Genomic DNA, 56,597 nt, shown 5'->3' on the forward strand with positions numbered 1-56,597 from the left:
CGGGCAACGTCATTCCGAGTCACCACGTGACCAAGACCGGACCATAACCGCACACCGTGCGGCACCACCAACCCTGACACTGAGAGTCATTCAGGACCTCCGAAGACCTGAATGACTCATTCAAGACGTTTGGTGGGCCGGCGGCGAGCGTGCGACCGGGACCCGGCCCGGCGAGCACCCACGTCCGGCGTGGTGAACGGGTCACCTCCGATCGAGGGCCACCGGCAGCCGAGCTGAGCAGAGCCGGGGACTCAGCCCGGCGGCTCCGGCGCCGGCCGCCCAGGCTCGTCCCGGCTCCGCAGCGCCACTCCGCCCACCACCGCGAGCGTCCCCAGCGCCTCCGGCCACGAAGGCACCTGGGCCAGCAGCACGAACCCCATCACCGCGGCCGTGACCGGCAGCAACGCCAGCAGCACCGCGAACCGCGCCTGCCCCAGCCGGCGCAGCACCACCTGGTCGAGCGCGTAAGGCACCACCGTCGACAGCACCCCGACACCCACCCCGAGCAGCAGCATCCGTGGCGAAGACCACACCTCGCCGGTTCCGAAGGCCAGCGGGGACAGCACCACCGTCGCCGCCGCGAAGCCGATCGCCAGGCTGTCGATGCCCGATCCCTCGGCCGAAGCCACCCGCTTGCCCAGCAGGATGTACCCGGCCCAGGCCGCCGCCGCGCCCAGGGCGAACACCACGCCCGGCACCGACCCCGCGAGCTGGACGTCCGCGATCGCCACCACCCCGCACGCCACCAGGACCACCGCCAGCACGTCCCGCAGCGACCGGGACCCGAACGCGGCCACCAGGACCGGGCCGATGAACTCCATCGCCACCACCGTCCCCAGCGGGAGCCGGGCGATCGCCTCGTAGAAGAGCACGTTCATGCCCGCCGTCACGATGCCGAAGGCGATCGCCAGTGCCAGCCGACGCCCCCGCCAGGCCGCACGCGAGGGGCGGCGCCAGGCCAGGAGCACCACCGCCGCGCCGAGGCAGCGCAGCCACGCCACCCCGGCGGGCGTCGCGTGGCCGAAAAGACCGATCGCGATGGCCGCGCCGGCGTACATGGAAATTCCGCTGAGAACGAACAACAGCGGAGCGGGGACCCGGGAAACCCGTCGGGGCGAAGTCACCGTACTCACTACCCCATGGTGCCTGACCACGGAAAACGTAACTCTCCGGGTATTCGTCTCCTGCATTGCGGGATGCGACTACGGCATCCGGGGTAAATCGGCGTGACTCAGGTCCCACCGGCGCGGGAACACTTGCGAGCCGCGAAACGTCTGGAAGAGTGGAAGCACGAACACCGCGGAGCCGAAGGCGATCGCCGCCACCGGCATCAGTGCCGAAGTGGGCGTAGCTGGATCGATGGCACCGGGCAACCGGTGCCGGGACGGAGGGAGACCCCCATGACAACGCCGACGCTCACCCGCCCCGAACTGACCGCCGCCGACCGCTGTGACCGGTGCGGAGCTGCAGCTCAGGTACGAGCCATCCTCAAGGGTGGCGAACTGCTCTTCTGCGGGCACCACGCCCGCGAGCACGAGGCCAAGCTCAAGGAACTGTCCGCCGACATCCAGCGGTAACCACTCCGAAACGCCCGAAGGCGGCCGGTGCGCACAGGCACCGGCCGCCTTCGCATTTTCTGAGACCTGCACAATCTGCAACTTGCAAAGTGCGTGGCGAATATCACGGCGAGGCCGCGAAAGACCCCTATTCCGGACACGAAACCGGACAGGAAATCAGACAGAATCCAGGACGACTTCGAACGCGACTTCCGCGGCGCCCAACAGCTTCACGTCGGCCCCCAGCGCCGAGCTGATGATGCGAGTGCCGCCGACCGCCCGGCTCACCAGGCTGCGCCGGCGCACCTCGGTGCCGACGCGCCGCAGCACCGCCTCCGGCAGCACCGTCAGCAGGTCGCCGAGGATCACCAGCTGCGCCCCGAGCAGGTTGACGACGTTGATCAGCCCCAGGGTCAGCCACTCGGCGAACTCCGCGAGCCGCATCAGCGCCGCTTCCGGGTCACGGCCCAGCTCACGCAGCTCGAACAGGATCGCCCCGCGCGGGGTGTCCTCCGGCAGGCCGAGCGCCCGGCACAGCGCCGCCTCGCCGACCTCGGTCTCCCAGCAGCCGCTGCTGCCGCAGTAGCAGTCCCGCCCGTCCGGGCGGATCACCATGTGCCCGATCTCGCCGACGTAGCCGGAGCCGCCGCGCAGCGCCGAGCCTTCGGCGATGACGCCGCCGCCCACCCCGACGTCCGCCGAGATGTACACCACGTCCGACGAGCCGCGGGCCGCCCCGCGCAGGTGCTCGGCGACCGCGCCGAACTCGGCGTCGTTGCCGACCAGGATCGGGATCTGCAGGACCGCGCCCAGCCGTTCGCCGAGCGCGACGTCGGTCCAGCGCAGGTTCGGGGCCTCGTGCACGTACCCGTCCGCCCGCCGGACGACGCCCGGCACCGACACCCCGACCGCCACCGGGGTCACGTCGAGGTCGCCGGCCAGGACGGCCGTCGACTCGATGACGTGGGTGATGACCTCGTCGGGCTGCCCCATCCGGCCGCGCAGGTTCCAGCTGTTGCGGCCCAGGATCTGGCCGCCCAGCCCGACCAGGGCGATCGCGACGTGCTCGACCTGCAGGTCGACCGCGAGCACGACCGCCGCGTGCGGCTGGGGCAGGACCAGGAGCGAGGGGCGGCCCGCCCCTCGTCCCGGCCTCGGCACCTTCTCCTCGACGACGCCGGCTTCGGCGAGCCCGTCGACGAGGGTCTTGATCGTGCTCCGGTTGAGCCCCAGCTGGGTGGCCAGGGTCGCCCGGGTGCTCGGCCCGCCGACGTGCAGCAGGCGGAGCAGGGTCGTGCGGTTGTGCCGGCGCACCTCGTCCGGACGAGCAACGGGTGAGCTGGACACGGGCTTGATCATCCCATGCTGATTCAGCGCGTCGACGCAGCCGCGCGGCGCCGCGACAGCGCGTCGACCGTGGCGGCGAGGAGCAGGACCAGACCGGTGATGATGTTGACCACCGCGGCCGGCTGCTTGAGCAGGCCCAGGCCGTTGATGACCACGGCGATCACCAGGCCACCGACGACGGCGTCGGCCACGCGGCCCTTGCCACCGAACAGCGACGTGCCACCGATGACGGCGGAGCCCACCGCGAACAGCAGGGTGTTGAGGCCACCGGACTGCGGGCTGACCGAACCGACCTTCGACGCGGCGACGATGCCGCCGATGGCCGCGATCGCCGAGCCGATGACGAACACGCTCGCCCGGATCTTCGGCACGTCGATACCGGCGCGGCGGGCGGCTTCCTTGTTGCCGCCGACCGCGTAGATGTACCGGCCGTACCGGGTCCGGTTGAGCACGTAGGTCCCGGCCACCAGCAGCACCAGCATGATCGGGATGACGTACGGGACGCCTTCGATCGTGACGACCGCCTTGTTCGTCGAGCGGTTGATCGTCAGCAGCCAGGTGCCCAGCGCCGACAGCACGACGAGCGCGCCGACCTTGACCATCACCAGCGCCGTCGGCTGGACGACCAGGCCGCGCTCGAGCCGCCTGAAGTGGCTGAGCAGCGTGATCACCGCGAAGCCACCCGCGGCGATGAGGAAGAAGATCCAGCTGCCGAGGATGTTCAGGTTGCCGTTGGCGATCTTGTACAGCACGTCGGAGTTGGTGATGCCGATCGTGCCGCCCTCGCCGATGAACTGCAGCAGGACGCCCTGCCAGACGATGAACAGCGCCAGCGTCACGACGAAGGACGGCATGCCGATCTTCGACACGAGGAAGCCGGTGATGCAGCCGATCGCGGTACCGACGCAGATGGCCAGCAGGATTTCGAGCCAGGGGTTGGCGGGGACACCGATCGCGACGATCAGCAGGCCGATCAGCGACAGCCCGGCGCCGGCCCAGATCCGCTGGTAGGCCGACAGCAGCATGGCCACGGCGAGGACCGCGATGAACGTGATGAACACGCCGGACCCCATGGTGCCCAGCAGGTTCCCGTTGTGGACGTAGTGCAGGGCCGTCACCGACGCCGCGACACCGGACGCCACGCCGGCGGCGAGGTCGATCTCGCCGAGCAGCAGCACGAAGACGATGCCCATCGCGATGATGATCACGCCCGCGCCCTGCGGGAAGACGTTGGCGATGTTGGCCAGCGTGAAGAAGTTGTCCGACAGCGCGCTGAACAGGATGACGAGCACGAGCAGGCCGAACAGCGACGGCAGCGCGCCGAGTTCGCCGGCCCGCAGGCGGGCGAAGTAGTCGCGGACCGCTTCGCCCGTTGACATCGATGTCGTGTCGATCCCGAAGTCGGTGATCGCCGCGGTCGGGTTCTGGGTCTGCGCGAGCGCGTCGGCGGGGGTGCCGACCTCGTGCTTGGCAGGGGTTTCAGTCATTTCCGGTTCTTTCTTCCCACTCACAGGACCACGGCTTCGGGCCGGGCCAGGCCGAGGTCACCGGAGCGACCGGCGGTGATCAGTTCCACGACCTGGCCGTGGGAAACGTCCTTCGTGTGCACTTCGGCGACCAGCCGGCCGAGGTAGAGCACGGCGATGCGGTCGGCGACCTCGAACACGTCGGCCATGTTGTGGCTGATCAGCACGACCCCGAGGCCCTGCTCGGCCAGCCGGCGGACCAGGTCGAGCACCTGCCGGGTCTGCGCGACACCGAGGGCGGCGGTCGGCTCGTCCAGCACGACGACCTTGCTGTTCCACAGCACCGACTTCGCGATGGCGACGGTCTGGCGCTGACCACCGGACAGCGAGGAGACCGGCGTGCGGACGGACTTCACCGTCCGGACCGAGAGGGAGGCCAGCGTTTCGCGGGCGGCCTTCTCCATGCTGGCCTCGTCCAGCTTCCACGAGCTGCCGCGCTCACGGCCCAGGAACATGTTCTGGACGATGTCGAGGTTGTCGGCGAGCGCGAGGTCCTGGTAGACGACCTCGATGCCGAGGTCGGCCGCGTCCTTGGGACCGCGGATGTGGGTGTCCTGCCCGTTGAACCGCACGGCCCCCGAGTCGTACGGGTGGATGCCGGCGATGCACTTGACGAGGGTCGACTTGCCGGCGCCGTTGTCGCCGACCAGGGCGGTCACTTCGCCCGCACGCACGTCGAAGTCCACGTCGTGGAGGACGTGGACGGGGCCGAAGCTCTTGTTCAGGCCCTTGATCTCGAGGATGGGCTCACTCATTGATGGCTTTTCTCCGAATTTCTCATGCCCTTTGCCGCCGCTCGGGTCAGGTGGGTGACGGGCGTTGCGCCTCGCAGACGAGGACCCGACTGCGTCGGGTGGCTTCGCCTCCGCAGCAATCGGCTCCGCCGATTCTTCAAGCGAGGGGTGGGGACCGGGCCGGGACGCGCCGTCGGGGTGCGCGTCCCGGCCCGGCTGTTCATGGGTTACTGCGGGCGGGTCAGGAGATGCCGAGCGAGCTGCACTTGGCGGCGAGGTCGCCACCGCAGATCTCAGCGGCCTTCACGTAGCCCTGGGTGACGACGGTCTTGACGTCCTTCTCCAGGATCGTCGTCGGGGTGAGCAGCACGGACTTGATGTCCCGGTTGTTCTTCGGGTCGTGCAGCTTGGCCGTGGCGATCGCGTCCGCGCCGGCGGTGTCACCCTTGGCGAGAGCGGCGGCCAGCTTGGCGGTGGCCTCGGCCTCTTCCTTGATCGGCTTGAAGACCGTCATGTACTGCTCGCCGCGCATGACCGCCATCAGGCCGTCGGCGGTGGCGTCCTGGCCGGTGACCGGGATCTTGCCGTTGAGGCCGTTCTTCTTGAGGATGGTGATGACCGCGCCCGCCAGACCGTCGTTCGCCGCGACGACGCCGTCGACCTTGCCGCCGTTGGCGGTGAAGATCTGCTCGAACGTCGTGCCGCCGACCTGGTTGTCCCAGTCGTTGATCGGCTGCTTCTGGATCCGCTTCAGCGTGCCGGCCGAGAACAGCGGCTCGAGGACGGAGTCCTGGCCCCTGGTGAACAGCGTGGCGTTGTTGTCGGTCGGGGCGCCCTCGATCTGGACGACACCCGCGCCCGGCTTGCTCTTCAGCGCGTCCGCCATGGCCTGGCCCTGGAGCTGGCCGACCTTCTCGTTGTCGAACGAGACGTAGTAGTCGGCGGAGCCGCCGAGGCTCGGGCGGTCGTAGTCGATGACCGGGATGCCGGCGGTCTTGGCCTTGGTCTCGACCGCCGCACCGACGGCCGGGTCACCGGGGGCGATGACCAGGACCTTGACGCCGGAGCTGATGAAGCCGTCGGCCAGGGTGGCGAACTTCTGGTTGTCGCCCTGGGCGTTCTGGACGTCGACCTCGAAGCCCTGGGCCGACAGCGCGGCCTGCAGCATCGGCTTGTCGAACGCTTCCCAGCGGGCCGAGGTGGCGGTCTCCGGCAGGATCACGCCGACCTTGCCGTTGGCGCCGCCGCCGGCGGCCGGGGCGGACGAGGAAGCGGAGCTGCTCCCCGTGCCCCCGCTGTCTGAACTGTTGGCACCGCAAGCGGTGAGCACCAGGCCGGTGCTCACCGTGGCGGCGAGGAGGGTAAGGGTTCTGCTGCGCATCCTCGTTCCTTCCGGATCCAAGCATTGGTGACGAGCGGGCCGTCGACGTCGTCTCGGGCCCTGCGAGGCGGTGATCCGGAGGGTCCCGGCGCACCGACGCGCATATGTTGTGGGCGACAACATATGCCGCTGAGCGGCTGCGGGGAAGATAGCTGGATCGATTAAATGACACCAATTGGACACGGTTCGGCAACACAGGCTGAGCATCGCCCGGAAAGAGTAGATCCGCTGACGATGTGATCGCCAGCACCTACCCTGTGTTACATCCAGGTTTCTTGCGAGGGTGAAGATACTCCGCCGGTGTACACCGAGTGCGATCCGCCGCGAAGTGGTGGTGAACCCACGGCAAACGCGCGGAACTGGTCGCCGACTTGCGAACTTCGGACCTGAACGTGCCCAACGCGCCACCGGCCGGGGGACGCGAGGGCAGCCGAGGGACGACCGATCGGGCACGCAACGCAACGTCACGAAGTTGTGGAAGGTCGGGCGCGGCCCGGTGGAACGGACGGTGACCGGCAAGCTTCAGCCTCCCGGGCGACACGGCGGCTCCCCGGGAGGCCACACGGATCGTCAGGCGCGGGCCTCGCCATCGGCCCTCCGGAGCCGAGCGCCCCAAGGCCACATCGGGTGCGTTGAACGCACCGAAGGGCCCCTTGGGTGCGGTGAACGCACCCAAGGCCGCCTTGGGGCGCTCGATCCGGGGCCGATCGCTCGTCGAGACTGCTGCTCGGAGCCGGTCGGGGCTCACCAGGTCCGCAGCGTGACGATCCGTTCCTCGAGCTGCTCCACGGTCGCCATGGCGGTCACCGGGCCACCGCACACGCGCCGGAGCTCGTTGTGGATCGCGCCGTGGGGCTTCCTCGTGCGGTGGTGGTACATCCCCACCAGCGCGTTCAGCTCCTTGCGCAGCGCGCCGAGGCGCTCGCTCACCGACTGCGGACGAGCCTGCGGGGCCGGCTCCTCCTTCGCGGGCTTGCGGCGCTTCTCGTCCGCGACCTGCTCTTCCTGCCGCTTGCGCAGCAGCGCGCGGACCTGGTCGGGCTCGAGCAGCCCCGGCAGGCCGAGGTACTCCTGCTCCTCGTCCGAGCCCGAGAACACCGCCGTGCCGAACGAGTTGCCGTCGTAGATGACCTGGTCGAGCTCGGCCGAGGCGCCCAGCGAGGTGAACGCCTTCTCCTCTTCGCCCGGCTCGTCCTCGGTGCGGTTGGCCTGGGCGAGGAGCTCGTCCTCCCAGCCCTCCTGCTCGCGGTGCGGCTTGCCCAGCACGTGATCGCGCTGGGCCTCCAGCTCGCTGGCCAGCTCCAGCAGCACCGGCACCGACGGCAGGAACACGCTCGCCGTCTCGCCCTTCTTCCGGGCGCGCACGTACCGGCCGATCGCCTGGGCGAAGAACAGCGGGGTCGACGCGCTGGTCGCGTACACGCCCACGGCCAGCCGCGGGACGTCGACGCCCTCCGAGACCATCCGGACGGCCACTATCCAGCGCTCGTTCGTCTCGGAGAACTCCTTGATCCGCCCCGAGGCCTTCGGGTCGTCCGAGAGCACCAGTGTCGGCATCTCCCCCGAGATGCGCTCCAGGATCTTCGCGTACGCGCGCGCCGACTCCTGGTCGGTGGCGATCACCAGGCCGCCCGCGTCCGGCACGCTCTGGCGGACCTGCGACAGCCGTGTGTCGGCCGCCTGCAGCACTGCCGGGATCCACTCGCCCGAGGGGTCGAGCGCCGTGCGCCACGCGCGGGCGTTCTGCTCCGCGGTCAGCGGCTCGCCGAGCCGGGCGGTGAACTCCTCTCCCGCGCTCGTGCGCCAGGAGGCCTCGCCCGAATACGCCAGGAAGACGACCGGCCGGACCACGCCGTCGGCCAGCGCGTCCGCGTAGCCGTACGAGTGGTCGGCCTTGCTGCGCTGGAAGCCGCCCGCGTCCGGCTCGTAGGTGACGAACGGGATGGCCGAGTCGTCGGACCGGAACGGCGTCCCGGTCAGTGACAGGCGCCGCACCGCCGGGGTGAAGGCCTCGCGGATCGCGTCGCCCCACGACTTGGCGTCGCCGCCGTGGTGGATCTCGTCGAGGATGACCAGCGTCTTGCGGTTCTCGGTGCGCACCCGGTGCAGCGTGGGATGGGCCGCGACCTGCGCGTACGTCAGCGCGACGCCGTTGTAGTCCGACGACGTGACGCCGGTGGTGTTGCGGAAGTTCGAGTCGATCTGGATCCCGGCCAGAGCCGCCGCGGCCGCCCACTGGTGCTTCAGGTGCTCGGTCGGGGTGACGATGCTGACCGCCTCGATCGTGCGGTCGGACAGCAGTTCGGCGGCGATCCGCAGGCCGAACACGGTCTTGCCGGCGCCGGGCGTCGCCACCGCGAGGAAGTCCTTCGGCTTGCGCGTCAGGTACTTGGTGAGCGCCCGCCGCTGCCACGCCCGCAGCGGGCGCGCGGTCGAGTCCTTCTCCGCGGGAGGCGCCCCGAGCTGCGTCTCCGTCATCGCCGGTCCTCCCCCTCGATCACGTGCCTCAAGTGCTTTGACGTGCGAAAACCCTCACTGTGGTACCAACTGCTGCTGCATTGAGCGGCCGGCGACTGCGGTGAGGGCACTGGAGCGAGTCTACCGGCCGGGTCCGACAGTTCCCGGCACCGGCACGGGTGATGTCCCCCGACACGCCCGGGTGCAGGCAGGGTGACGAGCCAAATCAGCACCGATGGACCATGCTGGACACGTCATGGGTGAGGTGCAGCCGTCCGCAGCGACGAAGGTGGCCCGCAAGGGGCCGTGGCGCCTCCTCACGCGCACGCTCGGCAAGGCCTGGGAGGGCAACATCTTCTCGGAGGCCGCCGAAGCGGCCTTCTGGCAGACGCTGTCCCTGCCGCCGCTGCTGCTGGGCCTGCTCGGCAGCCTGGGCTTCGTCGGCGAGTGGTTCGGCCAGGACGTCGTCACCCAGGTGCACGACCGGATCATCGGCTTCTGCAAGACCGTTTTCAGCAGCAACGCCGTCCAGGACATCATCGAGCCGACGGTGAACAGCATCCTCACCGTCGGCAAGGGCGAGATCGTCTCGATCGGCTTCCTGATCTCGCTGTGGGCGGGTTCGTCGGCGATGTCGTCGTTCGTGGACGCGATCACCGTCGCCCACGACCAGTACGGCGTCCGCAACGACGTCTGGCAGCGGATCTTCGCGCTGCTGCTCTACCTGTGCGGCCTGGTCATCCTGGTGGTCGGGCTGCCGCTGCTGGCGATCGGCCCCGACCTGCTGCCGGAGTTCTTCCCCACCGACTGGCGCCCGACGGTGACGTCGTGGGTGAGCGCGCTGTACTTCCCGACCCTCGGCGTGATGATCACCCTCGCGCTGACCACGCTGTACAAGCTCGCCCTGCCCCGCAAGCTGCCGTGGCACCGCGGGCTGCCCGGCGCGGTGCTCGCGATGGTCGTGTTCCTGCTCTCCTCGGTGGGCCTGCGCATCTACCTGAACTGGATCACCAAGACCGGCTACACCTACGGCGCCCTCGCCGCGCCGATCGCGTTCCTGCTGCTGATGTTCTTCATCGGGCTGGCCGTGGTCGGCGGCGCGTACTTCAACAGCGCGATCCAGGAACTGTGGCCGGCGAAGGCGACGCGGCGGCAGCGGCGCAAGTGGCGGCGGCTGGAGATGGAACGCGCCTCCGAGCGGCTGCGCACGGAGGACGGCCGCAAGCTGTGGGAGCGCACGACCACGCCGCTGCGGCGCCCGCGCCCCGAAGACGTCTCAGTCAACGGCGCCGAGAAACCCGCCGGCGAGACCGCGGAAGCGTCCGATGAGGACGGACCGTCACCCAGCGCGCCGGACCCGGCACCCAGCGCTGCTCAGGGTCGCGTCTCCTCCCAGGGGACGACCCGGAATCCACCCACAGACTGAGTCGCCCCTCAGTTCGGACATGGCAAGCTCGGCGGGTCACTGACGCGCGTAAGTCGCCGCGTCATTCCCGAGGGGGTTGTCGAAGTCATGTCCGTGCTGGCCAGATTGAGCCTGCGCAACCGAAGCCTGATCGGCCTGCTCGCGCTCGTGGTCGTCGGTTTCGGTGCTTTCGCGCTGCCGCAGATCAAACAGCAGCTGTTCCCGTCGCTGCAGTTCCCGCAGGCCCAGATCGTCACCTCGTACGCGGGTGCGTCGCCGGACGCGGTCGACCGGCAGGTCACCGAGCCCCTCGAAGGCGCGTTGCAGGGGCTCAAGGGCCTCGAAGAGATCAACTCGACATCTTCGGACGGCGTTTCGCGCGTCGTCACGCAGTTCGAGTTCGGCACCGATCTCGACGCGGCGGTCTCGCAGATCCAGCAGGCGGTGAACCAGGTCCGCCCGCGGCTGCCGCAGAACTCCGACCCGTCGGTGTCCGCCGGCAGCACCGACGACCTGCCGGTCGTGCTGGTCGCCGCGGGCACGGCCGGTGACCCGCAGAAGCTCGCGCCGGCGCTGACCGACGAGGTCGCGCCGGAGCTGCGGAAGATCGACGGTGTCCGCACCGTGACCGTGACCGGCGTTCAGCAGCCGCGCGTCACGATCACGCTGGACTACGCGAACCTGACCGCCGCCGGTGTCGACCCGGCGTCGATCGCGACCACGCTGCAGACCGCCGGCGCCGCCGTGCCGGCCGGCACGCTGACCGAAGGCGACAAGACGCTGAGCGTCCAGGTCGGCGGCGGGCAGACCACTGTGGACACCCTCCGCAACCTCTACCTCACGCCGAGCGCCGCTTCCGGTGCGGCGCGGCCGGGCGCCCCGGCGCGCGGGCCGGTGAAGCTGGGTGACGTCGCCGACGTTCAGACCGGGTTCGCGCCCGCGACGTCGATCACGCGGACCAACGGCAAGCCGAGCCTCGGCCTCTCGATCACCATGGTGGACAACGGGAACGCCGTCGCGATCTCCGACGCCGTCCGCGACAAGCTGCCGGACCTGGCGAAGAAGACCGGCTCCGAGATGAGCGTCGTGTTCGACCAGGGCACGCCGGTGAAGGACGCGATCAGCGGCCTGACCACCGAAGGCCTGCTGGGCCTGGCGTTCGCCGTCCTCGTCATCCTGCTGTTCCTGCTGTCGGTGCGCTCGACGCTGGTGACCGCGGTGTCGATCCCGCTGTCGGTGGTGGTCGCGCTGATCGCGCTGTGGACCGGCGACCTGTCGCTCAACCTGCTCACCCTCGGCGCGCTGACCATCGCGATCGGCCGGGTGGTCGACGACTCGATCGTGGTGCTGGAGAACATCAAGCGACACTTGGGTTACGGCGAAGAGAAGCAACGGGCGGTGCTCGACGGCGTCCGCGAGGTGGCCGGCGCGGTGACGTCGTCCACGCTGACGACCGTCGCGGTGTTCCTGCCGATCGCGTTCGTGGGCGGGTTCGTCGGCGAGCTGTTCTCGCCGTTCGCGATCACCGTCACGGTGGCGCTGCTGGCTTCGCTGCTCGTCTCGCTGACCGTGGTTCCGGTGCTGGCGTACTGGTTCCTGAAGCGGCCGGAGGTCCCGGCGGACGCGATCGAAGCCGAGCGGGCGCGCGAAGCGGCCGTCGAGAAGGAGCGCCGCAGCTTCCTGCAGCGGGCCTACCTCCCGGTGATCCGGTTCGCGACCAAGCGGCGGCTGACCGTCGTGCTGCTGGCGCTGCTGATCTTCGCCGGCACCGTCGGGCTCGCGACGCGGCTGAACACGAACTTCCTCGACCAGTCCGGCGGCACCACGCTGAACATGACGCAGAAGCTGCCCGCGGGCACCAGCGTCGAGGCCAAGGAGAAGGCCGCCACGGCGGTCGAGCAGGCGCTCGCCGCGGAGCCCGCGGTGCAGACCTACCAGGTCAGCGTCGGCGGCGGGGGCGCGTTCGGCTTCGGCGGCGGCGGTAGCTCGACGAGCATCTCCGTCACGGTCGCGAAGGACACCGACCTCGACGCGCTGTCGGACCGGCTGCGGTCGAAGCTGACGTCCCGGCCGGAGCTGGGCGAGATCAAGATCGGCGCGGACGCGTCCGGGTTCAACTCCGACCAGGTCTCGGTGACGGTGACCGCGCCGTCGGAGGCCGCGCTGAAGCCCGCGTCCGACCAGGTGCAGCAGGCGCTGCGCGGGGTGTCCGGGCTGACCGAGGTGACCAGCGACCTGGCCGTCGGCTCGCCGCGGGTGCAGGTCGAGGTGGACGACGCCGCGGCCGCCGCGCGCGGGCTGTCGGCGAGCACCATCGGCCAGGTCGCCAACCAGGCGATCGCCGGCCGCACGGTGACGCAGCTGCCGGTCGGCGGTCAGCGCACGGACATCGTGCTGCGGGCCGGCACCGCGCCGGCCACGGTCGACCAGGTGAAGGGCCTGCAGATCCCGGGGCCCACGGGGGTCGTCCGGCTGGACGAGGTCGCGAAGGTGTCCACAGTGGACGGCCCGGCGTCGGTGCACCGCACCAGCGGCGACCTGAGCACCACGGTCACCGCGAAGAACACCGGCGACAACCTGAGCAAGACGACCGCGGACATCCAGTCCAAGCTGGACGGACTGACGTTCACCGGCGGCGCGTCCTACTCGCTCGGCGGCGTGAGCCAGGACCAGCAGGAGGCGTTCTCGAACCTGTTCCTGGCGCTGCTGGCGGCGATCGCGATCGTGTTCCTGATCATGGTGGCGACGTTCCGCAGCCTGATCCAGCCGCTGATCCTGCTGGTGTCGATCCCGTTCGCGGCGACCGGCGCGATCGGGCTGCTGCTGGCCACCGGCACGGCGCTCGGCCTGCCGGCGCTGATCGGGATGCTGATGCTGGTCGGCATCGTGGTGACGAACGCGATCGTGCTGATCGACCTGATCAACCAGTACCGGGCGGACGGCATGAGCGTCGCGGACGCGGTCACCGAAGGCGGCCGGCGCCGGCTGCGGCCGATCCTGATGACCGCGGCGGCGACGATCTTCGCGCTGGTCCCGATGGCGCTGGGCATCACCGGCCAGGGCGGCTTCATCGGCCAGCCCCTCGCCATCGTGGTGATCGGCGGCCTGGTCAGCTCGACGCTGCTGACGCTGGTGCTGGTCCCGACCCTCTACACGATGGTCGAGACCCGCAAGGAGCGCCGCCGCGCTCGGCGTGAGGCTCGCCGTACCCCGGCGAAGGCCCCGGAGTCGGAGTCCCTGGACCCCGCCCCCACCGCCTGAGTCACGCGCGAAGGCCCGGCACTTTCACGTGAAAGTGCCGGGCCTTCGGCGTTCACTGCTTGAAGCGGTAGGTCATGCTGTCGAAGAGGATGCAGATGCTCGGCGACATCACGATGACCCGCAGGGTGCCGTCGCGCTCGTCGAAGTCGATGCCCTCGACCTCGAAGTTCCCGCTGCACCCGCTGCGCAGCGGCAGCTGCCCCAGCGACGTCACGTGCCCCGTGACGTCCGAACCGGACAGCGGGCCCGCGAGGTCGACCTGCAGGAGCGGCTTCGTCGTGCCGAAGAGGCTGCCGTCCGGGTCGTCGGACGCGCAGAGCAGGCGGGTCGCCGTCTGGAAGTCGCAGCCCTGGACGTCGCGGACCTGGTGGTCGAGCCGGATCGTGCCCGCGAGGGGCAAGTTCTGCGCCGGGTCGGTGGCCACCACGCCGGGCATCGGGTGGACCAGGAGCCGGTCCATGGTGCCCCACTCCCCCGCCACCAGCCAGCGCGCGTCGGGCGACACCGCCGCGAAGGAGTTGTTGTTCGCTTCCCACGACTCGAGGGTGTGCTGGTAGTTCTTCCACGAGCCGTCCGGGGCCTGGACGCGGAAGAGCTTCGCCCCTCGGTCGTCACGCTGGTAGGGCTCGACGTACCAGCCCTGGGCCGAGCCGGGGTCGCCGATGTGGTTCCAGCCCTGGGAGTTCAGGTCCGCCGGGATCGTGCTGATCCCGGTGTAGCGGATGGTGGTGCCCGACGGCCGCACGATCGTGGCCAGCCCCTGGCTCTCGTCGAGGGCCCGGGCGTGGTCGGAGCCGACCTCCGTCCAGCCCGTGGCGGCCTGGGCCAACGCGGGCGAGAAGGCCGTGAGCAGGGCGACGGCGGCGACGACGATCCCGGTTCTGCGCATGTGCGACTCCGGTGGGTGGGGGAACCTGGCCCGCTGGATTTACCAGGTCTCCGGCACCCGGCACACCCGCCGAATGAAGGTTTTTCACGTTTGTTCGACGTTCTGTCCGAAGATGGACAGGACTGAACCCCGGCGGACGGACGTCAGCCGGGGTTCACGACCGGGGTCACTCCCCCGGGCGCAGCCCGTTGAAGATCTCCTTGCAGGCCGGGCAGACCGGCGAACCGGGCTTCGGCGACTTCGTCACCGGGAAGACCTCGCCGCAGAGCGCCACCACGTGATTGCCCATGACCGCGCTTTCGGCGATCTTGTTCTTCTTCACGTAGTGGAACATCTTCGGGGTGTCGTCGTCGGTGGTGTCCGTGCCCTCGGGCGTGGTTTCCGGCTTCGTCAGCGTCTCGGTGCTCACCCGTCCATTGTGCCCGAGTCCCCCCGAACCTCGTACCAAAGCCCCTCGACCTGGCAGGATCTGCGGCATGTTCCAGAAGGTGCTCGCGACGTTCGGCTCTGGCGGGGCGAAGATCGACGCCCGCCTGCTCGACCGGACCGCTTCCCCCGGCCGTCCCCTGCACGGCGAGGTGCTGCTGGCCGGCGGCGAGGTCGACCAGGAGATCAAGGGCCTCGCGGTGACGCTGCTGGCCCGCGTCCAGGTCCCCGGCACGGACAAGACCGAAGACCTCCCGTTCGGCACCCAGCAGCTCGTCGGCAGCGAGGTCATCCGCGCGGGACAGCAGGTCAAGGTGCCCTTCGAGGTACCGCTGCCGTGGGAGACGCCGGTCACGAGCGTCTTCGCCAAGCCGCTGACCGGCATGGCCGTCGGCGTGCGGGCCGAGCTCGACCTGGCCGCGGCGGTGTCCGACCCGTTCGACGCCGACGCCGTCGCGATCGAGCCGCTCCCGGCGCAGAAGCGCGTCCTCGACGCGCTTAGCCGCACCGGCTTCACCTTCCGCGAGGCGATCCTCGAACAGGGCCGGATCAACGGCGCCCAGCAGCAGCTGCCGTTCTTCCAGGAGATCCGCTTCACGCCTTCGCCGCGCTTCGCGAGCACGTTCTCCCAGCTCGCCGTGACGTTCCTGGCGTCGTCGAGCCGCACCGACGTCGTCCTGGAGATCACCAAGCGGGTCCGGGTGAGCAAGACCGGCGGCTTCGGCGGGCGCGGGCAGGACTTCCTCGGGATGTTCACGATGAAGCCGGACGTGAACTGGGAGAAGCAGCTCGAAGACTGGCTCGACCAGGTCGCCCGGCCGCGCGGCATCTTCGACTGATGGCCGCGCCCTACGCCGAGCGGCCGCACATGCCCGGCTACGGGATCGCGGCCGATCCCTCGGGGCTGCTGCCCTGGTCGTGGGCGCAGACCCGGCTGCGGGAGTCGCACGACTTCTGGCTGGCGACCGTCACGCGCGCCGGACGCCCGCACCTGATGCCGGTCTGGGCGGTGTGGACCGGCGAGGTGCTGTGGTTCTCGTCGTCGCTGCGGTCGGTGAAGGCGCGGAACATCGCCGCGGGCTCGGCGGTGTCGATCGCCACCGACGACCCGTACGAACCCGTCGTCGTCGAAGGGACGGCGGAGATCGTCACCGAACCGGCCGCGCTGCGCGATTTCCTCGACGCGATGAACGCGAAGTACTCGACTTCCTACGCCGTCGAGTTCCTCGATCCGGCTGTCAACGCCTCGATGCGGCTGCGGCCGGAGAAGGTGTTCGGCTTGCGGGAGAAGGACTTCACCGGCACGCCGACGCGCTGGACATTCCCGTGAGGTGGGCCGAGGCAATCACCTTGCTGGGCGGCAAGCCCGACGCATGGCCGCGGCTCGAAGCGCGCTATGCCGAGCCTCACCGCCGCTACCACACGCTGGATCACGCGGCGGCCGTCGCGCGGGACTCCGCCTGGCTGGCCGAAAGCCTGAGCAGTGTCGAACGCGCGATCGTCGCCGTCGCCGCCTGGACGCACGACGTCGTGTACGACGCGAAGCCCGGCGACGACGAACGCGCCAGCGCCGCCTGGGCCCGCGAAGCATTGGACGGCGTCGCCGAAGCACACGTCGAGCGCGTCGAAAGCCTGATCCTCGCGACGATCAAGCACGACGCGCCGGCGGACGACCACCTCGCCACCGCCCTCCTCGACGCCGATCTCGCGATCCTCGGCGCGCCGGAGGAGCTGTACGCGACGTACGCCCGCGGAGTGCGCGAGGAGTACGCGATGTACCCCGACGACGTCTGGCGAGAAGGCCGCGTCGCCGTCCTCGAAGGCATGCTGGCCCGGACGCACTACCGCAGCGAAGCCGCGCGGACACGCTGGGCGAACGCCGCGCGGGCGAACCTGAGCACCGAGCTGACCCACTGGCGCCGCGAGCCGGGCGATCACCGATGATGGTTCCTCGTGACCACCCCACTCAACGTGCACGAAGAGGTCGCCTCGGCGCTGCGTGACGGGCACCCCGTCGTCGCGCTGGAGAGCACCATCCTGTCCCACGGCCTGCCGCCGGGCCGCAACCTCGACGTCGCCCACCGCCTCGAGCGCGTGGTCCGCGACGGCGGCGCCGTCCCGGCCACCATCGCGGTGCTCGACGGCCGCGTCGTCATCGGCCTCTCCCCCGCCGAGCTGGAACGCGTCTGCGCGCCGGACGCCGGCCTGGACAAGCTGTCGCTGCGCGACCTCGGCCCGGCCGTCGGCCTCGGCCGCTCGGGCGCGACGACCGTGGCGAGCACGTCGGCGCTGGCCGCCGCGGCCGGCATCGGGATGTTCGCGACCGGCGGGCTCGGCGGCGTGCACGTCGGCGCGGCGCAGTCGTGGGACGTCTCGGCGGACCTCGGCGTGCTCGCGAAGGTGCCGACCGTGGTGGTCTGCTCCGGCGTGAAGTCGGTGCTCGACATCCCGGCGACGCTCGAAGTGCTGGAGACGAACTCGGTGCCGGTGCTGGGTTACCGCACCGACGACTTCCCGGCGTTCTACCTCCGCTCGTCGGGACACGCCGTGGGCTGGCGGGTCGACGACCCGAAGCAGGCCGCCGCCGTGGTCGCCGCGCACCGCGCGTACGCGGATTCCGGTGTCCTGCTGGCGAACCCGATCCCCGAAGCGTCCGAAATGGACAAAGAGCTGCACGACCGGCTGCTCGCCGAAGGCCTCGCGCTGGTGGCCGAGCGGGGCGTGCACGGCGCCGACGTCACGCCGGTGCTGCTGGAGCACTTCCACACGGCGAGCGCGGGCGTGAGCATCGACGCGAACGAAGCCTTGGTGCTCAACAACGCGAAGCTCGCCACCGAGGTGGCGGTGGCGCTGGCATGAGCGGGATCGTGGTGGTCGGCGACGCGGCCCTGGACGTGATCGCCCGGCACGACAAGCCGTTGCCGCACGGCGGCGACGCCCGCGCGAAGATCCGGTTCACCGGCGGCGGCTCGGGCGCCAACACGGCGCTGTGGCTGCGCCACCTCGGCGCGGACACGACGCTGGTCGCGCGCATCGGCGACGACCCGGGCGGCCGGTTGATCAAGGCCGAGCTGGAGGCGGCGGGCGTGCGGTGCGCGTTCGCCGTCGACCCCGAGGCGCCGACGTGCTGCGTCGTGGTGATGGTCGACGGTTCCGGGCAGCGGAGCATGCTCGCCGACCGCGGCGCGAACCAGCGCTTCGCCCCCGAAGACGTCACCCCGGAGGCACTGGCGGGTGCCCGGCATCTCCACCTGTCGGGATACGTGCTGCTCGATCCGCCGTCGCGCGCGGCCGGGCTGGCCTCACTGGCCGCCGCGAAGGAGGCCGGGCTGACGACGTCGGTCGACCCACAGGCCGCCGCGCACATCACCGACCCGGCCGCGTTCCTCGACGACGTCCGCGGCGTCGACCTGCTGATGCCGAACACCGAGGAGCTGGTGGCGCTGACCGGTTCGGCGGACCCGGCGTCGGCCAAGGAGCTGCTCGGCACGGTCGGCGCGGTGGTGGTGACCGCCGGGCTGGACGGCGCCAGCTGGGTCGACGCGGGTGGCGTCACGAGCGTCCCGGCGATCGAGGCCGAGTGCCTCGACTCGACCGGCGCGGGCGACGCGTTCGACGCGGGCGTGCTCACCGGCTGGCTGGCCGGGGAGTCCACTGTGGACGTCCTGCGCCACGGGACGCGGCTCGGTGCGCTGGCCGTCGGGAAGGTGGGCCCGCAGCCCGGGTGAGGCGGAGCTTTCACGTGAAAGCTCCGCCTCGGAGCTTTCACGTCAAAGTGGCGCTTGTCAGCCGTCGATGACCCGGTGGCTGGTGCTTTCGATCGCCTTCGCCTCGTGCTGGTAGCTCGAGACGTTCTCGGACTTGCGGGGCGGGCGGTCGTTCGCGATCAGGACCGCGATCCACGGCAACGGCACCGAGATCGCGAGGAACCCCAGCGCCAGCCACCAGGTGTGGTAGGTCAGCCCGGCGAGGATCAGGCACGGGATGCGGCACGCCATCATGATCACGTACTTGCGCTTGCGTGCCTTGAACTGCTCTTCGTACGACGGGGCCGCCCCGGTGATCAGCACCGGGTCCGAGTCGTTGGCGGGCGTGGTCACTGCACCACCTCCGTCTTCCATCGTCCCACCTGGGCGGCTCACGCGTCACCTGGGTGAGGCAACCGGGACAACGCGGCGGCGACGAGCGTCTCGATGCCGGTGCGCAACGTCGGGTGCAGCACCGGGGCGAAGCGCGGCGAGTGGTTGGACGGGATGTCACGCTCGAACCGGCCCTCCGTCATCGCCGTGATCACCGTCTCCGCGTCGAGGCCGCCGACCAGCCAGAACACCGACGGGACGCCGGCCGCGCGGCCGAACTCGCTGAAGTCCTCGCTGCCGGTGACCAGCGGCGCCGGCATCACCGCTTCGGCGCCGAAGTGGCCGCGGAAGACCTCGGTGAGCGCGTCGTTGGCCGCTTCGTCGTTCTCGGTGATCGGGTAGGAGCCGGACCGGACGATCTCGGGCGGCTTCGGCGCGCCGGCCGTTGCGGCCTCGCCGTTGACGATCCGTTCCACCGCGGCGAGCACGCGCTCGCGGACGGCCTGGTCGAAGGACCGGACGTTCACCTCGAGCACGGCGTCGTCGGCGATGACGTTGCTCGCGGTGCCCACGTGCAGCGAACCCACGGTGACCACCGCCGAGTCGGTGGCGGCGATCTCGCGCGAGACGATCGTCTGCAGCTTGAGCACCACGGACGCGGCCAGCACGGCCGGGTCGACGGTCGTCTCCGGGCGCGAGCCGTGGCCGCCGCGGCCGTGCAGGGTGACGCGCAGGGTGTCGGTCGCGGCCATGATCACGCCGGGCCGGGTGAGCACCCAGCCGGCCGGGCCGGGCACCAGGTGCTGGCCGAACACGACGTCGGGCGTCCCGGCGAGGTCGAAGAGGCCGTCGCGGACCATCCGGACGGCGCCGCCCGCGCCCTCCTCCCCCGGCTGGAAGACCACCTGCAGCGTGCCGGACCAGGTGTCGCGGCCCTTCGCGAGCAGCGCCGCGGCACCGGAGAGCCAGGTGGCGTGCATGTCGTGCCCGCACGCGTGCATGACCGGGACGTCCTTGCCGTGCTCGTCGGTGCCGCGGGCGGTGCTCGCGTACGACAGCCCGGTCTTCTCCTCTACCGGCAGCGCGTCGATGTCGGCGCGCAGCAGCACCGTCGGGCCCTCGCCGTTGCGCAGCACGCCCAGCACCCCGGTGCCGGCGATGCCGGTGTGCACCTCGTAGCCGTCACGCTCCAGCCGCCGGGCCAGCTCGGCCGCCGTCCGGGTTTCGGCGAAGGACAGCTCGGGGTGCCGGTGGAGGTCGATGTACAGCGCTTCGAGCTCGGGCAGCGCCGCGTCGAGCGGGGCGAGGACGCGTTCAAGGGTCACGGGGGCCATCGTGGCAGCATTACCCACCGTGAGCACGCGAAGCGTACTGCCCGACCTGTCCGACGACGTCTGCGCGCGGCTGCGCGAGGCCTTCCGGCGCACCTCCTACGACGCCGACGGCGTGGTGGCCGCCCTCGGCGGGGCCGCGCACTCGGCGCTGGGCCGCGGCGAGCCGGTGCCGGCCGAACGCGCGACCCGGGACGCGGGCGACCTGGGCACGCTGATCCGGCTGTTCCTGCTGGGCGGGACCGAACCGGAGACCGCGATCAAGGCCGCCTTCGCACCGCTCTCCCCCGAAGACGCGGTCGCCGCGGGGGTGCTGGCGCCGGTGTCCGAGGGCTATCGCGCCGCCCTCGACATCCGGCCGCACGGCGACGACGACGGCTCCTGGTGGGTCGTGTCCGACCTCGACGCCGACGTGCTGGGCCGGACCGTGCCCGAGGACCACGTGCTCGGCGTCGGCCACGCGTCGCTGTCGCTGATCCGCGCGACCAGCCGCCGCCCGGTGGGCACCCTGCTCGACCTGGGCACCGGCAACGGCGTCCAGGCGCTGCACGCGAGCCGGCACGCCCAGCGCGTCACCGCCACGGACGTCTCTTCGCGGGCCCTGGCGCTGGCCTCGGCGACGTTCCGGCTGAACGAGCTGGACGTCGAGCTCGTGCGCGGCGAGTGGTTCGCGCCGGTCGCGCGGCGGAAGTTCGACCAGGTCGTCTGCAACCCGCCATTCGTGGTCGGCCCGGCCCGCGTCGACTACACCTACCGCGACTCCGGGCTGGCCGGCGACGATGCGAGTGCGCTGGTCATCCGGCAGCTGCCGGGCTTCCTCAACGACGGCGGTGTCGGCCAGCTGCTCGCCTCCTGGCTGCACACCTCCGGCGAGGACTGGGCCGACCGGGTGAGCCGCTGGCTGCCCGCCGAGACCGACGCCTGGTTCGTCCAGCGCGACGTCGCCGACCCGGCGCTCTACGTCGGCACCTGGCTGCGGGACGCGGGCCTCGACCCGCGCTCGCCGGAGGGCCGGGCGAAGGCGGCGGCGTGGCTCGACTGGTTCGCCGCCCACGACGTCCAGGGCATCGGCTTCGGCTTCGTCACGCTGCGGCGCGCGGCCGGGCGCACCCCGACCGTGGTGTGCGAGGACCTCCGGCAGGCTTACGACGACCCGCTGGGCCCGGAGGCGGCCGGCTGGCTGGACCGCGTGGAATGGCTGCGGGAATCGGGAGATTCCTTACTCGATGTCCGTTTTGTGGTCCCCGACACGGTTTTGCTGGAAAGCATCGAGGAACCCGGCGACGAGGGCTGGGCGACGACCGTCCGGCGGCTGCACCGCACCGACGGACCGGGCTGGCAGCACGAGGTCGACGACCTGGCGGCCCGGCTGCTGGCCGGCTGCCGCGGCGCGCTGCCCCTGGAGGACCTGATCGAGCTCCTCGCGGCCGCACAGGGCCTGGAGGCTTCGGAGCTGGCGGCCGCCGCGCTGCCCGTCGTCCGCGAGCTCGTCCGGCACGGGATGCTCGTCCCGGCGAGCCGGTGAGGGCGGTCGCGGCCCGCGTCACGCGGGCGGACGTGACGGTCGACGGCGAGGTCGTCGGCGCGATCGCCGAACCGGGTTTGCTTGTGCTGCTGGGAATCCACGTGGACGACGACGCGGCGAAGGCCGCCGTGATGGCGCGCAAATTGCACGAGCTACGCGTGTTGCGTGACGAGGAATCATGCGCCACCGTGAATGCGCCGTTGCTCGTGGTGAGCCAGTTCACGCTCTACGGCGAGACGAAGAAAGGGCGCCGGCCGTCGTGGACGCAGGCCGCGCGGCCGGAGGTCGCGGAGCCGTTGGTGGACGCCGTCGTGGCCGAGTTGCGCGGCCGCGGCGCCACCGTCGCGACGGGCCGTTTCGGGGCGATGATGGCAGTCTCGAGCGTGAACGACGGTCCGTTCACCGTTCTCGTAGAGGTCTAGACCACTCCGGCACGGTTCACATCCTGACCGGATTCACATGGGATTCTCAGGTTCTCCGGTCACGGACCGTTCTCAGCAAAAGCTCAGCAATGGTGGAGCAACCGGAGAGCGCCGGCAGCCGTCTCCTTTTCAGGCGAGCCGGGAACGTTTTGGAAACCCGGAGCGTTGTGCCAGATGTCCAGCCAAGCCGGCCGGACCGGCGTACCGGGTTCCACAGGCCCCGGTCCGCGGGTACGCACCCGGTGGGACGACCGCAGCAACACGTTCAGCCCGTGACCGGGGAGGCAGAATGTCAGTCCAGACTCTCGAACGCGAGTCGCGCGGGATTCGCGAGCGCATCCCGGCTCAGGTGTCCGATGAGCCGGCCATGAGCGTGGGGGCGCTCACCGATGCCGACCTCGACGCCCAGAGCCCCGCCGCCGACCTCGTGCGGGTCTACCTCAACGGTATCGGCAAGACGGCGCTGCTGTCCGCGGCCGACGAGGTGGAGCTCGCCAAGCGCATCGAAGCCGGCGTCTTCGCCCAGCACATGCTGGACACCGGGGAGAACCTCACGCCGAAGCGCCGCAAGGAGATGTCGGCCCTGGTCCGCGACGGGCACGTGGCCAAGAACCACCTGCTGGAGGCCAACCTCCGCCTGGTGGTTTCGCTCGCCAAGCGCTACACCGGCCGGGGGATGCCGCTGCTCGACCTGATCCAGGAGGGGAACCTGGGTCTGATCCGCGCGGTGGAGAAGTTCGACTACTCCAAGGGGTTCAAGTTCTCGACCTACGCCACCTGGTGGATCCGCCAGGCCATCACCAGGGGGATGGCCGACCAGGGGCGCACGATCCGGCTCCCGGTCCACCTGGTGGAACAGGTGAACAAGCTGGCCCGCATCAAGCGCGACCTGCACCAGCAGCTCGGGCGCGACGCGACGCACGAGGAGCTGGCGGCCGAGTCGGGCATCCCGGCGCACAAGATCTCGGACCTGCTCGACCACTCGCGTGACCCGGTAAGCCTGGACATGCCGGTCGGCGCCGAGGAGGACGCCCCGCTGGGCGACTTCATCGAGGACTCCGAGGCGACGGACGCCGAGAGCGCCGTCATCTCGAGCCTGCTCCAGGACGACCTGCGCCGGGTCCTCTCGACGCTGGACGACCGCGAGCAGCAGGTCATCCGGCTGCGCTACGGCCTCGACGACGGCCAGCCCCGCACGCTCGACCAGATCGGCAAGCACTTCGGGCTGTCCCGCGAGCGGGTCCGCCAGATCGAGCGCGAGGTCATGTCGAAGCTCCGCCAGGGCGAGCGCGCGGACCGGCTCCGCGCCTACGCCAGCTGATCGTTCCTTCCGGAAGGGGCGGGTGCACGTGCACCCGCCCCTTCCGCACGTCCACGACCAGCACTTCCGCGTTTCGCGTGGCGGTGATGGAAAATTCTCCACGAAAAAGGTGTTTCGTGGTCACCGGGCCGGGGTAGCAACCCCTCGCCGGCAACCCGTTCGGCCGCGTTGACTTATGACCTTCGTCACGCCACATTCGTGGAGCGGCTTGCGACACCGGCACCGACCACGCGATCGGGTGTGCACGCACCCGGCCGCTCTCCCCGGGAGGTCGGGTCCGTCGGGGTGGACCCGGCCTCCCGACCATTTCGTCCGGCGGGGTCGGCTCGCGTACTTGAGCCGGGGCGCTTGTGCCCGGAGGGTCAGTTCGCGTACCTGGGCAGTCGGCTCACCTACCCAGCCAGTCGGCTCGCGTACCTGGGCGGTCGGCTCACCTACCCAGCCAGTCGGCTTGCACACCTGGGCAGTCGGCTCGCGTGCCCAGGTGGTCGGCTCGCGTGCTTGAGCAGTCGGCTCGCGTGCTTGGGCCGAGGCGCATGTGCCCAGAGGGTCGGCTCGCACACCCCAGCCAGTCGGCTCGCGCACCTGGGCAGTCGGCTCGCACACCCCAGCCAGCCGGCTCGCGCACCTAGGCAGTCGGCTCACCTACCCAGCCAGTCGGCTCGCGCAAAGCCGCCTTGTCCACAGCCCGGCCGTGATGTGGACAAAGCAGCCCGGCAGCCGCCGTTTCCGGCTTTCCGTCGGACACCCCCGATACGCTGGAAGCGGGGCCGGACCCCCGGAGAGGGCGAGGGCTGCTCTCTGCCCGCCCGGCGCGCGTGGGGTGGCCCACAGTGACCGCATGCCTCTTCGGTGTGGCCCTCCGCGCTGCGTAGGGTGGACCGATCCCGGAGCTGGCAAAGGAGCCTGGCAGTGCCGTCCACCACCACGTTTCAGCACACCGAAGTCCTCCCCCTCGGCAAGGACACCACCACCGAGTACCGGCTGGTCACCGACGAGGGCGTCGAGACCGTCGAAGCCGCCGGGCGGAAGTTCCTCAAGGTCGACCCCGCCGCGCTGACCACCCTCGCGCGCACCGCCATCACCGACATCCAGCACCTGTTGCGCACGTCACACCTGCGGCAGCTGCGCGCCATCGTCGACGACCCCGAGGCCAGCGGCAACGACCGCTTCGTCGCCATGGACCTGCTGCGCAACGCCGCCATCTCCGCCGGTGGCGTCCTCCCCATGTGCCAGGACACCGGGACCGCCATCGTCATCGGCAAGCGCGGCGAAGGCGTCCTCACCGGCGGCGACGACGAGCGTGCGCTCTCGCAGGGCATCTTCGACGCCTACCAGCAGCTGAACCTGCGTTATTCGCAGATGGCGCCCGTCAACTTCTGGGACGAGCGCAACACCGGCACGAACCTGCCCGCCCAGATCGAGCTTTATCACAAGGACGGCCAGGACGACCCGGCCTACGAGTTCCTCTTCATGGCCAAGGGCGGCGGCAGCGCCAACAAGACTTTCCTCTACCAGGAAACGAAAGCCGTCCTGAACCCGAAGCGGCTCGCGCGCTTCCTCGACGAAAAGCTGCGCAGCCTCGGCACCGCGGCCTGCCCGCCCTACCACCTCGCGATCGTCGTCGGCGGCATGTCCGCCGAGTTCAACCTGAAGGTCGCGAAGCTCGCCTCCGCGCGCTACCTCGACAACCTCCCGGCCGAGGGTTCCGAGCTGGGTCACGCCTTCCGCGACCAGGACCTCGAGCAGCAGGTCCTCGAGATGACCCGGCAGTTCGGCATCGGCGCGCAGTTCGGCGGCAAGTACTTCTGCCACGACGTCCGCGTCATCCGGCTTCCCCGCCACGGCGCGAGCTGCCCCGTCGGCATCGCCGTGAGCTGCTCCGCCGACCGCCAGGCCAAAGCCAAGATCACCGCGGACGGCGTCTTCATCGAGCAGCTCGAGCGCGACCCGGCCCAGTTCCTGCCCGACGTCACCGAAGAGGACCTCTCCGACGACGTCGTGAGCGTCGACCTCAACCGGCCGATGGCGGAGATCCGCGCCCAGCTCTCGCAACTGCCCGTCAAGACGCGGCTTTCGCTCACCGGGCCGCTGGTCGTCGCCCGCGACATCGCGCACGCGAAGATCGCCGAGCGCCTCGACGCCGGCGAGGAAATGCCCGGCTACCTGAAGAACCACCCGGTCTACTACGCCGGCCCCGCGAAGACGCCGGAGGGCTACGCGTCCGGCTCGTTCGGGCCGACGACGGCCGGGCGGATGGACTCCTACGTCGAGCAGTTCCAGGCCGCCGGCGGCTCACTCGTCATGCTGGCCAAGGGAAACCGGTCGAAGCAGGTCACCGACGCGTGCCAGGCGCACGGCGGGTTCTACCTCGGCTCGATCGGCGGCCCGGCCGCGCGGCTCGCGCAGGACTGCATCAAGAAGGTCGACGTCCTCGAGTACGCCGAGCTCGGCATGGAAGCCGTCTGGAAGATCGAGGTCGAGGACTTCCCGGCGTTCATCGTCATCGACGACAAGGGAAACGACTTCTTCGCCAGCACCGGCGACCCGGTGCTGCAGATCAGTTTCCGTTAGTACACAAGGGAAGGGGACACCGGCCCGCCGCCGGTGCCCCCTTTCTTCCCTGCTCCCTCAGCCGACGCGCTCGATCCGCGCGCGCCGGATGAGGAACTTTCCGGGCTCCCGAACCTGTTCGAAGGCCGCGTTGTTGAGCAGCGTGCAGCTGCCCGACACCGAGGTCACCTCGACCGTCGTGGACTTCGAGTTGTCCAGGTTGGTCACCTTCAGCTTCGTCCCCGCCGGGAACTGGTTGCTCGACGCGGCCGGTGCGCCGGCCTCGCCCGAGAGCGTGACGGTGGAACCGGCGCACACGACGTCGCCGGTCGCGCCCTGATCACCGGTGTTCGCCCCGGCCTGGTTCTGGTTCTGCTGCGCGGGCGCCTCCTGCGCCGGGGCCTGTGCGGCCGGAGCCTGCTGGGCCGGAGCTTGCGCGGCCTGGCCGTTGCCCGCCGCGACGTTCGCCGTGCAGCCCGCGACCTGCCGCCGCTGCTGGATCAGGTCGACCACCGCCTGCCGGTTGGCGATCCGCGCGGCCGACTGCGCGTCCGGGTTCGCCCGCTGGCCCGCGATGAAGGTCAGGTTGTTCTGCAGGGCGGTGTCGAGCCCGCCACAGTTCTCCTTCGGCGCTTCGGCCGCGTTGCCCGCAGGACTGCTCAGCGCGATGGCGGCCGCGGTGATGCCGGAAACACCCAGCAACGCGGCCAGACCGACGGTCGCCTGCTTGCGGTGCCGACCACTGCTCAACCGGGGCATGGGCCCCTCCTCTCTGATCGCCACCTCACTCATGGATACGGCTCGGTAACAGCGGCGGTTCAACGAGATTTCGAAGTCTTTTCGACGACTTCGAAGACGGAGAGGTCACAGTGGTCCGGACCACCGGCGCACCAGGTGGCGCTCAGCAGGGGATTACGTGGAGGTCAGACAACCGGGGCGTCGTCGTGGTCCGGACCACCCACGCGCGCCGCGGTCGCGAGCGCCCAGCGGCCCGTCGTCACCAGCCCCAGCGCGAACACCAGCACGCCGCAGCCCGCGACGATCGCCCACACCGCCCGGCCCGTTCCCGGTGGCGTCCCGGCGCTGCCCGCCACGACCGCGCCGACCACCGCCACGCCCAGGGCCGTCCCCACCTGGCGGCTCGTCGACGCCACCGCCGCCGCCAGGCCCGCCTGCTCGCGCGGCATCCCGGACACCGCCGCGTTCGTGATCGGCGCGTTGAGCACGCCGTAGCCGACGCCGAAGCAAACGTAGCCCGCCACCACCAGCAAAATCGGCGTCTCCGGACCGATTCCGGACAGCACGACGCCAGACGCGGCGATCCCCGCCCCGGCCACCAGGAGCGGCAGCCGCGGCCCGCGGGCGTTCACCATCCGGCCCGACAACGGCGCGCCCACGACCGTCAGCGCCGCCATCGGCAACGTCAGCAAACCCGCGTGCAGCGCCGAAAACCCGCGCGCCTCCTGCAGGTACAACGTGTTGAGGAACAGGAATCCCGACAGCGCCGCGAACCCGGTGACCGCCGTGAGCGTCGCGCCCGAGAACGGCACGCTGCGGAAGAACCTCAGCTCCAGCAAGGGATCCCGGCGTCGTCGCTCGTACGGCAGCAGCACCGCCAGCGCCACCGCGCCGACCGCGAAGCAGCCCACCATCAGCGCGCCCGAACCACGGCCTTCGATGATCCCGTACGTCACCGACGCCAGCACGACGATCACCAGCAGCTGCCCCACCGGGTCGAGGCGGCGCGGGCGCGGGGCGCGGGACTCCGGGACGAACAGCGCCGTCAGCACGATCGCGGCGATGCCGACCGGGACGTTGATCCAGAAGATCGAGCGCCAGCCGGCCCAGCCGACGAGCACGCCGCCGACCACCGGGCCCACGGCCAGGCTCAGCCCGTTCACCGCCGCCCAGACGCCGATCGCGCGGACCCGGTCGCGGGGCTCGGTGAAGACGTTGGCGACGATGGACAGCGCGACCGGGTTGAGCATCGAGCCGCCGATCGCCTGCAGCGCGCGGAAGGCGACCAGCAGACCGATGTTCGGCGCGATCCCGCACAGCAGCGAGCCGAGGCTGAAGAGCGCGAGCCCGGTCTGGAACGTCCGGCGCCGGCCGACCCGGTCCGCGGTCGAGCCGGACAACATCAGCAGGCTGGCCAGCACGAGCGTGTACGCGTCGATCGTCCACTGCAGACCGGAGACCGACGCGCCCAGCTCGTGGCGGATCGACGGCAGCGCGAGGTTCACGATCGTGTTGTCGAGCCCGACGATGAACAGGCTCAGGCAGCAGGTGGCCAGGACCACCCGCCGTCGCACCGGCTGCGGCACCGCACTCCCAAACTAGTTGCACGGACAATATTAAGCACTGTACAACTAATTGGGGTGAGGCCTTCGTCAGGCCGGGAACAGCTCCTCGAGCCGCGCGAGGGTCTTCTCGATGCCCTCGGCGTTCTTGCGCGGGAACGGGCTGAGGCTGATGGCCAGCGGGAACTTCGCCGTCGACCAGTCGAACGTCTCGGTGACCTCGGTGCGGCCGCCGTCGACGGGTTCGAGGCGCCAGCGCCAGCGGTGCCCGTTGAAGTGGCGCCAGGCGATGAGCCGGCCCTCTTCGAACTCGACGACGGTGTTGAGGATCTTGTACGACGCGCCCATCTTCATGTCCATGCCGAACTTCGCGCCGAGCGCGAGCCGGTCCGGACCGCCGGACTGGGCGGCCCGGACCGTGCCGGATCCGTCGATGAGCGGGTGCTGGGCCGGATCGGCCAGGAGCCCGAAGATCTTCTCCGGGGTCGTGGCGACGATCGCGGTGCGTGAGACCTGGCGGCTTCCCATCACCCGAGCCTAGGCCAGGGTGATCACTTCGGCGGCGTGGTCTTCAGCACGACCGTGCGCTGGTCGAGCGGCGAGGCCAGGGCGACCGAGATCACCGGGAACCGGATGTCCATCGTGCACATCCGGCCGGTCTGCGCCTTGGTCTCGCTCAGGTTGACGACGACGTGGTCGCCCGCCTGCTCGGTCGCCTCGCCGAGCGCGTGGCCGCAGCCGCCTTCCTGGGCGCGGATGTTGAGGATGGTGCCGCCGTTGGCCGTCCACACCTCGTGCGGGTAATTGGCGGGCAGCGCCGCGGTATCGACCTTGGCCGGCGGCACCGGAGTGCTGCCTTCGGGCACGGTCAGCCGCGGTTTGCCCGGCGGGTTCGCCGACGGCGGCGCGGGCAGCACCGACTCACTCGGCGACGTCGACACGCTGCCGGTGGGAACCTCGGAGGTCCCCCCGGCGGCGGGCTGGCTGATGGGCACGTTCTGGCCGGCGCACGCCGTCGCCATCAGCAGGATCGCGCCTGTCCCGGCCGCCTTCGCTAAGTACCTCATGCCCCCGAAGACGGAACGGGGGCGGTGCGGGGTTGCACGGAAGATCGATCCGGTCGCGGAACGTGGGGCCCTGGTGGCTCACCCGGAGGTCGTGACATGGTCTGGGAGGGCGGCCCCGGGCATCCCGGCGCGGCCCTCCCAGCGTCCCTGAGGCGGTCAGCCCTGGCGGAGCACCACCGTCCGGCTCCCGAGCGGCGCCGCCAGCGCCAGCGGGATACGGGTCTCCTTGATGTAGTCCGGGCACATCTGGCCCTTCTGCGGGGCCGTCACGGTCATCAGCACCACCACCTGCTGCGCCGTCTGGTCGCCGACGCGGGCCGAGATGCGGCGGCAGCCGCCTTCCTCGGCCTGGAGGATCAGCGTTCGGCCGTCCGTGGCGCGGAACAGGCTGCGCGGGTACCCCTCGGGCACGCCCCGCGCGTCGACCTGGGTCTCGGCGATCACGTCGTCGCCCGGGGCGATGCCCTGCGTCGGGCGGCCGACCGTCTGGGACGGCGGCGGCGGGGCCGCCGGTGAACTGGACACCGGCGACAAAGAGGGCGAAGCCGACGTCTCTGAACTACTCGCGGCCGGAGCCCCCGCGCCGCTCTGACCGGCCCCACAGGCCGTCGCCGCGAGCAGCAGCAGGCCCGTCCCCAGCAGTTTCACCGTCGTGCGCATACCTGCCAGACGGAGCAGGGCCCCATCCGGTTGCATCCCGTCCCCTCAAAGCCGCCCGGCGGCGACGAACACGCACACCGCGAAGATCAGCGCGTTGACCCCGACGTTCCGCCACTCCGCCGGCTTGGGCCCGACGACCGCCAGCCGGCCGTGCATCGCCATCGCGCCCACCATCACCACCGCCAGCCCGGCCGCCGCCCAGCCCGTCAGCACCGGCGCCACCCCCAGCAGCACCGGCAGGATCAGCCCCACCACCGCGAACAGCTCGCAGATCGCGGTGAACCGCACCACCGGCAGCGGGTACGCCGCCGCCCCCGTCTGGCCGGTTTCGAGCATCCGCTGCCGCGACATAGTCGACTTGAGCGCACCCGACAGGGCGAAGATCGCGGCCAGCAGCACCTGACCGACCCACAGAGCGATGTTCATGACGTCCTCCCGTTCGATTGCCGCGGGAGGAACGAGGACGCCGCGAAGAACGTGACAGTCAGGCGCGGCCGAGGCGGGTCATGAAGCTGAGCCGGTCGCCTCGGTACAACGACCGCACCCGCTCGAACGGCGCGCCGTCCGGACCCCACGAAATGCGGTGCACGAGCAGCATCGGCAGGGCCGGGTTGGTGCCGACGAGCAGGGCTTCGCGCGGGGTGGCCAGCACCGTCTCGACGCGCTCCTCGGCGCCGTCGAACACCACGCCGAGCTGCTCTCGCAGGCACGCGTGCAGCGACTGCCCGGGGTCGAACACCTCCAGCAGCGTCGGGAACCGCTCGGCGAGGAGATATGTCGACTCCAGGCCGACGCGCTCCTCGTCGGCGAGCAGCACCCGCTCGAGGTGGATCACCTCGGCGTCCGACGTGACCTGCAGGTCGGCGGCCAGCGCGCTGCCGGCCAGGCGCCGCTCCAGCGTGATCACCGTGCGGCCCGGCCGGATGCCCTGCCGCCGCAGCCCGTCGGTGTAGCTCCCCAGGGCCAGCGGCTGCACCAGCTTCGGGCCGGCGACGAACGTGCCGCTCCCCTGCCGCCGGCTGAGCCTGCCCTCGAGCACCAGCTCGCTCACCGCCTGCCGTACGGTCGCCCTCGACACTTCGAAACGCTCGCACAGTTCCCGTTCCGTGGGCAGCACCGATCCTTCGCCGAGTTCCGCGATCACCGCCAGCAGTTCGACCTTGACCGCGTAGTAACGCGGGACACGGCCGTGCTCGGGAATCCCGTCGAGAACGGGACCGTCGGCGGACAAGCGGGAATAGCGCGAAGGGGCAGTCACGGAATCGACCCTATTCGTTTCCCGGTGCGCCGTGGTTCGCTGTGGCGCGTAACACGGCTGTCACACGGAGGATCACCCGGATGCGCTCGACACCGCTGGCCCGGCGTCTCGGCCTGGCCGACGCCGTTTTCCTGGGCCTGGGCTCGATGATCGGCGCGGGCGTGTTCGCCGCGTTCGCCCCGGCGGCACGGGCCGCGGGCGCCGGGCTGCTGCTCGCATTGGTCCTCGCGGCGGCGGTCGCGTACTGCAATGCGACGTCTTCCGCGCGATTGGCGGCGATTTACCCGCAATCGGGGGGAACTTACGTTTACGGCCGGGAAAGGCTCGGTGAATTCTGGGGCTACCTGGCCGGCTGGGGATTCATCACGGGGAAGACGGCCAGCTGCGCCGCGATGACGCTGACCGTCGTCGCCTACGCGGCGCCCGGTCTCGGACAGCCGTGGCGGAGCTTGTTCGCCGTCGCGGTCGTCGCGGCGCTCACCGCGGTCAACTACTTCGGCGTCCACCGGTCCGCGCTCGCGACCCGGGTGATCGTGTCGTGCACCCTGCTCGTGCTCACCGCCGCGGCCGTCACGATGGCAACCGGGCCGGCCGCGGGCGGTCCGCTCGTCGCCTGGCCGGGCGCGGACGGCGTCCTCGAGGCGGCCGGGCTGCTGTTCTTCGCCTTCGCCGGGTACGCGCGGCTCGCGACGCTCGGCGAGGAGGTCCGCGACCCGGCCCGGACCATCCCCCGCGCCATCCCGCTGGCCCTCGGGCTCACCCTCGTCGTCTACGCGGCGCTCGCGGTGCTGCTGCTCGTCCGGCTCGGCCCGGCCGCGCTCGCCGCGAGCCCCGACCCGATCGCCGCCGCCGTCCCGGGGTGGCTCGCCCCGGTGGTCCGCGTCGGCGCGGCGCTGGCGGCGCTCGGCTCGCTGCTCGCGCTCATCCTCGGCGTCTCGCGCACGACGCTGGCGATGAGCCGCGACGGCCACCTCCCCCGCTTCCTCGCCGCCGTGCACCCGCGCCACGACGTGCCGCACCGGGCCGAACTCGCCGTCGGGCTCGTGGTCGCCGTGCTCGCCGCGTCGATCGACCTGCGCGACGCGATCGGCTTCTCGTCCTTCGCGGTCCTGACGTACTACGCGGTCGCCAACGCCGCCGCGCTCACGCTCAAGGGGAAGGTGCGGGCCGTCCTGGGGCTGGCCGGGTGCGTGGTGCTGGCCTTCAGCCTGCCCCTGCCGTCGGTGCTGGCCGGCTGCGCGGCGCTGCTGCTGGGCGTCTTGGCCTACGGCCTTCGTCGGATCCGCCGGTGAGAAATCACCCAACCGCCCGAAACATCCGAAGAAAGTTGGTTGTCCGGGTATGTGAGCACCTGGTGTAGTCATGGTGCCGCTGTCGGCAACGGCTTCCACTGTGGACACTGGAAGGACTGATCCCCTTGGTTCCCAAGCGCTGGTTCACCCTGCTCAGAAACGTCACCACCGCGGTGGCCGCGGTCGCCGCGGCCGCGTCGTTCGCCACCCCCGCGATCGCGGCCCAGCCGCCGTCCACCGACGTCGTCGGCGGGACCCGGGCCGCCCAGGGCGAGTTCCCGTTCATGGTCCGGCTGTCGATGGGCTGCGGCGGCGCGCTCTACACCAACCAGATCGTGCTGACCGCCGCCCACTGCGTCAGCCGGACCGGCGCCAACACCTCGATCACGGCGACCGTCGGCGTGGTCGACCTGAACAGCACGAGCGCCAAGAAGATCAAGTCGACCTACGTCTACCAGTCCCCCACCTACGGCACCTCGACCGGCGGCGACTGGGCGCTGATCAAGCTCGCGAGCCCGGTCACCGGCCTCTCGACGCTGCCGATCGCGACGACGTCCACCTACAACACCGGCACGTTCACCGTGGCCGGCTGGGGCGCGGCCCGCGAAGGCGGCGCCCAGCAGCGGTACCTGCTGAAGGCGACCGTCCCGTTCGTGGCCGACAGCACCTGCGCCGCCCAGGGCGGTAGCTACCCCGACCTCATCCCGAGCGCCGAGATCTGCGCCGGCAACCTGACCGCGGGCGGGGTCGACACCTGCCAGGGCGACTCCGGCGGCCCGATGTTCCGCCGGGACAACGCCAACGCCTGGATCCAGGTCGGCATCGTGTCCTGGGGTGACGGCTGCGCGCGGCCGCACGCCCCCGGCGTCTACACCGAGGTGAGCACGTTCGCGTCGAAGATCGCCGCGGCCGCCGCCGGTCTGTAACCGCTTCCGCGAAGAGGGGGCCCGCCGCGGCGGGCCCCCTTCAGCGGGTCTTGTCCAAACGGGACAGTGCCTCTTCGTAGCCGGCCACCAGGTCGGCGACGACGTCGGCGACCGGGCGGACCGCGTTCATCCGGCCGACGATCTGGCCGACCGGCATCGACACCACGCTCGGGTCGTTCGCCGCGTGGATCCGGTTGTGGGCGTGGGAAACCAGCAGGTTCTGCAGCGGCATCGGCAGCGGCTCGGGCGCGTCCGCCGCGGCCCACGCCTCGGTCCAGCGCGTCTTGAGCAGCCGCGCGGGCTTGCCGGTGTAGATCCGCGTCCGGACGGTGTCGGACGACTTCGCGGCGACGAGCGCCTGCTGCATCGCCACGGACTCGCCCATGGTCTGCAGGTACTCCTCGGTGGCGAGCCACATCGAGCCCATCCAGACGCCGGACGCGCCGAGTGCGAGCGCCGCGGCCACCTGCCGCCCGGACCCGATCCCGCCCGCGGCGAGCACCGGGACGTCGACGGCGTCGACGATCTCCGGCACCAGCACCATGGACGCGATCTCGCCCGTGTGCCCACCGGCTTCGTAGCCCTGCGCGACGACGAGGTCGACGCCGTTTTCGACGTGCCGGATCGCGTGCTCGGCCTTCCCGGCGAGCGCCGCCACCGGCACACCGCGATCGTGACACTGGCCGATGACGTCCGCCGGCGGTGAGCCGAGGGCGTTGGCGATCAGCTTGATCGGGTGGTTGAGCGCGACCTCGACGTGCGAGCGGGCGACCGAGTGCAGCCAGCCGAGCACGCCCGCGCGTTCGTCGGTGTCGTCCGGCAGCGGCGGCACCGAGAGGTCACGGAGCACCCGGTCGACGAACGCGCGGTGGCCCTCCGGGATGTGCTTCGCCAGGTCGACCTGGGTGCCCTCGGCCGGGATCTTCGCCGGCATCACGATGTCGACGCCGTAGGGCTTCCCGCCGGTGTTCTCGTCCATCCAGGTGAGCACCCGGTCGAGCTCGGCGGCGTCGTTGAATCGGACGCAGCCGAGCACGCCGAGCCCGCCGGCGCGGCTGAGCGCCGCGGCGACGTGCTCCGAAGGCGTGAACCCGATGATCGGCAGGTCGATGCCGAGCCGGTCGCACAGCGATGTCCGCACTCTGGTGTCCTCCTCAGACGGGCTGGGCCGCGGCCGGTTCGTGGTCGGCGGCGTAGCGCTGGGCCCACGGGTAGTCCGGCTTGCCGCTGGGCGAGCGGCCGATCTCCTCGGCCAGCCAGACGGTGCGCGGCACCTTGTACCCGGCGATCTCGCCCCGGACGTGCTGTTCGATCCCCGCGAGGTCGGCCTCGGCACCCTCGCGGAGCTGGACGACGGCGGCGACGCGCTGGCCGGTCCGCTCGTCCGGGATCCCGATGACGAGCGCGTCGAAGACGTCCGGGTGCGACTTGAGCGCGCCCTCGACCTCTTCCGGGTAGACCTTCTCGCCGCCGGTGTTGACGCACTGGGAGCCGCGGCCGAGCAGGGTGACCGTGCCGTCCTCCTCGTAGCGCGCGTAGTCGCCCGGGACGACGTACCGGACGCCGTCGACGTCGACGAAGATCTTCTTGCTCTTCTCGGGATCGCCGTAGTAGCCGAGCGGGACGTGCCCGCGGCGGCCGATCAGCCCGACCGCGCCGGGCTTCTTTTCGACGAGGTTGCCGTCGTCGTCGAGCAGGATGGCGTCCTGGCCGAAGTTCACCCGCGGGCCGGCGCTGTGGTCGGAACCCTTGGCCACCATGCCGATCCCGGTGAACCCGCTTTCCGACGAGCCGATCGCGTCGGTGATCACGGCGTTCGGCACGAGCTCGACGAACTCCTGCTTCACCGACTGTGAGAACAGTGCGGCGTGGCTCGACACCGCGACGACCGACGAAGCGTCGTAATCGCCCTCGCGGAACGCCTCGATCAGCGGCCGCGCCATCGCGTCGCCGACGATCGTGAGGACCTGGACCTTGTGCTCCTGCACGGCCTTCCAGATCTCGTGGGCGTCGAAGCGGGGCACGAACACCACGGGGCTGCCGGTGAACAGCGCCCCGAAAGCGGCCCACTGCGCGGCGCCGTGGATCAGCGGCGCCGCGGGCAGCCGGGTCAGGCTCCCGGCCTTGCCCTGCTCGGCGAGCGTCCACTCGTCCGGAACGTACTCGCCGGTGACGAAGTTGATGCCGCCGCCGAGCGCGCGCCAGATGTCCTCGTGGCGCCAGAGGACGCCCTTCGGGTAGCCGGTGGTGCCGCCGGTGTAGAGGATGTAGAGGTCGTCGTTGCTGCGCTCGTCGAAGTCGCGCTCGGGGCTTTGCTCCGCGAGTGCGGCTTCGTAGTCGACGCCGCCGTAGCTCGAGTAGTCGCCGTCGCTGCCGTCGTCGATCACGACAACGTGTTTCAGTTTCGGCGTCTCGGGCAGGACGGCCCCGACTTTGTCGGAGTAGCTGCGTTCGTGCACGAGGGCGACGAGATCCGCGTCGTCGAAGAGGTAGACGAGCTCGCCGTGCACGTAGCGGTAGTTGACGTTGACGGCGATCGCCCGCAGCTTGTACGCGGCGATCATCGCCTCGAGGGCCTCGATCGAGTTGCGGGAGTAGACCCCGATGTGGGATCCGCGTCCCACGCCGTGCGCGGCGAGGTGATGGGCGAGCCGGTTGGCCCGCGCCTCCAGTTCGGCGAAGGTGACCCGCCGGTCGCCGCACACGACCGCGACGCGCTCCGGCACGGCGTCGACGGCGTGCTCCAGAAGATCCGCGATGTTGAGTGCCACGCCCTCAAAGTAGAACATGTTATCGTTCTGGGCAATGGCACTGCTCCTTCAGGAGGTTTCCGTGGGTGAACCGCACGCGCTGGTCTCACAGGAGGGCCAGACCCTCGTCGTCACGATGAACCGGCCCGAGGCGCGCAACGCGATCACCGGCGAGATGATGTCGATCATGGTCGACGCCTGGGACCGGGTCGACGCGGACGACTCGATCCGCAGCTGCATCCTGACCGGCGCGGGCGGCGCGTTCTGCGCGGGCGCGGACCTGAAGTCGATGTCGAAGAACTCCCCGGCGGCGGCGTTCGACGCGGGCAAGTTCGACCCCGCGCACATCCCGGGCCTCCTGAAGGGCCGTCGCCTGACGAAGCCGCTGATCGCGGCGGTCGAGGGGCCGGCGATCGCGGGCGGGACGGAGATCCTCCAGGGGACGGACATCCGGGTCGCGGGTTCTTCTGCTCGGTTCGGGGTGTCCGAGGCGCGGTGGGGACTGTTCCCGATGGGCGGGTCGGCGGTACGGCTGCCGCGCCAGATCCCGTACACCCTCGCCGCGGACATCCTGCTCACCGGCCGCCACCTTAGCGCGGACGAAGCGCTGGCCATCGGCTTGATCGGCCACGTGGTCCCGGACGGCCAGGCCATGACGAAGGCACTCGAACTGGCCGAACTGGTGAACCGGAACGGCCCGGTCGCGGTCCGCGCGATCCTGCGGACGATCCGGGACACCGAAGGGCTCCACGAGGAGGAGGCCTTCAAGCTCGACTCGCAGTACGGGATCGAGGTCTTCGCGTCGGAGGACGCCAAGGAAGGCCCGCGGGCCTTCAGCGAAAAACGGAAGCCGGAGTTCCGCGGCCGCTGACCCGTGATCGAAGCCGGATCTCGCGTGATCAGAGACGTAACTCGCGTGATTGGGGCCGGAACCGGCGAGTTCCGGCCCCAATCACGCGAGTTCGGAATCCAATCACGCGAGTTCGGAATCCAATCACGCGAGTTCGGTCCTTGATCACCGTGATCAGCGGGGCATCACGCGTGACTGGAGGGGCATCGCGTGTGATTGGCGGGGCATCGGCGCGATGCCCCCTCGATCACGCGTGATGCCCGCCCAAGCACGCGTGATGCCCCTTTGCGCACCGGTTATCTAGAACGTGTTCCACGGGCCGAGTGCTGCAGCTTGCCGCCAGAACGAGAACGTGTTTCACTCATGGACGTGACCGAGACACCACTGGCGGCACCGCTCAACGTCGGCTTCGACTACACGCGCTCCACCGGGCCCGTCCTCGGCCGGTTCGTGAACGCGCTGCGGGAGCACCGCATCGAAGGCATCCGGGGCAGTGACGGCCGCGTGCACGTTCCGCCGGTCGAGTACGACCCCGTCACCGCCGAACAGCTCAGCGAGTTCGTCCCGGTGGCCGAAGAGGGCACCGTCGTCTCCTGGTCCTGGTGCGCCGAGCCGCTCGACGGGCAGCCGCTGAGCCGGCCCTTCGCCTGGGCGCTCGTCAAGCTCGACGGCGCCGACTCCGCCATGCTCCACGCCGTCGACGCCGGCGCGCCCGAGAAGATCCACAGTGGACAGCGGGTCCGGGTCAGGTGGGCTGAGGAGACGGTCGGGCACATCCGCGACATCGCCTACTTCCTCCCCCTCGACGCCGAGGACACCACGCCGACCGAGCCCGCTCCCCCGGTCGCCGAGCGCGCGGAAGGCGCCCCGGTCAGCGTGATCATCACGCCCGTGCACCTCAAGTACCAGCACTCCGCGTCCCCTGAGGAGAGCCGCTACCTGCGCGGGCTCGCCGAGGGAAAGCTCATCGGCCAGCGCTGCCCCGCCTGCGAGAAGGTCTACATCCCGCCGCGCGGCGCCTGCCCGACCGACGGCGTGCCGACCACCGACGAGGTCGAACTGCCCGACACCGGCATCGTGACGACGTTCTGCATCGTCAACGTCCCGTTCCTCGGCCAGCGGCTCAAGCCGCCGTACGTCGCCGCGTACATCCTGCTCGACGGCGCCGACATCGCCTTCCTCCACCTCGTTCTCGGCTGTGACGCCCAGGACGTCAAGATGGGCATGCGCGTGCGCGCCGCGTGGAAACCCCGCGAGGAGTGGTGGACGTCGCTGGAGAACATCAGCCACTTCGAGCCGACCGGCGAGCCGGACGCGGCCTACGAAACCTTCGCCCACCACCTGTGAGGTCCTGATGCCAGACGTCGCGATCGCGGGCTTCGCGAAGGCCCCCAACGTCCGGGAAACCGACGGCACCACCAACGGCGTGGAGATGCTCGTCCCGATCTTCGCCGAGGTCTTCGAAAAGACCGGCCTGTCCAAAAAGGACATCGGCTTCTGGTGCTCCGGCTCGTCGGACTACCTGGCCGGGCGCGCCTTCTCGTTCATCGCCGCCGTCGACGCGATCGGCGCGTTCCCGCCGATCCACGAGTCGCACGTCGAGATGGACGCCGCCTGGGCGCTCTACGAAGCGTGGCTGAAGATCAAGATGGGCGAGGTCGAGACCGCGCTCGTCTACGGCTTCGGCAAGTCCAGCGCCGGACAGCTGCGCCGGGTGCTCGCCCTGCAGCTCGATCCGTACGTCGTCACTCCCCTGTGGCCGGACTCGGTCTCGATCGCCGGGATCCAGGCGCGGCTGGGCCTGGAGGCCGGGCTCTGGTCCGAAAAGGACCTCGCCGAGGTCGCCGCCCGGGGCACCGGCAAGGACGTCAGCGAACTCCTCGACACGCCCTACCTCGCGGATCCATTGCGCCGGCACGACATCGCGCCGATCACCGACGGCGCGGCCGTGATCGTCCTGTCCACTGTGGAACGCGCGAAGGACATCGTGGAGCACCCGGCGGTGATCCAGGGCATCGAGCACCGCGTCGACTCCCCCGTCCTCGGCGCCCGCGACCTGACGCGCTCACCGTCCACCGAATCCGCGGCCCAGGCCCTGGACCTCGACGGCGTCGACCTCGCCGAGCTGCACGCGCCGTTCACGCACCAGGAGCTGATCCTGCGGACGGCCCTGAAGCTCGACGACACCGCGAAGATCAACCCGTCGGGCGGGGCGCTGGCCGCCAACCCGATGTTCTCCGCCGGCCTCGCCCGCATCGGCGAGGCGGCGACCCGGATCCACAGCGGCGAATCCCGCAAGGCCGTGGCGCACGCGACGAGCGGCCCGGCCCTGCAACAGAACCTGGTGACCGTGCTGGAGGCCCGATGACCAAGCAGCTCACCGCCGTGCTCGGCACCGGCCAGACGCACCACCGCGCCAAGCGGCAGGACGTCTCGATGCCGGGCCTGCTCCGCGAAGCGATCGACCGCGCGATGGACGACGCCCAGGTCGGGTGGGCGGACATCGACGCCGTCGTGCTCGGCAAGGCGCCGGACCTGTTCGAGGGCGTGATGATGCCCGAGCTCTTCCTCGCCGACTCCCTCGGCGCGACCGGGAAACCGTTGCTGCGCGTGCACACCGCCGGTTCGGTCGGCGGGTCGACGGCCCTGGTCGCGGCCTCGCTCGTCCAGTCCGGCGTGCACCGCCGGGTGCTCACGGTGGCGTACGAGAAGCAGTCCGAATCGAACGCGATGTGGGGCCTGTCGATCCTGCCGCCGTTCCAGATGCCGGTCGGCGCCGGCGCGGGCGGCTACTTCGCCCCGCACGTACGCTCCTACATCCGCCGCTCCGGCGCGCCCGATCACATCGGGGCGATCGTCGCCGCGAAGGACCGGCGCAACGGCGCCCTGAACCCGTACGCCCACCTGCAGCAGGCCGACATCACCGTCGAGTCGGTGCAGGCGTCGCAGATGCTGTGGGACCCGATCCGCTACGACGAGACGTGCCCGTCGTCCGACGGCGCGTGCGCGATGGTGCTCGGCGACGAGGCCGCCGGGGACGCCGTCGAAGGCGGCGCCGCGTGGATCCACGCGACGGCGATGCGCACCGAGCCGACGACGTTCGCCGGCCGCGACCAGGTCAACCCCCAAGCCGGCCGGGACGCCGCCGCCGCCCTCTGGGCCGAAGCCGGGATCAAGGACCCGATGTCCGAAGTGGACGTCGCCGAAATCTACGTGCCGTTCTCGTGGTTCGAGCCGATGTGGCTGGAGAACCTCGGGTTCGCGCCCGAAGGTGAAGGCTGGAAGGTCACCGAGGCCGGCGAGACGGCGATCGGCGGGCGGCTGCCGGTGAACCCGTCCGGCGGGGTGCTCTCGTCCAACCCGATCGGCGCGTCCGGCATGCTTCGCTTCTCCGAAGCCGCGAAGCAGGTCATGGGCCGGGCCGGGGACTACCAGGTCGACGGCGCCCGCATCGCGGTCGGACACGCCTACGGCGGCGGGTCGCAGTACTTCTCGATGTGGGTCGTCGGCGCCGGCAAGCCGCGTTGATACGCTCGACCCACCATGCCGATACTCGCTGACCACGAGCAACGCCGCCGCCAGATCGCCGAAGCCGTCTGGCGGATCGCGAGCGCGCGCGGGCTCGAAGACGTGTCCCTGCGCAAGGTCGCGGCCGAAGCCGGGGTTTCGCTGCGGCTCGTCCAGTACTACTTCGGCACGCGCGACGACCTGCTGCTCGGCGCGCTCGAAATCCTCAACGCCGACACCGGGGAGGGCGTCCGCGAGGGCATCGACCCGGAGGAGGGCGCGACCCCGCGCGAAGTGCTGCGCACCATGCTCGTCGGGATGCTGCCGGTCGACGACGGGCGCCGCACGCGCTACCTCGTGCACCTCGCCTACTTCGTCCGGTCCCTTTCGGACCCCGGCCTCGCGTCGGCGTTCAGCGCCGCGCCGCCCGAGCTGGAACGGCTGACCGCGGACCTGCTGGCGTGGGGCCGCGACCGCGGTGAGGTGGCGCCGGACCTCGAACTGGTACCGGAGGCCGAGCTGCTCCTGTCGAGCGTCGACGGCCTGCAGACCAGCATCGTCCTGGGCCAGCGCACGCCCGAGGCGGCCATCGCGCTGATCGACCACCAGCTGATGCGGCTCTTCAGCCTCGCGAACGTCGCCACTTGAGCGCGAGCAGCGTGCCGATCACCCCGGTCACGACGCCGACGGTGGCCGGCACCGCGACCGGCGGGTCCACCACGATCACCGGCTCGAGCACGACCGGGGCCGGCGGCTGGATCGGCTTCGGCGGCGCGTCGGAGCCGGTCGCCGTCCACGCCGTGACGTAGACGAGCATCCGCGCGATCAGCGAGATGAAGAAGATCAGGCCGATGACCGAGCCGAACGCGATGCCGGTCGGCGAGTCGCCGATCAGCCGGAGGTAGATGCCGCCGGCCAGCTTGAGCGCCTCGAACCCGATGGCCAGGGCGATCGCGCCGCGCATCGCGCTGCGCACGCCCACCTTCTGCCGCGGCAGCCGCGTGAGCACCCACAGGAACACCAGCCAGTCCGCGGCCAGCGAGAGCGGCACCGAGGACGCCGAGACGAGCTGGTGCCCCCAGCTCGTGTCGTCCAGGCCGGCCAGCCGCAGCAGGTAGCTGCCGAGCGCGGTGCCGGAGATGGTGATCGTGAACGACACCAGCAGCGCCGCGCTCAGGCCGAGCAGCGCGAGCAGGTCGACGGCGATGAGCCGCAGCAGCGGCTGGTCGGACCGGTTCTGCCCCCACAAGGCGGTCAGCGAGTCCCGCAGGGCGTTCATCCAGTTCCAGCCCGAGTAGAGGCCGATGACCAGGCCGACCGCCCCGACGCTCGTCCGCTGGTCGACGAAGCCGGTGAGCAGGTCGGTGGCCTTGTCGCCGAGCCCGCCGGGCAGCGTGGACACGATCGCGCGGACCATCGTGTCGAGCAGGTGCGGCTGGCTGGCCAGCACGAACCCGGCGACCGACGACGCGACCATCAGCAGCGGCACCAGCGACAGCAGGCTGAAGTAGGTGATCGAGGCGACGTAGTGGTAGCCGCCGCGGTCGATGTAGCGGTTGGTCGCGCGGGCGATGTGGTCCAGCCACCGGTACCGGGCACGGGCCCGCGCCCAGGGGGTCGGGACCTTGGGGGAACTCTTCACGGACACTGTCTACCCAGCGGACGGCCTCTTAGCGCAGACAACACGCGGTCGGACCATCCGATCGGCATCAGCCCAGGACGACCAGCTCCGTGCCGTCGTCCACCGGCAGGGCGGCGTCCGTCGTCGCGAACACCGTGCTGCCCAGGAAGTCGAGCTCGCAGCCGAGGGTGGCCAGGAACGAGGTGTCCGCGGCGTCGCGGCCGGTGGAGATGCGCAGCATGGTCTGGCGCGGCGCCAGGCGGGTGGCGTCGAAGACGTACCAGTGGCCGTCGACGGCGGCCTCGAACACGGCGTGGAAGTCCATCGGGGCCAGTCCGGGCGCGTAGACGCCGACGTAGCGCGCGGGGATGTCGAGGGACCGGCACAGCGTGATGCAGACGTGCGCGAAGTCGCGGCAGACGCCCTCCCCCGCGAGGAGCGTGTCGATCGCGTCGTCGGTTCCGCGGCTGGATCCGACCACATAGGACAGTCGCTCGTGGACGTGCCGGACGATGGCGTCGACTTTCTTCCGGTCGCCCTTCATGGAGTAGAGCTCCGGCGGCACCAGCCCGGCGACCCGGTCGGACGGGCAGTACCGGCTCGGCCGCGTGAAGACGGCGGCGTCGGCGCGCGTGACCGGCTCGGGTTCGGGCTCGGCCAGCGCGCGTTCGGCGTGGTAGGTGACGCGGTGCTCGCCGGCGGGCAAGTCGAAGACCTCGGCGCGGGTCCCGTGCTCGAACTCGACGAGCTCGCTTTCGCCGTGCCAGGAGACCTTGAGCTCCTCGGTGTCCGCGTGCGCCGCGGCGACCGAGACCGCCGCGGGCCCGGGTTCGGTGACGCGGACGGAGAACTCGACGTCGACGGTCGCTCGCGGGGCCATCACCTCATGATGTCACCCTTTGGCAGAATCGCCGGGTGGCCGACATCGCGCTGTTCCACTCCGTCCTGGGGCTGCGGCCCGTCGAACTCGGTCTCGCCGGCCGCCTGCGGGAGGCCGGGCACCGCGTCGTCACGCCGGACCTCTACGACGGCCGCACGGCGTCGACCCTCGAGGAGGGCTTCGCGCTGAAGGACGCCGTCGGCTGGGAGACCATCACCCGGCGAGCCCGCGACGCCGTCCGCGACCTGCCCGCGGAGACCGTGCTCGTCGGGGTGTCGATGGGGGCGGGTGTCGTCGAGACCGTGCTGCCGCACCGGCCCGGCACCGCCGGCGTCCTGCTGCTGCACGCCTTGGGGAATCTGCCCGCCGGGACCAGCACCGGACTGCCGGTGCAGGTGCACGTCGCCGACCCCGACCCGATCGCGCCGCCGGCGCAGGTCGCGGCGTGGTCCACCGCCGCGACCCGGTCGGGCGCCGATGCCGAGGTGTTCCGCTACCCCGGCATCGGCCACTTCTACACCGACGCGGACGGGCCCGACCACGACGAGCGCGCGGCCGCGCTCACCTTGCGGCGCGTCCTCGAGTTCCTCAGGCGTACCGCACCGGGTAGTGCTTGATCCCGTTGAGCCAGCTCGACCGCAACCGCACCGGGGGCTCGGCCTCGGTGATGCCCGGCATCACGTCCGCGATCGCGTTGAAGATCAGGTCGATCTCCAGCCGGGCCAGGTTGGCGCCGATGCAGTAGTGCGAACCGGTGCCGCCGAAGCCGACGTGCGGGTTGTCTTCGCGGAGGATGTCGAACTTCTCCGGGTCGTCGAAGACCTCGTGGTCGAAGTTGGCGGAGCTGTAGAACATGCCGACGCGGTCGCCCTTGCGGATGTGCGCGCCGCCCAGCTCGGTGTCGCGGGTGGCGGTGCGCTGGAACGCGACCACCGGGGTGGCCCAGCGGACGATCTCGTCCGGCGCCGTCTTCGGCCGCTGCTCCTTGAACAGCTCCCACTGGTCCGGGTGGTCGAGGAACGCTTTCATGCCGTGGGTGATGGCGTTGCGCGTGGTCTCGTTGCCGGCGACGGCGAGCAGGATGACGAAGAAGCCGAACTCGTCGGAGCCGAGCGCTTCGCCGTCGACGTCGGCCTGGATCAGCTTCGTGACGATGTCGTCCATCGGGCACTTGCGCCGGTCCTCGGCCATGTTCCAGGCGTAGCCGATGAGCTGCGCGGACGCCTCCAGCGGCTCGACCTCGTACTCCGGGTCGTCGTAGGCGACCATCTGGTTCGACCAGTCGAAGATCTTGAGCCGGTCTTCCTGGGGGATGCCGATCAGCTCGGCGATGGCCTGCAGGGGAAGCTCGCACGCGACGTCGGTGACGAAGTCGCCGGTCCCCTTCTTGCGCGCCTCGTGGACGATCCGCTCCGCGCGGTCGCGCAGGGTGTCCTCGAGTTTCGCGATGGAACGCGGGGTGAAGCCCTTCGAGACGATCTTCCGCAGCTTCGTGTGCTGCGGGGCGTCCATGTTGAGCAGGACCAGGCGGTTCGCGTTGAGGCGGTCCTCGGTCATGCTCTCGTCGAAGCGGATGATCGCGGTCTTCTCGCTGGACGAGTAGAGCGTGCTGTCGCGCGAGACCTCCTTCACGTCTTCGTGGCGCGAGACGACCCAGTAGCCGTCGTCGCCGAAGCCTGCGGTGTTGGTCTTCTGGGGGTTCCACCACACGGGCGCCGTCCGCCTGAGTTCGGCGAATTCGGCCAGGGGCAGCCGTTCGGCGTAGAGGTCCGGGTCCGTGAAGTCGAAACCGGCGGGGATGAGCGGAGCGGCCACGTTGCCTCCCACGGTTCGCCTTTGAAACACGTTCTAACGGCGATTAGAGCATACGGTGTTAACTAGCGGAAGACCGTTCAGTGAAACCCGTTAACTTGACCGATGAGGCCAGGTGAGCGACCGCTCACTCGACAAAGATCAAGATCACGCCGACCCTGCGGCCGCTTGCACAGAACGATAACTTGTTCTAGTTTTTGAGTTACTGGACAGCGTTACCCGACGAAAGGGACGACATGGGCGTGCCGGTCATCGTCGAAGCCGTGCGGACCCCGATCGGCAAGCGCGGCGGGCTGCTGGCCGGCCTGCACGCGGCCGAGCTGCTGGGCGCCGCGCAGCTGGCCCTGCTCGACCGCGCCGGGATCGACCCGGCCCTGGTCGAGCAGCTGATCGGCGGCTGCGTCACGCAAGCCGGCGAGCAGTCCGGCAACGTCACGCGCACGGCGTGGCTGCACGCGGGCCTGCCGGAGACGGCCGGCGCGACCACGATCGACGCCCAGTGCGGCTCGGCGCAGCAGGCGACCCACCTGGTCGCGGGCCTGATCGCTGCGGACGCGATCGAGGTGGGCGTCGCGTGCGGGGTCGAGGCGATGAGCCGGGTGCCGCTGGGCGCGAACCGGGGTGACGGCTCGCCGCGGCCGTCGTCGTGGTCGATCGACCTGCCCAACCAGTACGGCGCGGCGGAGCGGATCGCCGTCCGGCGCGGGCTGACGCGGGCCGACGTCGACGCGTTCGGCGCCGCGTCCCAGCAGAAGGCGGCGGCCGCGTGGGAGGCCGGGCACTTCGACCGCGAAGTGGTGCCGGTGAAGGCCCCGGTCCTGTCGGAGTCGGGTGCGTTGACGGGAGAGACGCGCCTGGTCGGCCGCGACCAGGGCCTGCGTGAGACGACGGCCGAAGGCCTGGCGCGGTTGAAGCCGGTGGTGGAGGACGGCGTCCACACGGCGGGGACGTCGTCGCAGATCTCCGACGGCGCGGCGGCGCTGCTCCTGATGGACTCTTCGCGGGCTTCTTCGCTCGGACTGCGTCCCCGAGCCCGGATCGTGGCGCAGGCCTTGGTCGGCGCGGAGCCGTACTACCACCTGGACGGCCCGATCCGCGCGACCGAGCGGGTGCTCGCTCGCGCCGGGATGACGATCGCCGACCCGGACCTGTTCGAGGTGAACGAGGCTTTCGCGTCGGTGGCCCTGTCGTGGCAGCGGACGCTTTCGCCGGACGAGTCGCGCGTGAACGTCAACGGCGGCGCGATCGCGCTGGGTCACCCGGTGGGGAGCACCGGGGCCCGGCTGCTGACGACGGCGTTGCACGAGCTGGAGCGCCGGGACGCGTCGACGGCGCTGGTGACGATGTGCGCCGGGGGCGCGCTCGCGACGGCGACGATCATCGAACGGCTCTAGCGTCCCCTCGATCCCGGTCCTCGAGCGCGGGTCCGCCGGGCGGACGTTCGCGAAAGCCTTGCGCAGCACCGGCCCGGCGGCGCCGGGGGGGGCGACCACCGCGACGCCCACTTCGTTGTCTGTGCTTGACTTCAAGGCATGATCTCGGAGAGCCGTTGCCCGGTGGAGGACGGCGAGCTCCTCGTCCGCCGCGGCGGCGAGGGCCCGGCGCTGCTGCTGATCGCGGGCGGCACCGGGGCGGGTGACTCCTACCGCGCGCTGGCGAAGCAGCTGTACGCGGACTACACCGTCATCACGTACGACCGGCGCGGCCACTTCGGCAGCACGGACACCACCACGGGCCCGGTCCCGGTGTCGCGCCAGGCCGACGACGCGCTGGCGGTGCTGGAGCACGCGACCGACGGCCCGGCGCTGGTGTTCGGCTCGAGCGCGGGCGCGCTGATCGGCCTCGACCTGGTGGCCCGGTTCCCGAGCCGCGTGACGACGCTGGTCGCGCACGAACCCCCGGCGGTGCACCTGATGCCGGACGCGGGCGGCTGGCTCGAAGCGGCCGCGGAACAGGTCCGGCTGGCCCGTTCGGGTGAGCTGCTGACGGCGGTGACGCGCTTCGCCGACGCGATCGCGGGCGCGGCCCTGCCCGACCTGCCGAACCTGCGCCTCCCGCACGAGGCCGACTGGATCCGGCTGTTCGACCGCGAGCTGACGGAGTTCTTCGACTACCTGCCGGACCTGCGCGCCCTGCGCAAGGCGAGCACGGAGCTGATCCCGGCAGCGGGCGAAGGCAGCCGCGGGCGCTACCACTACCAGCCGGCGAAGATCCTGGCGCTGGAGCTGGGGCTGCCGTTCACCGAGATGCCGGGGGCCCACCTGGCGCCGCAACGGAACCCGGCGAAGTTCGCGGTGGCGTTGAAGGACCTGCTCAGCCCAGAGGGTTGACCCGGTTTCCGGTACTGCGCGGGGTTCCGGGCGCTGTACCGTGCGAGTCGGCGCATCCGACCCGGCTGCGCCGGAAGCTCTCGACCACGCGAACCACCCGGGAGCAGGGAGTCGCATGGCGCAGGCCGGTCAGCTGCACCTCAACCAGGCGCTCATGCGGATCCCGCGCCGGGCGGAAAGCGCCGATCGCTCGACGCTGGCCGCCACCTACGTCGCCGCCGGCTCCTTCTCCGCCCTGATCAACTCGACCGACCACCAGGTCCTCTTCGGCCGGCGCGGCACCGGCAAGACCCACGGGCTGCTGCACCTCCACGACCTCGTCGAGCAGACCGGCGACGTCCCGATCTCCCTGGACCTGCGCACGATCGGATCGACCGGCGGCCTGTACTCCAACGTGTCGCTGAGCCCCGCCCAACGCGGCACGCAGCTGCTCGTCGACACCCTCGAAGCGGTCCACGACCAGCTCCTCGCCCTGGCCGTGGACGGGCAGGTGGCCGACCAGGACGGGTTCCTGCGCGGTCTCGACGCACTGGTTGCCGCCGCGACCGAGGTCGAGGTCGTCGGCGAGACGACCCGGGAGCAGACCAGCAGGGCCGCCGACGAGCGCCGGAGCGGGCTCGAGGCGTCGCTCGGCCGCCAGGCCGGGATCAAGGGTTCGTTGCGCCACCGGGCTTCCACGACCGAGTCCAGCCGGCAGCTGCGCACCGGCGTCGAGCAGCACCGGGTGATGTTCGGCCCGCTCAGCCGGGCGATCCAGGCCGTCGCGGACGGGATCCGGCCGGCGCGGCTCTGGCTGCTCCTCGACGAATGGAGCAGCGTCCCGCTCGACCTGCAGCCGTTCCTCGCGGATCTCTTGCGCCGCAGCATCCTGCCGATCCGCGGCATCACCGTGAAGATCGCCGCCATCGAGCACCGCGCCCGGTTCTTCGTCCCCGTCCACGGCGACTACCTGGGGATCGAGGTGGGCTCGGACGCGGCGTCCACGGTGAGCCTCGACGACGCCCTGGTGTTCGACCAGTCCCGCGAACGGGCCCAGGCGTTCTTCCTCCAGCTGTTCCACAACCACGTCCGGCCGGTCCTGGAGACGATGCTGCGGACGGAGGCGCCCGGGATCGACGAGTTCGCGAAGGGCGCCTTCCAGGAGGGCGCGTTCCCCGAGCTGGTCCGGGCCGCCGAGGGTGTCCCCCGCGACGCGATCAACATCGCCGCGCTGGCCGCCCAGCACGCCCACACCGACCGGATCGGCCGGTCCCACGTGCGCCGGGCGGCGCGCGACTGGTACCTGCGGGACAAGAAGATCGCGGTCAGCAGGGACGAGGACGCCGACCGGCTGCTGGCGCTCCTGGTGGACGAGGTCGTCGGCCGGCGCCGGTCCCGCACCTTCCTGCTGCCCGCGGCGGACCGCCCGGCCACGATCGACCGGCTGTGCGACGCGCGCTTGCTCCACGTCGTGCGCCGGGGCGTGGTCGATCCCCGGCACCCGGGACGGCTCTACGACGGCTTCGCCATCGACTACGGCTGCTACGTCGCTCTGCTCACCGACGACACCAAAGCCGTGCCCGCCGACGTCTTCCGCTTCGACAAGGCCGTCGTCGACCTCGCCCGGCTGGCGCCCTGAGGACGTCAGACCACCCGGACCCCGTCCTTCCAGACCTCCCGGATGTTCGAGGCCAGCGCCGGGAAGTCGTACGGATCCCCCGCCACCACCACGAGATCCGCCCGCAGCCCCGGCTCGATCCGCCCCAGCTCGCCGTCGAGCCCCATCAGCCGCGCGGCCGAGGACGTCGTCGCCTCCAGGACGTCCGCCTGGGTCATGCCGCACGCCGCCATCAGGGCCAGCTCCTCCAGGTTCGTGCCGTGCGGCCCGACCCCGCTGTCCGTCCCCATCGCGATCCGGACGCCGGCCGCATACGCGCGACGGACCGAATCCCGGTGCACCTCCACCACCTCGCGCGCCTTCGCCACCACCGACGCCGGCAGATCCACCCCGGCGTCGGCCGCGCGGACCACGTTGACCGGGGCGATCAGCGTCGGGACCAGCCACGTCCCGTGGCCCAGCATCAGCTCGATCGCCTCGTCGTCGAGGTAGATGCCGTGCTCGATCGAGCGCACGCCCGCCCGGACCGCGTTCTTGATGCCCGCCGCGCCCTGGGCGTGCGCCATCACCGGGCGCCCCTGCATCGCCGCCTCGGCGACCAGGACCTCCAGCTCCTCCGGCGTGTATTGCGAGTGCCGCGGGTCGTCGCGCGGGGAAAGCACGCCGCCGGTCGTGCACACCTTCAGCACGTCCGCGCCCGCGCGCAGCAGCGTCCGCGCGACCCGGCGGATCTCGTCGGGGCCGTCGGCCGTCGCGTCCGGGCGGCCCGGGTGCGGGACCAGCAGCGGAACGCAGATGCTCGACGGGTTCCAGCTGTCGCCGTGCCCGCCAGTCTGGCTGATCAGCCCGATCGAGATCTGCAGCCGCGGCCCCGGGATCAGCCCGTCGTCGACCGCCTGCTTGATGCCGAGGTCCGCGCCCGACGCGTCGCGCACCGTCGTGATGCCCAGCCCGAGCGTCGCCCAGAGGTTCCGCGCGGCTTCGTAGAACTGGTAGGAGAACGGCTTCTGCACGCGCGACATCAGCCCGATGTCCGACACCGTGACGTGCACGTGGCAGTCGAAGAGGCCGGGCAGCAGCACCGCGCCGGAACAGTCGACGCCCTCGTCGCCGTCCAGGTCCGTGCCGACGTCGACGATCCGGCCGTGCTCGACGACGACGTCGGCCGCCGCCGGCTCCGCGCCGGTGCCGTCGAACACCGAGCCGCCGGTGAATACCGTGCGCGTCACGCCGCCTCCACGGGGGAAGTCTGTCGCCGGACCACCAGCGCCGCCAGAGCCAGCACGACGACGTTGACGCCGAGCCCGATCAGACCCACGTTGACGGTTCCGGCGAAATGAGTGTCCACAAAGGTCAGCCAGATGACGACGAGCTCACCGGCGATCAGCCCGGCGAACACCGGCCCCTTGCCGACGGGCACCCGCTTCAGGAAGCCCAGCAGGTTGGCCGGGGCCAGCTGGACCGACCCCGAGTAGGTGAGCAACAGCAGGTTGGCCAGCAGATCCGGCCGGAAGATGCCGAGCACGAGGGCAAGGGTACTCGCGAGCACAACCGTGCCGTGGTTGATCCAGAACTGCTTGCGGCCACTGCGGACGCGGACGATGTTGCGCGCCACCAGCGACGAGATGCCGATCAGGATCCCGGCCGCCGGGACCATCGCGGTGGCCGTCGCGGCGACCACGATGATTCCCGTCACCCAGCCCGGCAATGCATCCTTCGACAGGGTCAGCAATACGCCGTTCGGGTCACTCCCCTTGGGCACCACGATGATCGCGGCGAACCCCACGATCATCGGCAGCAGCAGGCACAGCTCGTAGATCGGCATCCAGGTGTAGTTGCGCCGCAGCACCTTCGGGTCGCGCGCGGACATCAGTGCCGGCCACGAGTGCGGCAACGTCATCAGCCCGACGCCGATGGCGCTGACCAGCATGCTCGTCACGAACCAGACGTGGTCGTTCGCTCCACTGTGGACGATCAGCTTCTCCGGGTGCAGCTGCTCGATCTTGTGGAACACCGCCGGGATCCCGCCCGCGAAGTGCGTCGGCACCGCGATGATCAGCACCACGAGCGCGACCAGCATGATGCCGTCCTTGAAGTAGGACGTCGCCGCGACGCCGCGCAACCCGGCCCACAGCACGAACGCGACGATCAGCACGCTGCCGGTGACCATGCTCAGCGTGCCGGACGCGCTGTCGCCGGTGACCAGCCGGACGATCAGGCCGAGCCCGGTGATCTGCAGCTGCAGGTACGGCAGCACGAACACGACGCCGAGCACCGCCGACAGCGTCCCGAGCGCCCGGCTGGAGTAGCGGTCCTCGAGGAAGTCGCCCTGGGTGAGGTAACCGCGCTCCTTGCCCAGCGTCCAGAGGCGCTTCGCGAGGAAGAACAGCACGACGTAGGCGATCGGCACGTACGGCAGCGCGTACATCGCCGCGACGCCGCCGGAGAACGCGAGCCCGGCCATGCCGAGGAAGGTGAAGGTGGTGAACACCTCCCCCGCCTGCAGGAACCACATCGTCAGCGCGCCGAAGCGGCGGCCGCCGACGGTCCATTCGGCCAGGTCGGCGACGGGCTTGCGGCGCCCGACGAAGCCGAGGACGCCGATCAGGACGATGCCGACGAGGGTGAAGGTGAGGATCACTGGTCCTCCTCCCGCCCGCGCATCAGGCGTTCGGACAGCAGCAGCGCCGGGGTGAACATGAGGCACCAGAACGCGCCCCACACGATCATCCGCGGCAGCCCGAGCCACAGCCCGGTGGTGTTGACGAACGGCAGGAACGGCATCAGGACCAGCGCGACGACCGGGAGCAGCGGGGGCCAGTGGTAGCTGCGCACGGCGTCACCCGGCCAGGAGCCCGAGGCGGCGGACGGCGAGCTCGGCCAGCAGCGCGGCACCGTCGCCGAGCACGCTGTCGTCGAAGCGGGCGCGCGGCGAATGGTTGTCCGGCGCGTTCGCCGGGTCCGTCGGGCACGCGCCGAGGAACAGGTACGCGCCGGGGACGCGTTCGAGCACGCGGGAGAAGTCCTCCGAACCGGTGATCGGGTCGGCCATCTCGGCGAACCGTTCCTCGCCGAAGACGTCACGGATCGTGTCGGCGACGAAGTCGTACGCGGCGGCGTCGTTGACCGTCGCCGGGTACTCCGGCTCGTAGGTGACGTCGATGTCGAGGCCATGCGCCTGGGCGATGCCCTGGCACACCTGCACCGCCCGCTCCCCCACCCGCGCCGCGACCTCCGGCGAGAACGACCGCAGCGTCGCCTCGAAGACCGCGTCGTCCGGGATGATGTTGCGGCGCGTGCCGGCGTGGAACGAGCCGACGGTGACCACCACCGGGTCGAAGACGTCGAAGGTGCGCGTCACCATCGTCTGCAGGGCGGTCACCATCTCGCAGGCCGCCGGGATCGGGTCGCGGGCGTCGTGCGGCGACGAGCCGTGGCCGCCGTCGCCCTTTACCCGGACCTCGAGCGCGCCCGAGGCCGCCATCAGCGTGCCGGGCCGGGCGGTGAACTGGCCCTTCGTGTAGCTGGCGGCCGAAACGTGCAGGCCGTAGGCGGCGTCGACGTGCTTGCCGGACGCCGTCAGCACGCCTTCGTCGATCATGTGGCCGGCGCCGTCCCAGCCCTCTTCGCCGGGCTGGAACATGAAGACGACGTCGCCGGGCAGGTCCGCTTTGCGCGCGGCGAGCAGCCGGGCCGCGCCGACGAGCCCCGCCGTGTGCAGGTCGTGGCCGCAGGCGTGCATGGCGCCGTCGAGGGTCGAGCTGAAGTCCTCGCCGCTGGCTTCGGTGACCGGCAGCGCATCCATGTCGCCGCGCAGGAGAACGGTGCCGCCGGGTTTGCCCCCGCGGAGGACGCCGGTGATCGACGAGAGGTTCTTGCCGAGGCTGACTTCGAGCGGCAGGCCGTCGAGGGCCGCGAGCACCCGCTCTTGGGTGCGCGGGAGGTGGAGGCCGATCTCGGGGATGCGGTGCAGGTCGCGGCGGAGGGCGACCAGGTCGGCGAGCAGGGCGGCGGCGTCCGAGCGCAGGGTCATCCGCAGATCATGCAAGTGTCGAGCACAATGGCCGGGGAAAAACACCGAAACCACCGCTGCGAGAGCTGATGAGCGAAGAATCCGCCATGTTGACCGAGCAGGACCTCAAACTGGTCGACGCGCTGCAGGCGGCCCCGCGCGCGTCGTGGTCGACGCTGGGCCGGGCGCTCGGCCTCGGCGCGGTGACCGCCGCCCGGCACTGGGACACGCTGGTCGAGCGCGGGGACGCGTGGCTCACCGCGTACATCGGCGGGGAGCTGACCGCGCAGTTGGCCCTGGCGTTCGTCGAGATCGACTGTTCGCCCGGGACGGCGCTTTCCGTGGCGTCCGCGCTGGCCGCGGACCCGCACGTGGTGACCGTCGAGTACGTGGCCGGGCCGTGCGACCTGCTCGCCCACGTCGTCGCGCCGACGCTGCGTGAGCTGGGCGCGCACGTGCTGGACCGGGTGGCCGCGGTGCCCGGGGTGACGCGGGTGCGCACGGTGCTGTCACCGCGGATGTTCACCGAGGGCAGCCGGTGGCGGGTGCGGGCGATCTCGCCGGGGCAGCGCGAGGCGCTGTCGGTGAAGCCGGTGAAGAACCGCGCGCCCCTGCGGTTCGACGACGCGGACCGGGCGCTGATCCTGGCCCTCGGCGTGGACGCCCGGGCGTCGGCGGCGGCGCTGGCGACCGAACTCGGCGTCGGCGCGACGACCGTCCGGCGCCGGCTGGACGCTTTGCTGGCCCGCGGCGCGATCCGCGTCCGGTGCGAGATCGCGCGGTCGGTCTCGCCCGCGCCGGTCACCGTGACGCTCTGGCTGCGGGTGCCGCCGGACAAGCTGGAGACGACCGCACGGTCGCTGGCGATGCTGCCGGAGGTGCGGATGTGCGCGGCGCTGACCGGGGCGGCGAACCTGATGCTGGTGGTGTGGCTGCCGTCGCAGCACGACACCCTCGCCCTGGAGGCGGTCCTCGCGGCGAAGCTGCCGTGGCTGGAGATCACCGGCCGCGCGGTGACGCTGCGGAACGTCAAGCTGATGGGCCGCCTGCTCGACGCGGCCGGACGCGGGATCGGGCGCGTGCCGCTGGACTTCTGGGCCGCGGTCCCCGTGCCGGAGCACGGGGACCGCAGCGTGGGCCGGTCCGGGGGATGAGGGGGGTGAGGTGGAGGGAAGCATCCACCGGACCGGGTCTTGGGGGCCGGGAAGTCCGGCTCGGTGACCGAGGGGCGGGCGCCGGGCCGGGAAGTCCGGGAGCGGATCTCACGTGATCGGAGCCGGGGCTCGCGTGATCTGAGGCGGATGTCGCGTGATCGTGGGCGGAACTCGGGTGCTTGGACGGTCGGTTCGCGTACCCGGAGAGTCGGTTCGCGCACTTGGACGGTCGGCTCGCGTGATTGGGGACGTGACTCGCGTGATCAGAAGCGGATGTCGCGTGACTGGGGACGGAACTCGCGTGATTGGCGACGTGACTCGCGTGATTGGGGGGCGGAACTCGTGTGGCTGGAGGGGCATCTCGCGTGACTGGAAGGGCATCTCGCGTGACTGGAAGGGCATCTCGCGTGACTGGAAGGGCATCTCGCGTGACTGGAAGGGCATCTCGCGTGACTGGGAGGGCATCTCGCGTGACTGGAGAGGCATCTCGCGTGACTGGGAGGGCATCTCGCGTGATTGGGGTGGCATGGGGAGGAGTTCCGGCTCGGTGGACTCGGGGGGTGAGGTGGAGGGAAGAACGTCCACCGGCCGGAACTCGCGGGGCGGGAGGCGCCCGCCTGTTTCCTCCTTCGCTGACCCGGCGCTGCCGGATCGGTGTGGGGTGAGGAATCCCGGCCCGGGGGGACTTGGGGGGGGTGAGGTGGAGGGAAGCGTCCACCCGGGCCGGGGCTCGGGGCGCGGGACGGGGGTCCCGCGGTACTTCGGGTGGTGCTACCGGCCCGGCGGACTGGGGGGTGAGGTGGAGGGAAGTGTCCGCCGGGCCGGGGTTCGTGGAGCGGGTCAGTACCCGCTGGAGGAGGCGGTCGCGATGGCGGCGTCGGGCCGGCGCGACGGGTCGACCTTGCAGCCATTGGGTTCGATGGCGTACCAGGTGTTCCCCGCGCCGTGGCCGGTCGCCTCGCCGGGCGCGCCGTCCCGGGCGTAGGTGTAGACGGGCCAGCCGCCGACGGTCACCTGCTTGCTCCCGTCGGCCCGGGTGATCTGGCCGACGAGGCCGGTGTCGATGTCTTCGGCGACGGTGGTCCGGCCGCCGACGAGCAGCGGTGGCCACGTCCGCGCGCAGGCGCCGTCGCAAGTGGACGATCCGGAACCCCGGCCGTCCCGGGTGAACAGGTAGAGCGTGCGGCCGGCCTGGTCCGTCAGGACCGGGCCGAGGCCGCCGATCTCGGCGGTGCCGAGGGTGGTCTGTGCGGCTGATCGGGTCCCGGCGGCCGCGGCCGCCTTCTCGCCCTCCGGCGTGATGGCCGCCCAGTCCGCGCTGACGTTCTGGCCGAGCGCGAGGCCGGAGCCGGTGTCCTTGGCGTAGCGGTACACCGGCCAGCCGCCGATGGTCACCTGCTTGCGGCCGTCGGGCCGGGTGACCAGGCTGACGAGTTGCGCGTCCACCTCCGCGGCCAGCGCCGGGGAGTCGGAGACCAGCGGTGGCCACCTTTCCGCGCAGGCGTCCACGCAGGCGACCTTCGGCGGCTTCGCGGTGTCCTTGGCGTAGCGGTAGAGCGTGTGGCCTTCGGCGTCGGCGAGGACCGCGCCGAGACCCTCCACAGTGGACGTGGCCAGCTGGGCCTGGCCGGCCCCGGAGCTCGCCTGAACCGTGCTCGCCGAGAGCTGCTGCTGAGCGCCGAGCGACACCGGCTGGACCGCACCGGACGTGGCGTACGGGTTGGTCCCGCAGGCCGCGACCAGCGCGAGACCGGCGATGGCGGCGGACAGTGCAGCGGCACTCGGACGAGCACGGTTCATCGGACGTTCTCCCTCCTGGCGTGGAGTGACTGGTGCGAAAGGGTTATTCCGCGCAGGCCTTGCCCGAGTTGATGCAGCCGACCAGGCGGTTCATGATCTTCTTGCTCATCACGTTCGCGAAGTCGTCGTGGTCGGACCGCGGGTTGTGCTTCTCCTGGGCGAAGGCGTCCACTTTGTACTGGCCGTTCTGCTGGACGTCCTGCGGGACGTCGTAGACCAGCGTCACCTGCAGCTGGGGCACGTTCTTGAAGCCCTGGGGGCACTTGCCCTGCTGGTTCGCGAACACGATGTGCGTGCGGTGGTTCGCGCTGTCGGTGTTCTTGCCGTCCCAGCAGTTCGGGAAGGCATGGATGCGCTCGACCTTGCTGCCCTGCGGGCAGATCGGGTAGAGGTCGGTCAGGCGGTCCTCGAACCCGGTGCAGGTCCAGCTGGGCCGGGCGTTGGCCGGGCCGTTGGTGCTCTGCTTGGCGTCACCGTAGAGGACGCGGAGGCCCAGCGGCATCGCGACGACGTTCTGCGCGCCACCGCCGATGAACTTCAGCGTCGCGGACTCCGGCTCGACGATCTC

The 56,597-nt window shown here is 70.9% G+C and carries 52 protein-coding genes (1 of these 52 running past the window's edge); 24 read left to right on the plus strand and 28 right to left on the minus strand.

Translation table 11 applies throughout. The annotated features are described in order from the left end of the window. Window positions 1–251: 251 nt before the first annotated feature. Entirely contained in the window at window positions 252–1,058 is an 807-nt protein-coding gene (locus AB0M59_RS35270) for an EamA family transporter (RefSeq protein WP_364624111.1), read from the minus strand. A 342-nt stretch (window positions 1,059–1,400) separates the two neighbouring features. On the opposite strand from AB0M59_RS35270, the gene AB0M59_RS35275 reads away from it, so the two are divergent. Continuing rightward, window positions 1,401–1,577, plus strand: a complete 177-nt coding sequence (locus tag AB0M59_RS35275) for a hypothetical protein (RefSeq protein WP_284745229.1) — start codon at window positions 1,401–1,403, stop codon at window positions 1,575–1,577. 156 nt (window positions 1,578–1,733) lie between these two features. Here AB0M59_RS35275 and AB0M59_RS35280 read toward each other — a convergent pair whose 3' ends face one another. From AB0M59_RS35280 to AB0M59_RS35300, 5 genes are all read right to left on the minus strand, one after another. Continuing rightward, window positions 1,734–2,915 (minus strand): ROK family protein, encoded by a 1,182-nt coding sequence (locus AB0M59_RS35280; protein WP_364624113.1) that lies wholly within the window; start codon window positions 2,913–2,915, stop codon window positions 1,734–1,736. Between the two features lie 11 nt (window positions 2,916–2,926). Further along, the gene (locus tag AB0M59_RS35285) at window positions 2,927–4,390 is read right to left on the minus strand and encodes an ABC transporter permease (protein ID WP_364624115.1); all 1,464 of its coding nucleotides are present in this window, start codon (window positions 4,388–4,390) and stop codon (window positions 2,927–2,929) included. A 20-nt stretch (window positions 4,391–4,410) separates the two neighbouring features. Then, the gene (locus AB0M59_RS35290; RefSeq protein WP_364624117.1) at window positions 4,411–5,184 is read right to left on the minus strand and encodes an ATP-binding cassette domain-containing protein; all 774 of its coding nucleotides are present in this window, start codon (window positions 5,182–5,184) and stop codon (window positions 4,411–4,413) included. A gap of 220 nt (window positions 5,185–5,404) precedes the next feature. Further along, window positions 5,405–6,544 carry a substrate-binding domain-containing protein gene (locus AB0M59_RS35295; protein ID WP_364624119.1) on the minus strand — a complete coding sequence of 380 codons (1,140 nt, stop codon included), beginning with the start codon at window positions 6,542–6,544 and terminating at the stop codon, window positions 5,405–5,407. A gap of 744 nt (window positions 6,545–7,288) precedes the next feature. Then, window positions 7,289–9,022, minus strand: a complete 1,734-nt coding sequence (locus AB0M59_RS35300; RefSeq protein ID WP_364624121.1) for a DEAD/DEAH box helicase — start codon at window positions 9,020–9,022, stop codon at window positions 7,289–7,291. 235 nt (window positions 9,023–9,257) lie between these two features. Between AB0M59_RS35300 and AB0M59_RS35305 the strand changes: the two genes are divergently transcribed. Then, the gene (locus AB0M59_RS35305) at window positions 9,258–10,427 is read left to right on the plus strand and encodes a YihY/virulence factor BrkB family protein (RefSeq protein ID WP_364624123.1); all 1,170 of its coding nucleotides are present in this window, start codon (window positions 9,258–9,260) and stop codon (window positions 10,425–10,427) included. 87 nt (window positions 10,428–10,514) lie between these two features. Continuing rightward, window positions 10,515–13,667 carry an efflux RND transporter permease subunit gene (locus AB0M59_RS35310; RefSeq protein ID WP_364624124.1) on the plus strand — a complete coding sequence of 1,051 codons (3,153 nt, stop codon included), beginning with the start codon at window positions 10,515–10,517 and terminating at the stop codon, window positions 13,665–13,667. A gap of 52 nt (window positions 13,668–13,719) precedes the next feature. Here AB0M59_RS35310 and AB0M59_RS35315 read toward each other — a convergent pair whose 3' ends face one another. Both AB0M59_RS35315 and AB0M59_RS35320 read right to left on the minus strand, forming a co-directional pair. Next, on the minus strand, window positions 13,720–14,556 hold the full coding sequence (locus AB0M59_RS35315; protein ID WP_364624126.1) for a hypothetical protein: 837 nt from the start codon (window positions 14,554–14,556) through the stop codon (window positions 13,720–13,722). Window positions 14,557–14,722: 166 nt separating this feature from the next. Beyond that, complete coding sequence (locus AB0M59_RS35320) at window positions 14,723–14,965, minus strand: DUF3039 domain-containing protein (protein ID WP_364624128.1); 243 nt, start codon at window positions 14,963–14,965, stop codon at window positions 14,723–14,725. 67 nt (window positions 14,966–15,032) lie between these two features. On the opposite strand from AB0M59_RS35320, the gene AB0M59_RS35325 reads away from it, so the two are divergent. The 5 genes from AB0M59_RS35325 to AB0M59_RS35345 are packed head-to-tail and all read left to right on the plus strand — an operon-like array spanning window position 15,033 to window position 18,710. After that, on the plus strand, window positions 15,033–15,821 hold the full coding sequence (locus AB0M59_RS35325) for a sporulation protein (RefSeq protein WP_364624130.1): 789 nt from the start codon (window positions 15,033–15,035) through the stop codon (window positions 15,819–15,821). Then, window positions 15,821–16,312, plus strand: a complete 492-nt coding sequence (locus AB0M59_RS35330) for a pyridoxamine 5'-phosphate oxidase family protein (protein ID WP_364624132.1) — start codon at window positions 15,821–15,823, stop codon at window positions 16,310–16,312. Before AB0M59_RS35325 ends, AB0M59_RS35330 begins: the two co-directional genes overlap by 1 nt. Next, the gene (locus AB0M59_RS35335) at window positions 16,309–16,926 is read left to right on the plus strand and encodes a hypothetical protein (RefSeq protein ID WP_364624134.1); all 618 of its coding nucleotides are present in this window, start codon (window positions 16,309–16,311) and stop codon (window positions 16,924–16,926) included. Before AB0M59_RS35330 ends, AB0M59_RS35335 begins: the two co-directional genes overlap by 4 nt. A gap of 9 nt (window positions 16,927–16,935) precedes the next feature. Next, window positions 16,936–17,841 carry a pseudouridine-5'-phosphate glycosidase gene (locus AB0M59_RS35340; protein WP_364624136.1) on the plus strand — a complete coding sequence of 302 codons (906 nt, stop codon included), beginning with the start codon at window positions 16,936–16,938 and terminating at the stop codon, window positions 17,839–17,841. Then, window positions 17,838–18,710 (plus strand): sugar kinase, encoded by an 873-nt coding sequence (locus AB0M59_RS35345; protein ID WP_364624138.1) that lies wholly within the window; start codon window positions 17,838–17,840, stop codon window positions 18,708–18,710. Before AB0M59_RS35340 ends, AB0M59_RS35345 begins: the two co-directional genes overlap by 4 nt. A 57-nt stretch (window positions 18,711–18,767) precedes the next feature. Here AB0M59_RS35345 and AB0M59_RS35350 read toward each other — a convergent pair whose 3' ends face one another. Both AB0M59_RS35350 and AB0M59_RS35355 read right to left on the minus strand, forming a co-directional pair. Beyond that, window positions 18,768–19,103 (minus strand): DUF3099 domain-containing protein, encoded by a 336-nt coding sequence (locus AB0M59_RS35350; RefSeq protein WP_364624140.1) that lies wholly within the window; start codon window positions 19,101–19,103, stop codon window positions 18,768–18,770. Between the two features lie 17 nt (window positions 19,104–19,120). Beyond that, entirely contained in the window at window positions 19,121–20,386 is a 1,266-nt protein-coding gene (locus AB0M59_RS35355; RefSeq protein ID WP_364624142.1) for an amidohydrolase, read from the minus strand. Window positions 20,387–20,414: 28 nt separating this feature from the next. Between AB0M59_RS35355 and AB0M59_RS35360 the strand changes: the two genes are divergently transcribed. From AB0M59_RS35360 to AB0M59_RS35375, 4 genes are all read left to right on the plus strand, one after another. Next, window positions 20,415–21,917 carry a class I SAM-dependent methyltransferase gene (locus tag AB0M59_RS35360; RefSeq protein ID WP_364624144.1) on the plus strand — a complete coding sequence of 501 codons (1,503 nt, stop codon included), beginning with the start codon at window positions 20,415–20,417 and terminating at the stop codon, window positions 21,915–21,917. After that, complete coding sequence (dtd, locus tag AB0M59_RS35365) at window positions 21,914–22,339, plus strand: D-aminoacyl-tRNA deacylase (RefSeq protein WP_364624146.1); 426 nt, start codon at window positions 21,914–21,916, stop codon at window positions 22,337–22,339. Before AB0M59_RS35360 ends, dtd begins: the two co-directional genes overlap by 4 nt. 289 nt (window positions 22,340–22,628) lie before the next feature. After that, on the plus strand, window positions 22,629–23,660 hold the full coding sequence (locus tag AB0M59_RS35370) for a sigma-70 family RNA polymerase sigma factor (protein ID WP_364624148.1): 1,032 nt from the start codon (window positions 22,629–22,631) through the stop codon (window positions 23,658–23,660). Window positions 23,661–24,572: 912 nt separating this feature from the next. After that, window positions 24,573–26,234, plus strand: a complete 1,662-nt coding sequence (locus AB0M59_RS35375) for a fumarate hydratase (RefSeq protein WP_364624150.1) — start codon at window positions 24,573–24,575, stop codon at window positions 26,232–26,234. Window positions 26,235–26,291: 57 nt separating this feature from the next. Here the strand turns inward: AB0M59_RS35375 and AB0M59_RS35380 are convergent, their stop codons facing one another. The 7 genes from AB0M59_RS35380 to AB0M59_RS35410 form a co-directional block, all read right to left on the minus strand. Beyond that, complete coding sequence (locus AB0M59_RS35380) at window positions 26,292–26,972, minus strand: hypothetical protein (RefSeq protein WP_364624152.1); 681 nt, start codon at window positions 26,970–26,972, stop codon at window positions 26,292–26,294. A gap of 164 nt (window positions 26,973–27,136) precedes the next feature. Further along, window positions 27,137–28,537: a DHA2 family efflux MFS transporter permease subunit gene (locus AB0M59_RS35385; RefSeq protein WP_364624154.1), complete on the minus strand. Its 1,401-nt coding sequence runs from the start codon at window positions 28,535–28,537 to the stop codon at window positions 27,137–27,139. Window positions 28,538–28,603: 66 nt separating this feature from the next. Further along, complete coding sequence (locus AB0M59_RS35390; RefSeq protein WP_364624156.1) at window positions 28,604–29,041, minus strand: SRPBCC family protein; 438 nt, start codon at window positions 29,039–29,041, stop codon at window positions 28,604–28,606. A 23-nt stretch (window positions 29,042–29,064) separates the two neighbouring features. Further along, window positions 29,065–29,580, minus strand: coding sequence for a hypothetical protein (locus AB0M59_RS35395; protein WP_364624158.1), 516 nt, complete (start codon window positions 29,578–29,580; stop codon window positions 29,065–29,067). 156 nt (window positions 29,581–29,736) lie between these two features. Continuing rightward, window positions 29,737–30,240, minus strand: coding sequence for a hypothetical protein (locus AB0M59_RS35400; protein ID WP_364624160.1), 504 nt, complete (start codon window positions 30,238–30,240; stop codon window positions 29,737–29,739). Window positions 30,241–30,285: 45 nt separating this feature from the next. Further along, window positions 30,286–30,666, minus strand: a complete 381-nt coding sequence (locus AB0M59_RS35405) for a DoxX family protein (protein ID WP_364624162.1) — start codon at window positions 30,664–30,666, stop codon at window positions 30,286–30,288. Window positions 30,667–30,724: 58 nt separating this feature from the next. Further along, window positions 30,725–31,498: a GntR family transcriptional regulator gene (locus AB0M59_RS35410; protein ID WP_364624164.1), complete on the minus strand. Its 774-nt coding sequence runs from the start codon at window positions 31,496–31,498 to the stop codon at window positions 30,725–30,727. An 80-nt stretch (window positions 31,499–31,578) separates the two neighbouring features. On the opposite strand from AB0M59_RS35410, the gene AB0M59_RS35415 reads away from it, so the two are divergent. Further along, window positions 31,579–32,790 (plus strand): amino acid permease, encoded by a 1,212-nt coding sequence (locus AB0M59_RS35415; protein ID WP_364624166.1) that lies wholly within the window; start codon window positions 31,579–31,581, stop codon window positions 32,788–32,790. A gap of 125 nt (window positions 32,791–32,915) precedes the next feature. Then, complete coding sequence (locus AB0M59_RS35420; RefSeq protein ID WP_364624168.1) at window positions 32,916–33,716, plus strand: serine protease; 801 nt, start codon at window positions 32,916–32,918, stop codon at window positions 33,714–33,716. Between the two features lie 40 nt (window positions 33,717–33,756). Here AB0M59_RS35420 and AB0M59_RS35425 read toward each other — a convergent pair whose 3' ends face one another. Both AB0M59_RS35425 and AB0M59_RS35430 read right to left on the minus strand, forming a co-directional pair. Next, on the minus strand, window positions 33,757–34,857 hold the full coding sequence (locus AB0M59_RS35425) for a nitronate monooxygenase family protein (RefSeq protein WP_364624170.1): 1,101 nt from the start codon (window positions 34,855–34,857) through the stop codon (window positions 33,757–33,759). Between the two features lie 13 nt (window positions 34,858–34,870). Beyond that, a complete protein-coding gene (locus AB0M59_RS35430) occupies window positions 34,871–36,487 on the minus strand; it encodes an acyl-CoA synthetase (RefSeq protein ID WP_364624171.1) in 1,617 nt (538 codons plus the stop codon). A 61-nt stretch (window positions 36,488–36,548) separates the two neighbouring features. On the opposite strand from AB0M59_RS35430, the gene AB0M59_RS35435 reads away from it, so the two are divergent. From AB0M59_RS35435 to AB0M59_RS35455, 5 genes are all read left to right on the plus strand, one after another. Further along, a complete protein-coding gene (locus AB0M59_RS35435) occupies window positions 36,549–37,337 on the plus strand; it encodes a crotonase/enoyl-CoA hydratase family protein (protein WP_364624172.1) in 789 nt (262 codons plus the stop codon). 342 nt (window positions 37,338–37,679) lie between these two features. Beyond that, on the plus strand, window positions 37,680–38,663 hold the full coding sequence (locus AB0M59_RS35440; protein WP_364624174.1) for an OB-fold domain-containing protein: 984 nt from the start codon (window positions 37,680–37,682) through the stop codon (window positions 38,661–38,663). A gap of 7 nt (window positions 38,664–38,670) precedes the next feature. Beyond that, window positions 38,671–39,684: a thiolase domain-containing protein gene (locus tag AB0M59_RS35445; RefSeq protein ID WP_364624176.1), complete on the plus strand. Its 1,014-nt coding sequence runs from the start codon at window positions 38,671–38,673 to the stop codon at window positions 39,682–39,684. Next, window positions 39,681–40,844, plus strand: coding sequence for a thiolase domain-containing protein (locus tag AB0M59_RS35450; protein ID WP_364624178.1), 1,164 nt, complete (start codon window positions 39,681–39,683; stop codon window positions 40,842–40,844). Before AB0M59_RS35445 ends, AB0M59_RS35450 begins: the two co-directional genes overlap by 4 nt. A 15-nt stretch (window positions 40,845–40,859) precedes the next feature. Further along, window positions 40,860–41,471, plus strand: a complete 612-nt coding sequence (locus AB0M59_RS35455) for a TetR/AcrR family transcriptional regulator (protein ID WP_364624180.1) — start codon at window positions 40,860–40,862, stop codon at window positions 41,469–41,471. Here AB0M59_RS35455 and AB0M59_RS35460 read toward each other — a convergent pair. Then, window positions 41,446–42,465, minus strand: a complete 1,020-nt coding sequence (locus tag AB0M59_RS35460) for a YhjD/YihY/BrkB family envelope integrity protein (RefSeq protein ID WP_364624182.1) — start codon at window positions 42,463–42,465, stop codon at window positions 41,446–41,448. The two genes, AB0M59_RS35455 and AB0M59_RS35460, sit on opposite strands and share 26 nt — an antisense overlap. Window positions 42,466–42,532: 67 nt before the next feature. After that, window positions 42,533–43,324: a transglutaminase family protein gene (locus AB0M59_RS35465; RefSeq protein ID WP_364624183.1), complete on the minus strand. Its 792-nt coding sequence runs from the start codon at window positions 43,322–43,324 to the stop codon at window positions 42,533–42,535. Window positions 43,325–43,359: 35 nt separating this feature from the next. Between AB0M59_RS35465 and AB0M59_RS35470 the strand changes: the two genes are divergently transcribed. Beyond that, window positions 43,360–43,941, plus strand: a complete 582-nt coding sequence (locus AB0M59_RS35470; RefSeq protein WP_364624185.1) for a dienelactone hydrolase family protein — start codon at window positions 43,360–43,362, stop codon at window positions 43,939–43,941. Here AB0M59_RS35470 and AB0M59_RS35475 read toward each other — a convergent pair. Next, window positions 43,913–45,139 (minus strand): cytochrome P450, encoded by a 1,227-nt coding sequence (locus AB0M59_RS35475; RefSeq protein ID WP_364624187.1) that lies wholly within the window; start codon window positions 45,137–45,139, stop codon window positions 43,913–43,915. The two genes, AB0M59_RS35470 and AB0M59_RS35475, sit on opposite strands and share 29 nt — an antisense overlap. 233 nt (window positions 45,140–45,372) lie before the next feature. Between AB0M59_RS35475 and AB0M59_RS35480 the strand changes: the two genes are divergently transcribed. The 3 genes from AB0M59_RS35480 to AB0M59_RS35490 all read left to right on the plus strand — a co-directional run bounded on the left by AB0M59_RS35480 (window position 45,373) and on the right by AB0M59_RS35490 (window position 49,084). Further along, window positions 45,373–46,530: a steroid 3-ketoacyl-CoA thiolase gene (locus AB0M59_RS35480; protein ID WP_364624189.1), complete on the plus strand. Its 1,158-nt coding sequence runs from the start codon at window positions 45,373–45,375 to the stop codon at window positions 46,528–46,530. A gap of 138 nt (window positions 46,531–46,668) precedes the next feature. After that, window positions 46,669–47,466 carry an alpha/beta hydrolase gene (locus AB0M59_RS35485; RefSeq protein ID WP_364624191.1) on the plus strand — a complete coding sequence of 266 codons (798 nt, stop codon included), beginning with the start codon at window positions 46,669–46,671 and terminating at the stop codon, window positions 47,464–47,466. Window positions 47,467–47,581: 115 nt separating this feature from the next. Further along, window positions 47,582–49,084 (plus strand): hypothetical protein, encoded by a 1,503-nt coding sequence (locus AB0M59_RS35490; RefSeq protein ID WP_364624193.1) that lies wholly within the window; start codon window positions 47,582–47,584, stop codon window positions 49,082–49,084. A gap of 5 nt (window positions 49,085–49,089) precedes the next feature. On the opposite strand, the gene AB0M59_RS35495 is transcribed toward AB0M59_RS35490, so the two are convergent. From AB0M59_RS35495 to AB0M59_RS35510, 4 genes are read right to left on the minus strand one after another with little or no spacing between them, the layout of a single operon-like run. Continuing rightward, complete coding sequence (locus AB0M59_RS35495) at window positions 49,090–50,292, minus strand: amidohydrolase family protein (protein WP_364624195.1); 1,203 nt, start codon at window positions 50,290–50,292, stop codon at window positions 49,090–49,092. Then, the gene (locus AB0M59_RS35500; RefSeq protein WP_364624197.1) at window positions 50,289–51,704 is read right to left on the minus strand and encodes a sodium:solute symporter family protein; all 1,416 of its coding nucleotides are present in this window, start codon (window positions 51,702–51,704) and stop codon (window positions 50,289–50,291) included. Before AB0M59_RS35500 ends, AB0M59_RS35495 begins: the two co-directional genes overlap by 4 nt. Then, window positions 51,701–51,898 carry a hypothetical protein gene (locus AB0M59_RS35505; protein ID WP_364624199.1) on the minus strand — a complete coding sequence of 66 codons (198 nt, stop codon included), beginning with the start codon at window positions 51,896–51,898 and terminating at the stop codon, window positions 51,701–51,703. The genes AB0M59_RS35500 and AB0M59_RS35505 overlap by 4 nt, the downstream gene beginning before the upstream one ends. Before the next feature lie 4 nt (window positions 51,899–51,902). Continuing rightward, entirely contained in the window at window positions 51,903–53,096 is a 1,194-nt protein-coding gene (locus AB0M59_RS35510) for a M20 family metallopeptidase (RefSeq protein WP_364624201.1), read from the minus strand. Window positions 53,097–53,164: 68 nt separating this feature from the next. Between AB0M59_RS35510 and AB0M59_RS35515 the strand changes: the two genes are divergently transcribed. Then, window positions 53,165–54,229, plus strand: a complete 1,065-nt coding sequence (locus tag AB0M59_RS35515; RefSeq protein ID WP_364624203.1) for an Lrp/AsnC ligand binding domain-containing protein — start codon at window positions 53,165–53,167, stop codon at window positions 54,227–54,229. 840 nt (window positions 54,230–55,069) lie between these two features. On the opposite strand, the gene AB0M59_RS35520 is transcribed toward AB0M59_RS35515, so the two are convergent. Next, window positions 55,070–56,029 carry an SCO0930 family lipoprotein gene (locus tag AB0M59_RS35520; protein WP_364624205.1) on the minus strand — a complete coding sequence of 320 codons (960 nt, stop codon included), beginning with the start codon at window positions 56,027–56,029 and terminating at the stop codon, window positions 55,070–55,072. Window positions 56,030–56,072: 43 nt separating this feature from the next. Continuing rightward, window positions 56,073–56,597: the 3' end of a DUF1996 domain-containing protein gene (locus AB0M59_RS35525; RefSeq protein ID WP_364624207.1), read on the minus strand. It continues 1,002 nt past the right edge of the window; the window shows 525 of its 1,527 coding nt (coding positions 1,003–1,527); the start codon falls outside the window, past its right edge — the gene reads right to left on this strand; it ends in the stop codon at window positions 56,073–56,075.

This window comes from Amycolatopsis sp. NPDC051371 (assembly GCF_040682155.1).
GTDB lineage: Bacteria > Actinomycetota > Actinomycetes > Mycobacteriales > Pseudonocardiaceae > Amycolatopsis.

What these genes read in the sequence shown, in the direction of transcription:
- AB0M59_RS35270 (WP_364624111.1), bottom strand. Translation starts at nt 1,058, where the DNA reads ATGTACGCCGGCGCGGCCATCGCGATCGGTCTTTTCGGCCACGCGACG.
- AB0M59_RS35275 (WP_284745229.1), top strand. Translation starts at nt 1,401, where the DNA reads ATGACAACGCCGACGCTCACCCGCCCCGAACTGACCGCCGCCGACCGC.
- AB0M59_RS35280 (WP_364624113.1), bottom strand. Translation starts at nt 2,915, where the DNA reads ATGATCAAGCCCGTGTCCAGCTCACCCGTTGCTCGTCCGGACGAGGTG.
- AB0M59_RS35285 (WP_364624115.1), bottom strand. Translation starts at nt 4,390, where the DNA reads ATGACTGAAACCCCTGCCAAGCACGAGGTCGGCACCCCCGCCGACGCG.
- AB0M59_RS35290 (WP_364624117.1), bottom strand. Translation starts at nt 5,184, where the DNA reads ATGAGTGAGCCCATCCTCGAGATCAAGGGCCTGAACAAGAGCTTCGGC.
- AB0M59_RS35295 (WP_364624119.1), bottom strand. Translation starts at nt 6,544, where the DNA reads ATGCGCAGCAGAACCCTTACCCTCCTCGCCGCCACGGTGAGCACCGGC.
- AB0M59_RS35300 (WP_364624121.1), bottom strand. Translation starts at nt 9,022, where the DNA reads ATGACGGAGACGCAGCTCGGGGCGCCTCCCGCGGAGAAGGACTCGACC.
- AB0M59_RS35305 (WP_364624123.1), top strand. Translation starts at nt 9,258, where the DNA reads ATGGGTGAGGTGCAGCCGTCCGCAGCGACGAAGGTGGCCCGCAAGGGG.
- AB0M59_RS35310 (WP_364624124.1), top strand. Translation starts at nt 10,515, where the DNA reads ATGTCCGTGCTGGCCAGATTGAGCCTGCGCAACCGAAGCCTGATCGGC.
- AB0M59_RS35315 (WP_364624126.1), bottom strand. Translation starts at nt 14,556, where the DNA reads ATGCGCAGAACCGGGATCGTCGTCGCCGCCGTCGCCCTGCTCACGGCC.
- AB0M59_RS35325 (WP_364624130.1), top strand. Translation starts at nt 15,033, where the DNA reads ATGTTCCAGAAGGTGCTCGCGACGTTCGGCTCTGGCGGGGCGAAGATC.
- AB0M59_RS35330 (WP_364624132.1), top strand. Translation starts at nt 15,821, where the DNA reads ATGGCCGCGCCCTACGCCGAGCGGCCGCACATGCCCGGCTACGGGATC.
- AB0M59_RS35345 (WP_364624138.1), top strand. Translation starts at nt 17,838, where the DNA reads ATGAGCGGGATCGTGGTGGTCGGCGACGCGGCCCTGGACGTGATCGCC.
- AB0M59_RS35350 (WP_364624140.1), bottom strand. Translation starts at nt 19,103, where the DNA reads ATGGAAGACGGAGGTGGTGCAGTGACCACGCCCGCCAACGACTCGGAC.
- AB0M59_RS35370 (WP_364624148.1), top strand. Translation starts at nt 22,629, where the DNA reads ATGTCAGTCCAGACTCTCGAACGCGAGTCGCGCGGGATTCGCGAGCGC.
- AB0M59_RS35380 (WP_364624152.1), bottom strand. Translation starts at nt 26,972, where the DNA reads ATGCCCCGGTTGAGCAGTGGTCGGCACCGCAAGCAGGCGACCGTCGGT.
- AB0M59_RS35390 (WP_364624156.1), bottom strand. Translation starts at nt 29,041, where the DNA reads ATGGGAAGCCGCCAGGTCTCACGCACCGCGATCGTCGCCACGACCCCG.
- AB0M59_RS35395 (WP_364624158.1), bottom strand. Translation starts at nt 29,580, where the DNA reads ATGAGGTACTTAGCGAAGGCGGCCGGGACAGGCGCGATCCTGCTGATG.
- AB0M59_RS35400 (WP_364624160.1), bottom strand. Translation starts at nt 30,240, where the DNA reads ATGCGCACGACGGTGAAACTGCTGGGGACGGGCCTGCTGCTGCTCGCG.
- AB0M59_RS35405 (WP_364624162.1), bottom strand. Translation starts at nt 30,666, where the DNA reads ATGAACATCGCTCTGTGGGTCGGTCAGGTGCTGCTGGCCGCGATCTTC.
- AB0M59_RS35415 (WP_364624166.1), top strand. Translation starts at nt 31,579, where the DNA reads ATGCGCTCGACACCGCTGGCCCGGCGTCTCGGCCTGGCCGACGCCGTT.
- AB0M59_RS35440 (WP_364624174.1), top strand. Translation starts at nt 37,680, where the DNA reads ATGGACGTGACCGAGACACCACTGGCGGCACCGCTCAACGTCGGCTTC.
- AB0M59_RS35445 (WP_364624176.1), top strand. Translation starts at nt 38,671, where the DNA reads ATGCCAGACGTCGCGATCGCGGGCTTCGCGAAGGCCCCCAACGTCCGG.
- AB0M59_RS35450 (WP_364624178.1), top strand. Translation starts at nt 39,681, where the DNA reads ATGACCAAGCAGCTCACCGCCGTGCTCGGCACCGGCCAGACGCACCAC.
- AB0M59_RS35455 (WP_364624180.1), top strand. Translation starts at nt 40,860, where the DNA reads ATGCCGATACTCGCTGACCACGAGCAACGCCGCCGCCAGATCGCCGAA.
- AB0M59_RS35465 (WP_364624183.1), bottom strand. Translation starts at nt 43,324, where the DNA reads ATGGCCCCGCGAGCGACCGTCGACGTCGAGTTCTCCGTCCGCGTCACC.
- AB0M59_RS35480 (WP_364624189.1), top strand. Translation starts at nt 45,373, where the DNA reads ATGGGCGTGCCGGTCATCGTCGAAGCCGTGCGGACCCCGATCGGCAAG.
- AB0M59_RS35485 (WP_364624191.1), top strand. Translation starts at nt 46,669, where the DNA reads ATGATCTCGGAGAGCCGTTGCCCGGTGGAGGACGGCGAGCTCCTCGTC.
- AB0M59_RS35490 (WP_364624193.1), top strand. Translation starts at nt 47,582, where the DNA reads ATGGCGCAGGCCGGTCAGCTGCACCTCAACCAGGCGCTCATGCGGATC.
- AB0M59_RS35510 (WP_364624201.1), bottom strand. Translation starts at nt 53,096, where the DNA reads ATGACCCTGCGCTCGGACGCCGCCGCCCTGCTCGCCGACCTGGTCGCC.
- AB0M59_RS35515 (WP_364624203.1), top strand. Translation starts at nt 53,165, where the DNA reads ATGAGCGAAGAATCCGCCATGTTGACCGAGCAGGACCTCAAACTGGTC.
- AB0M59_RS35520 (WP_364624205.1), bottom strand. Translation starts at nt 56,029, where the DNA reads ATGAACCGTGCTCGTCCGAGTGCCGCTGCACTGTCCGCCGCCATCGCC.